The following is a 56992-nucleotide window of genomic DNA, read 5'->3' as shown; positions in this document are numbered from 1 at the left end:
ACAAGCAAGAAACTTTAGAAGGCCGGTGAAAAAAGTACACCCTGAGGCAGGGATTTAGGGGGCTTATGTCGAAAAAGGAAGAAAAATCGTTGGAATGGAGCGTGAGCGGATCATGAAAGCCCCCAAAAACCCTTCGACTCAGCCTCGTCTGTTTCAAGTCATCGACATGGAAGAACTGGTTCCTCCACATCATATCTTGCGCCAAATCAACGAAGCGGTTGACTTTTCCGTCATTCACGATTGGGTGGCTCCCCTGTACACGGAAAAAACGGGTCGCCCGGCGGCGGATCCGGAACGGCTGCTTCGCCTAATGCTGCTCTCGTATTTGTTCGACCACTCTGAGCGGGAGTTGTATGAGATCCTCCCCATGCATGCCGGATACTTGTGGTTTTGCGGTCTCGACTTTGAATCCGTGCTCCATCCGGATCCTCATCACCCCACACTGCCGGATCGAACGACGCTCGTCAAAACACGGAAACGCTGGCGCCAACATGGAATCTTTGACCGGCTGATGACCTATGTGGTGGATCAATGCATCGCGGCGGGGTTGGTCTCGCCGGATGTCCATGCGGCGGCTGACGGCACCCAAGTGCGGGCGAATGCCTCGATCCACAGCTTGCGGGAGGTCAAGCTCGCTCCGGTGGAGACGTTGGAAGACTATCTGGCCCGCACTGCCCGGGAAGATGAACAGACCGAGGCCCGGGATCCGGATGACGACCCACCCTCTCCGTCTCCAAAATCAGGGGAACGCGTCCATGCCGAAGAACGGGGAAACTTCCGTGGAGCCACGTTTTCCAACCGGACCCATCGAAGCGTGACGGATCCGGATGCCCGGTTGTACAAGAAAGGCAAAGGGCAGGAAGCGTATCCTCGGTATCTGGTGCACGACGTCATCGATGTCCAGTCGCGCGTGATTTTATCCAGACGGGCCAGCCTCGCCACTGGAACGGCGGAACGGGAGACGAGTTTGGAGCAGCTGGCCTCGATTCGGTTTCGCCATCCGTCGATCACGATTCGGACCTTGTCCGCGGACAAAGCGTATGGCACCACCGAGTATCTGGAAGCGATCTTCATTCAAGGCATCACACCGCTCGTGTCGCTGCGCCGCAAGGAGATGGAGGAGATTCCAACCTGGAAGCGCCGGGCGAAGGATCCCGCTCAGGAAGCAAAGCGCCAGGCGAAAGTCCGAGACGTTCAGATTCGCAATCAAGCGAGGCTCATTCAGCAACAGGGCGGCTATCGATCCATTCAAGCCCTTCGCACGCGTTGTGAGCATGTGTTCGCCGAAGGGAAGGAATGTCACGGGCTGGACCGGGCCCGAAGCCGGGGCCTTTACGCCATGGAAGAACAGGCGCTGTTGACCGCCGTCGTGCAAAATCTGAAGCGATTGTGCCGGTTTCGAAAAAAACGAGGGGGGACCGGCTCTTTGGCGTGCGCAAAACCGGAATTGGGAGCAGGAAGTCCTGCTCGTCTTCCCATCCTTTGGCGCCAAACGGCGGGGAGAATGGCCTCCAAAATTCGACATGTGGGAAGTCTATGCCCCATTAATTCACCGGCCTTTTAGGAATGCGGTTTTTCCGTGCAAAAAAGGAACGCCGGCGCGATGGCAGACGTTCCTTTTTCTCACCTAACCATCTTGTTATTTTTTGTCGCTCGCTTCCACCTTTTGCGCGTGCCGCTCGGCAAGCGTCGCAAGCACCGCGTCAAGCGGCAGCTTTTGTTCGCGCAACAGCACAAGCAAATGGTACAACAAGTCGGCCGCTTCCCATTTCAATTCGTCATGGCTCCGGTTTTTCGCCGCGATGATGACTTCCGCCGCTTCTTCGCCGACTTTCTTCAAAATTTTATCGACGCCTTTTTCAAACAAGTACGTCGTGTACGACCCTTCCGGCCGTTCGGCGTCGCGCTGGGCGATGATCTGTTCCAACTCGTTCAAAATGGCAAACCGGTCGGCCGCCGGCGTGCGCGCCGCGCCGTCCAGCGAGCGGGAAAAACAGGAATACGACCCGGTATGGCAAGCCGGGCCGGCCGGCTCGACGAGAACGAGCAGGGCGTCGGCGTCGCAGTCGTAGCGGATGTCGACAACGCGCTGCTCGTTTCCAGATGTCGCCCCTTTATGCCATAGTTCTTGGCGCGAGCGGCTGTAAAACCATGTTTCTCCGGTCTCCAGCGTTTTTTTAAGCGACTCTTTGTTCATATAGGCAAGCGTGAGCACTTCCTTGCTTTGCGCATCTTGGACGATGGCAGGTACAAGCCCTTTTTCATCAAAGCGAATGTCCGCCGTCATCGCACGTTCACCCCTTTTTCTTTCAAGTACGCTTTCACTTGTCCGACTGACGTTTCTTTGTAATGGAAAATCGATGCCGCGAGCGCCGCGTCTGCTTTCCCTTTTTCGAACGCTTCGAGGAAATGCTCCGCCTTGCCGGCGCCGCCCGAGGCGATGACCGGAACCGGGACCGCTTCGCTCACCCGCCGCGTCAACTCAATATCAAAACCGTTTTTGCCGCCGTCCGCGTCCATGCTCGTCAGCAAAATCTCCCCGGCGCCAAGACGGACCGCTTCCTGCGCCCAAGCGACGACTTCCCAGTTCGTGGCGTTGCGGCCGCCGTGCGTATAGACGCGCCATGAACCAAGCGTTTCATCGTATTTCGCGTCAATGGCGACGACGATGCATTGCGAGCCGAAAAAGTCCGCCCCTTCGGTGATCAAGGTCGGATGGAGCACCGCGGCGGTGTTGAGCGACACTTTGTCGGCCCCGGCGCGAAGCATCCGCTTCATATCCTCAAGCGAGTGGATGCCGCCGCCGACCGTAAACGGAATCGCTAGCTGGGCGGCGACGCGCTCGACGACATCGACCATCGTTTTCCGCCCTTCATGGGAAGCGGAAATGTCCAAAAACACGAGCTCGTCCGCCCCTTGCTCATCGTACGCCTTCGCGAGCTCCACCGGATCGCCGGCATCGCGCAGCTGGACAAATTGCACTCCTTTGACGACGCGCCCGTCTTTCACATCGAGGCACGGGATGATGCGCTTCGTGATCATCGCTCGTTCACCGCCTTGAGCGCTTCCGCGAGCGTAAACTGATTCGTATAAAGCGCCTTGCCGACGATCGCGCCGCCGATGCCTTGTCCAGCATATTGGCAGAGCGCGCGCAAATCGTCAAGCGAGCTGACGCCGCCAGAAGCGATCACTTCTTTTCCCGTCGCCTCGGCCAACCGGACCGCGGCGGCGATGTTCGGGCCCGACAGCGTGCCATCGGTCGCAATATCGGTGAAAATAAACGTCTCCGCCCCCGCCTCAGCGAGCATCCGCCCGAGCTCTTCCGCCTTGACGTTCGACGTCGCAAGCCACCCTTCCGTCGCCACGAAGCCGTCGCGGGCGTCAATGCCAATCACGATGCGGCGGCCGTATTTTTGGAGCATCTTTTTCACAAACGGCGGGTCGGAAATGGCCGAACTTCCTAAAATGACGCGGGCGACCCCATTTTCTAAATAATGCACGATATCCTCTTCCGTCCGGATGCCGCCGCCCACTTGCACATGGACGGAAAGACGACGGGCCGCTTCAATGACAAACCGGTCGTTGACGCGGCGCCCTTCTTTCGCTCCGTCCAAATCGACCATATGAATCCACTCCGCCCCTTGAGCGGCGAATTGCTCGGCCATCGCGACCGGCGAATCGCCGTACACCGTTTCTTTGTTGTAATCGCCTTGCAGCAGGCGGACGCACTTGCCGCCGCGCATATCGATCGCCGGATAAATCGTAAACGCCGCCATCAGCCGTTCCCCCTTCCCGTGGCGATGCCGACATAATTGTTCAAGATGCTCATGCCGACCGCACCGCTTTTTTCCGGATGAAACTGTGTGCCAAACACACAGCCGCGCCCGACGACCGCCGGAACATCAACGTCATATTCACTGCTCGCGAGCACGACGTCCTCATCCCCTGGAATGACATAATACGAATGGACAAAATAGACATGCCCTTCCTCGACGCCACGAAGGAGCGGCGACGGACGATGAAAGCGGAGCCGGTTCCAGCCCATGTGCGGCACTTTGTATGGCTCGCCGGTTTTCGTGACGCCCGGAAAGCGGACGACGCGGCCGCGAAGCAAGCCAAGCCCTTTTGTCGGCCCGTTTTCTTCGCTTTCGTCAAACAACAGCTGCATCCCTAAACAAATGCCGAGCAGCGGCGTGCCGTTTTCAACCGCCGAACGGATGAAAGCAGCTAGGCCTGTCTCATTTAAAATGTGCATCGCATCGCGAAACGAGCCGACACCGGGCAAAATCAGCCCGCGCGCCTGCTCGAGCTCCTCTTTGTCGCCGCTTAGGACATACGGACAGCCGAGCCGCTCGAGCGCTTTGCTGACGCTGTATAAGTTGCCCATGCCATAGTCGATGATCCCGATCATCGTCATCCCATTCCTTTCTTCGCTGATCCATGCCCATCCCCTTGTTCAATGAACAACGGTATGGCGGCATGCTTTTTTACGGCGCTCCTTCCATGTGCAGACTCTCCTTGGCATCCGGTCGCCTTTCCTGCATCCATGGAGCTTTTCCCGCAGGAAGCGCTGCCTCGATCCGACCGCCTTTCCTGCGCCTGCGGAACTCTTTCCCCACGGGGGGCGCCCCACTCCATCGGCTACAGCATCCCTTTTGTCGACGGAACGCCTTTGACGCGCGGGTCGATCATCGTTGCTTCATCGAGCGCCCGCCCGAGCGCCTTAAACACCGCTTCGATCATATGGTGCGTATTGCGCCCGTAATGGACGATGACATGCAAGTTCATCCGCGCTTCAAGCGCCAGTTTCCATAAAAACTCATGCACGAGTTCGACATCAAACGCGCCGACTTTCGCTGCCGGAAACTCGCCGCGAAACTCAAAATGCGGGCGATTGCTCAAGTCGATCACAACTTGCGCCAAGGCGTCATCCATCGGCACAAACGCGTTGCCGTACCGCTTGATTCCTTTTTTGTCGCCGAGCGCTTCCTTGATCGCCTGCCCGAGGCAAATGCCGATGTCTTCCGTCGTATGGTGGTCGTCAATATGCGTGTCGCCTTTGGCCTCAATGTGCAAATCGAACTGGCCGTGCTTGGCGAACAAATCGAGCATATGGGTTAAAAACGGCACGCCCGTTTCCAGTTCCGCCTTCCCTTCGCCATCCAACGAAAACGATAACTGAATGCTCGTCTCGTTCGTCGTTCTTGCGATCATCGCTTCCCTTGCCATCATTCATTCCCCTTTCTCGAGCCGCACCTCAATGGCGCGCGCGTGCGCCTCCAGCCCCTCGAGGCGGGCAAAGGCGGCGATTTTGTCGCCATGTTGTTTCAATGCGGTTTCACTGTAAACAATCACGCTTGATTTTTTCACAAACTCGTCAACGCTCAAGCCGCTTGAGAATCTGGCCGTGCCGTTGGTTGGCAGCACGTGGTTCGGCCCGGCGAAATAGTCGCCGACCGGCTCGGAGCTGAAGCGGCCGAAAAACATCGCTCCCGCATGGCGGAGCCGGCCGAAAAGCGCGAGCGGTTCTGCCGTCATCACTTCCAAATGCTCCGGCGCCAGTTCGTTCACGACATCCACCGCTTCCTCAAGCGTCTCGGTGACGTAAATGGCGCCGTAGTTCTCGAGCGCCGCTTGGGCAATGTCGCGGCGCGGCAGCGTTTCCAGCTGCCGTTCGACTTCGCTCGCCACCGCCAGCGCCAATTTCATCGACGGCGTCACCAAAATGGCCGACGCCCGCACGTCATGCTCGGCTTGCGACAACAAATCCGCCGCAATCTCATCCGGTCGGGCCGTTTCATCCGCCAGCACGACAATTTCGCTCGGCCCCGCGATCATGTCGATCGCCACATGCCCGAACACTTCCCGCTTCGCCAATGCCACATAAATATTACCCGGCCCGAAAATTTTGTCAACCGGCCGGATCGTTTCCGTCCCATAAGCAAGCGCGGCGATCGCCTGCGCGCCGCCGACTTTGTAAATTTCCGTCACGCCGAGTTCATAGGCGGCGGCCAGCACCCCAGCCGGGAGCGTGCCGTCTTTGTTTGGCGGCGAGGTGATGACAATCCGTTTCACCCCCGCCACTTGTGCGGGAATAACGTTCATCAGCACAGACGACGGATAAGCGGCCGTCCCGCCTGGCACGTACAACCCGACCGCATCGAGCGGCGTCACCTTTTGTCCGAGAATTGTGCCGTCTTCTTTCGTCATCCACCATGATTCGCGCTTTTGCCGTTTGTGGTAGTCGCGAATGTTGGCCGCCGCTTGGCGAATGATCTCCAGCATCTCCGCGTCCATCGCCGCATGCGCGCGCTTCATTTCCTCTTCCGTCACCTTGAGCGAATCCAGCTTGACGCCGTCAAACCGTTCCGTATATTCTTTCAGCGCCGCATCGCCACGCACCCGCACCGCGGCGATGATATCCAGCACCGCGCGCCGCTGCTCCTCCGTTCCGCTTTCAATCGTGCGCCGCAGCGAAACGCCGCCTCGGATCCGTTCGATTTTCATCGTTCGCTCCCCTTTCTGTGACGTCCATCGGTTTTCGTCCATTGGCAATCTGTATCGATGCAATTTGAAGCTTTACCATTTGCAGCTTTTACCGAGTATTTGATCGACTGTCGGGCGACCGAACAACGCCGCTTAAAGACCCATATATGGGTCTGTGAAGCAGGCGGTTGTTCGATCCTCCGTCAGTCGAAAATGGACAAACCGCTTTTCCGTCAAGGATATGTTAAACTTCTTCGTTGCATCTATATGCTATTTTCCAACGGCGTTGTCAACGCCGCTCCGCCATTCCCGAATCTCCACCAACCCATTCTTCGGAAACCGCCCATTTCCGCTCTGTCACACCTTTTTTCCTACGGCTGGGGAATGACCGCCGCCAATCGGTCGACCAACCGTTCAATGTCCCCGCCGTTTAGCCGGTAGCTCGCCGGGTTGACAATCAGGCGCGACGTCACCTCGGCGATCCGTTCAAGTTCGACAAGCCCGTTTTCTCTGAGCGTCCGCCCCGTGGAAACGATGTCCACGATCCGGTCGGCAAGGCCGATCAGCGGGGCGAGTTCAATGGATCCGTTCAGGCGGATGATTTCGACTTGCTCGCCTTGCTCGCGAAAATACGTTGACGCGATGTTCGGGTATTTCGTCGCCACCCTTGGTGCGATTTCGTTCATCTTGGCGCCGGGCAGCCCGGCGACCGCCAAATGGCAGCGGCTGATGTGCAAATCGAGCAGTTCGTACACATCCCGTTCTTCTTCCATCAGCACGTCCTTGCCGGCAATGCCCAAATCCGCGACCCCATGCTCGACATAGGTGACGACATCCATCGGTTTCGCCAAAATAAAGCGCATGTTTTCCTCTGGCACATCAATGACGAGCTTGCGCGACTCGGTAAATTCCGGCGGCAGCGCATAATCCGCCCGCCGCAGCAACTCGACCGCCTCTTCAAAAATGCGCCCTTTTGGCATGGCAATCGTCAGCATCATTCTTCCTCCTTGCTCCTCATCATGTCAAATGCGGCGCTGGGCCTCGAGTACACCGCATGCTCTCCACCGCCATGGGCAGCCTTTCCCGTCCGTTCTTCGCATCCGCTCTGTCCCGCCAATCGCTGCCGTTTTCAACAGCGTCGATGACCAACCGGCGGCGCCTTCTCTGTTATGTTCACTGCCCATCGCGCCCGCTGCGGCCAAGCAAATACACGATCGACCGGTAGCGCTGGCTGTAGGCGTCAATATCACGAATGCCGGCAATGTGCTGCAAGACGACGCGCTTGCCTTCCGCCCGTTTCGCTTCGGCCAATTCCACCGCTTCCGCCAGCCGCTCTTGGCTGAACACGATGCACTCGATGTCATCGCGCACATCCGTTTCCCCAATCGCCTCAATCAACCGATCGACGCGCAACCCAAACCCCGTCGCCGGCGCCGGGCGCGAGAACTTCGCCAATAAATCATCATACCGCCCGCCGTTGCCGATCGGGAATCCCACTTGCTCGGCGTACACTTCAAACAAAATGCCAGTGTAATAGCTCATATGGCTGACAAGCGCCATATCGAGCTTCACCGCCTCGGCCACTCCGTACGTCCGAAGCACCGCCATGAGCACCGCCAGCTCATCGGCCGCCCGCCGCCCCTTCTCGCTTGTGACGAGCGTTTTCGCCTGTTCAATCACGTCCGTTCCACCGCGCAAGGAAAGAAGATCCAACAGCCGCTTTTGATCGATCGACGAAAGCGGCCACGACTTCACATGTTCACGGTAGCCGACGTAATTTTTCTCATATAAAAAACGGCGCAATACACTCGCCCGCTCCTCATTCCCTAAAATCTCCAAAAACAGCGCATTGACATAACCGATATGGCCGACCGCCACCGAAAACCGCCCGAGTCCCGTCCGCTTCAGCAGGGCGACCATTAAACTGATCACCTCGGCGTCGGCCGTCACCGTGCCGTCGCCGATCAACTCCACACCGATCTGTTCAAACTCCGCCGGCCGCCCGCCTTCGCGCTGCTGGGCGCGGAACACATTGGCGTTGTACGCCAGCCGGAGCGGATTGCCGTCGTCATACAACCGCGACGCCGCCACCCGGGCGATCGGCGCCGTCATATCGGGCCGCAATACGAGCGTATGCCCTTGCTGATCGAGGAGCTTAAACAGCCGATGATCGGCAATCGCCGACGCCGCCCCGACCGTTTCATAATACTCAAGCGTCGGCGTTTCGATAAACTCGTACCCCCAGCGTTCAATTTCTTCCGCCATCACCGAACGCACTTGTTTTTTCAACTCATATAAAAACGGCAGCGTATCGCGCATGCCTAACGGTTTTTCAAACATGAACAGCTTTTTTGCCATGTCCCCACGCCCTTTATCGAGATGCTTTAGTTTGCTAATATGGTAGAGAAGTGAAGTTATTAGTAGTTTACTCCTTTGCGGCCACAGCGTCAAGGGGGGGAATGCTTTATAAATAACAAAACGGACAAGATCGCTTCAAAAAAGGAAGCGCTTGTCCATTTCGTTCCATGTCGCATAGGCGATTATCCACAATAATGGAATAAATACCTAAAAAAGTAGAGTACTTATTTATATACATGCAACGAAAAAGTTTAACATATCATTGACGGAAAAGTCGCTTATCCACTTTTCGACTGGCGGTGACCGAACAATCACCCGCTTCGCAGCCCCATACATGGTTCCGGAAGCGGCATTGTTCGCTCGCCCGACAGTCGATCCAATCGCTCTGTAAAAACTACAAATGTTAAAGATTCAAATTGCACCTATATAGAAAACCTACGCCCGTCAGACGATCTTCATCAGTCGCATTATAAATGTTTTTTGTGTTCCAATCTTTTTATCACTTTTTCTGGAAATCTTCATTTTTCCAAACAAAACCTCGCCCCCATTCAATTGGAAGGCGGTTCATTCCGGCGGACGATGCGCATCGGGCAACCCGCGGCCATCGCCCCGGGCGGGACGTCTTGATGGACGACGGTGCCGGCGGCGACCACGGCGCGGTCGCCGATCACCACACCAGGCAAAATGGTCGAGTTCGCGCCGATCATCACCTCATCGCCGATCACCACATCGCCGAGGCGGTATTCGTCAACCAAATATTCGTGAGCGAGAATCGTCGTGTTGTAGCCGATGACGCAGTTGCGGCCGATGCGGATTTTTTCAGGGAAGAGAATATCTGGCATGACCATAAAGGCGAGCGCCGTTTGTTCGCCGATTTTCATGCCGAGAAACGTGCGGTACAGCCAGTTTTTCAGCGGCAAAAACGGCGTGTAGCGCCCGATTTGAATGATGATGACGTTTTTCAGCACTTTCCAAAACGATACGGTGCGGTACAATTGCCAGAGCGAGTTCGCCCCGTGGACAGGGTATTTTGTCGTTCGTCTCACTGGGAGGACGTTTCCTCCTTCCGTTCGTTGATGCCGACAATGGCCAGCAAATCGCTCATTTTTTCCAGCATATAGTCCGGTTCATATTGTTCCAAATAGCCGCGGCCTTTAATCGCCCAAGCGACGCCGGCCGTTTTGACGCCGGCGTTTTTGCCGGCCAAAATGTCGTGGTAGTTGTCGCCGACCATCAGCGCTTCGTCCGATTTCGACTGAAGCGCCTCAAGCGCCTTATGAATCGGTTCGGGATCCGGTTTGGGGCGGCTGACGTCATCAAGGCCGATGACGCACGAGAAAAACGGTTCCAACCGCGTTTTTCTTAACCCCATCAGGGCGGTGTCGTGCATTTTCGTCGTCACGACGCCGAGGCGGAAGCCATGGCGGTGCAGCGTTTCGATCGTCTCATACACGGTGTCAAACTCGCGGATCAGTTCGTCATGGCGGGCATGGTTGAAGGTGCGATACGTCTTCACCATCTCCTCGGCCCGTTCCGGATCGAGCGAGCTGAACGTCTCATACAGCGACGGGCCGATGAACGGCAAGACGTCCTCACGCCCGTAGCGGCCCGGATAATACTTCTCCAGCGTATGCAAAAACGACTGGATGATCAGCTCATTCGTATCAATCAACGTTCCGTCAAGGTCAAATAAAATCGTGCGAATCGTCATGATGCGGCTTCCTTTCTCATCGGGTGTTCAAAACGGCGCCAAAGGAACGCCACCGCCATCGTCAACAGCACAGCCGTAACGAGGCGAATGACCAACAACGGCCAGACCGGGATGCCGAGCGGAACGAAAATGAGCGTGTCTTCGACAACCGCATGGCAAGAAACGAGAAAAATAAACGCCAACGTCAAATCGCGCTTCGAGACGCCGTCTTCTTTCGCCGCCTGAATCATCACCCCCGCCCCATAAGCGAGGCCGAACACAAAACCGGCGGCAAGGGTGAGCGATGTGTTCGCGCTCATGCCGAGCATCTTGGTCGCTGGCGCCATCCAGCGCGAAAACGTCTCAATCCAGTGGCGTTCTTTCAACACTTGAATGATCGTCATCAATGGAATGACAATCGCAACCAGCTGGACGATGCCGGTCGCCGCTTTTTTCAGCGCCGCCAAGATGATCTCTCCCCAGCCGGACGGCGAGGCGGCTTCAGGCGAGACAAACCCATATTGAGCGAGTTCCTGCCCCCCATCCCATAGATGGGCGATCAACAAACCGGAGACAACGGCCAAGCCAATGCGCACGGCGAGCATGAGCCAAACGCTCATACCCGTCCGCGAAGCGACGGAAGACTCGACGATCAAGTTGTGAGAAAAGGAAAGCATGACAGCGAGAATGAGCACTTCTTTCACTGTAAACTCGATCGTCAGCATCGCCCCGATCGCGGCGTACAGCCCGAGCAAATTGCCGAGCACCAGCGGCACGGCCGCGTCGCCGGATAAGCCGAACCACTTCATCAGGGGAGTGACAAGGTCGATCAACCATGAAAATAAAGGGGTCGGCTGCAACAGCGCTAAAATGAGCGTCACTGGAAAAATGATTTTGCCGAGCGCCCATGACGTCTTCAGTCCGGCGATGACGCCGCGCTGCAATGTTCCTACCATATCTCCTCTCTCCTTCGCTTGTCTTCATGCCGCCGTGTGACCTTTTCACCACACGCCGCCTCTCTTTTTCCCTAGTCATCCGTCAACGGATAAGGACGGCTATTCGTCTTGATACCTTGCTTTTGCCCATCCTTTCGCCCGGCGCACGATCCACAGCGCGATCGACAACACGATCAGCGTCACGGATACGACTTGCGCCGCGCGCAGACTGCCGGCCAGCATCAAGCTGTCGGTGCGCATCCCTTCAATCCAGAAACGGCCAACCGAATACCAAATCAAATAGGACAAAAACAGCTCGCCGCGCCGCAAATTGACGCGCCGCAGCCAAAGAAGCAAGAAAAAGCCGACGAGGTTCCAAAGGGACTCATATAAAAAAGTCGGATGCCAATAGCGCCCGTCAATGTACATTTGGTTGATGATCCAATCCGGCAAATGCAAATTTTCAAGAAACTGGCGCGACACAGGGCCGCCGTGCGCCTCTTGGTTCATAAAATTGCCCCAGCGCCCGATCGCCTGGCCTAAAATGATGCTTGGTGCGGCAATATCGGCGAGCTTCCAAAACGACAGCCCGCGCGCGCGGGCGAACACCGCGCCCGTCGCCACCGCCCCGATCAAACCGCCGTGAATGGCGAGGCCGCCTTGCCAAACTTTTGGAATCTCGGACAAATGCTTTGAATAATAGTGCCATTCAAACAGCACGTAGTACGCCCGCGCGCAGACAATGGCGATCGGCACGGCAAATAACACCAAATCGACAAACGTCTCTTTCGGCAAGCCGCGCCGCACCGCTTCGCGCGTCGCGAGCCATAGCCCAATCAACACACCGGTGCCGATAATGACCCCATACCAATAAATCGTAATGGGGCCAAGGTGCAAAAACACGCGGTCGAGCGGCTGAATCGTCGATTCCATCGTTTCCACCTCCTATGCTTCATGCCCAAACGAGATCCATTCCTTTGACGCAAGAAACATCAGTCGTAATCGTGCGCGCCGTCTTCGATGGCGTCGCTCAATCGCGCCGAAAACTCCTCAGCCGCGTTGACCCCGAGCCGCTTCAGCCGGAAGTTCATCGCCGCCACTTCGACGATGACCGCCAAGTTGCGCCCTGGGCGGACCGGAATCGTTAATTTCGGCAATTCGGTATCCAAAATTTTCACTTTCTCTTCTTCCAACCCGAGCCGATCGTACTGCTTCTCCGGATCCCAAAGCTCCAAGTCGACGACGAGCGAAATGCGCTTATGCGTCCGCACCGCCCCTGCGCCGAACAGCGTCATCATATTAATAATGCCGAGGCCGCGAATTTCAAGCAGATGCTCGATCAGCTCCGGCGCGCTGCCGACGAGCGTATCTTCATCTTCTTGGCGGATTTCCACACAGTCGTCGGCGACCAACCGATGGCCGCGTTTGACGAGCTCCAGCGCCGTTTCGCTTTTGCCGACGCCGCTTTTGCCCGTGATCAACACCCCGACGCCGTACACATCGACAAGCACCCCGTGCACCGCGGTGGTGGGGGCGAGCTTGCTTTCCAAATAGTTTGTCAATCGGCTTGACAGGCGGGTCGTTTTCATCGTCGAGCGCATGACCGGCACCGACTGGCGCTCAGACGCTTCGATCAGCTCCGGCGGCACTTCCAATCCACGCGAGACGATGATCCCTGGCGTAATGTCGGTGCAAAGCCGTTCCATCCGCGATTTTTTTTCTTCCGGCGTCAACGTTTCATAAAACGACAGCTCCGTCCGTCCGAGCAGCTGCAGACGCTCCGCCGGGTAATAGGCGAAATAGCCGGCCATTTCAATCCCCGGCCGCGACAAATCGCTTGTCGTAATCGGGCGGTAAATGCCCTCCGCGCCGCTGACGAGCTCGAGCTGGAACTGTTCAATGATGTCTTTCGTCCGCACTTTTGGCATACGTCGCCTTTCTCCCCTTTCTTCATCTTTTTCCATTGTAACACGTTTCGTTCCGCCATTGAATGGAAAACATCGGGGAAAACAAAACAGGGACGGCTCCCCCCGTCCCGATCAAGCCAAACACATCAAACCGAAACGATCTTCACCGCATCGTTTCTCCCATTGCAATCCCTTGCCGCATTCGCCATCTTTTCACACGATCACGGAAAACCATGGCGCCACCGGCCTTCCAATGGATCACGCCCCCGTTACGACCGGTTGCGCAGCGGCTCGATAATCGCTTTTTGCACGAGCAGGTGGAAAAACGACAAGACGATCGATGCGAGCAGCGCCGTGCCAAAGCCGCCGATTTGAAACGCATCGCCCATCAGCCCTGCAGTCATCATGAGCGTGATGGCGTTAATGACAAACAAAAACAAACCGAGCGTCAACACTGTCACCGGCAGCGTCAACAAGATGAGCACAGGGCGAACGACGGCGTTGAGCACCGCCAAAATCACGCTCGCCAAAAACGCCGCGCCGATGCCGCTGAAGTGAATATCGTCAAAATAGCCGTCAATCGCCATCAGCAGCACCGTATTGATAAACACACCGATCAGCCAATTGAGCATCCCATCACCATCTTTATTCGAGTCTCGCGCCCGCCGGCCACACCTTGTTACAGTCCCAAAGAAACGGGGCCACGGCATTCGCCGGCAAACGGGCGCTTTCTCTTATTTTAACACTTGAATCCCTTTTATGACATTCCAAACGATGACAACGAGATTTACCGCCCCAGCAACGAGGAACCCAAGCCAGACGAGCCCGCCGCCAAAAAGAAGCGATTCCTCGCCCCAATGGCCGAACAGCACCGGCGACGCGGCCAACGCAATGAACAAGAGGATCGTAACGGCCGGAATCAAATGCGACACGAGCGACCGCTTCGCATGGCGTTTGACTTCAAGATCTTCGACAACAAAATAGACGACAATCGGCAAAATGAACGGCGCAAAAAAGACGCTGAAATAACAAAGCGCGGATAACACTTTGTTCGTCGACAATCGGCAATCCCCTTTCCAAGTTTCCTTTACCTGTATATACGACGGCCGCTAGGAAAAGTTTCCTGCCGACGGCAAAAAAAGGCGGCGGACGCCGGTGCCCCAAGCGGCGGACAAAGCCGCAAAGGCCTTTACGCCTTCACCGCTTCATATTGCGCCTGCATGCGCGCCCGGTCGCGCTCGAGAATCGGTTTTAAGTAGCGGCCGGTGTGCGACTCCTCCACCTCGGCCACCTCTTCCGGCGTGCCGACAGCGACGATTTGTCCGCCTCGGTCGCCGCCTTCCGGACCTAAGTCAATGATATAGTCCGCGGTTTTGATGACGTCCAAGTTATGTTCAATGACAAGCACGGTATCGCCGTTGTCGACGAGCCGGTGGAGCACATCAAGCAGCCGGGCGATGTCATCGACATGAAGCCCGGTCGTCGGCTCGTCCAAAATGTAGAGCGTCCGGCCGTTGGAGCGGCGGTGAAGCTCAGCGGCGAGCTTGACGCGCTGCGCCTCGCCGCCCGAGAGCGTCGTCGCCGGCTGGCCGAGCTTCATATAACCGAGCCCGACGTCATAGAGCGTCTCGAGCTTGCGTTTGATTTTCGGGATCGAGGCGAAAAAGTCGAGCGCATCTTCGACCGTCATGTCGAGCACCTCGGCGATGTTTTTTCCTTTATACGTCACCTCGAGCGTCTCGCGGTTGTACCGTTTGCCGTGGCACACTTCGCACGGGACGTACACGTCCGGCAAAAAGTGCATCTCAATTTTGATGATGCCATCGCCATGGCACGCCTCGCAGCGCCCGCCTTTGACATTGAAGCTGAACCGCCCTTTTTTGTAGCCGCGCACTTTCGCTTCGTTCGTCGAGGCAAACACGTCGCGGATGTCGTCAAACACCCCGGTGTACGTCGCCGGGTTCGAGCGTGGCGTGCGGCCGATCGGCGACTGGTCGATGTCAATGACTTTATCGAGATGCTCCAGCCCGCGAATGTCGCGGTGCTCGCCCGGTTTCGCCTTCGCCCGGTGCAGCTTTTGCGCCAGCGCCTTATACAACACTTCGTTCACGAGCGTGCTTTTGCCCGAGCCCGACACCCCGGTGACAGCGACAAACGTGCCGAGCGGGATTTTCACCGATACGTTTTTCAAGTTATGCTCGCGCGCGCCGACGACCTCAAGCCAACGTCCGTCCGGACGGCGACGCTCGGTCGGAATCGGGATGAATTTTTTCCCCGATAAATACTGGCCGGTGAGCGAGTTCGGGTCGTTCATCACTTCTTCCGGCGTGCCGGCGGCGACGACCTCGCCGCCGTGGATGCCCGCCCCCGGACCAATGTCAATCAAATAGTCCGCGGCCAGCATGGTATCCTCGTCGTGCTCCACCACAATGAGCGTATTGCCGAGGTCGCGCATGCTTTTCAACGTCGCGATCAGCCGGTCGTTGTCGCGCTGATGAAGCCCGATCGACGGCTCGTCGAGCACGTACAGCACCCCCGTCAGCCGCGAGCCGATCTGCGTCGCCAAGCGGATGCGCTGCGCCTCGCCGCCGGAGAGCGTTCCTGCCGAGCGGCTGAGCGTCAAATAGTCGAGGCCGACGTTTTGCAAAAAGCCGAGCCGGTCGCGAATTTCACGCAAAATAAGGCGGGCGATTTGCGCTTCTTTTTCGGTCAGCTCGAGCCCGTCAAAAAAGGCGAGCGCCTCGGTCACCGACATGGCGGTGACCTCGCCGATATGCTTGCCGCCGACAAGGACGGCCAGGCTTTCTTTTTTCAGCCGGTAGCCTTGGCATGTCGGACATGGTTGTTCCGCCATATACTTTTCCATCTGCTCGCGGATGTAGTCCGAGCTCGTCTCGCGATAGCGGCGTTCGACGTTCGGAATGACGCCTTCAAATGCGATGTATTGTTCGCGCACTTGTCCGAAATCATTCGTATAGCGGAAATAAATCGGCTCTCCGCCGCTGCCGTACAAAATTTTATCGAGCTGCTCTTTCGGCAAATCTCTGACCGGCACGTCCATCGGGATGCCGTAATGGCGGCACACGGCTTCGAGCAGCTGCGGGTAATATTGCGAGCTTTGCGGCTCCCACGGAGCGATGGCGTGTTCTTTTAACGTCAGCTCATCGTTCGGGATGACCAAATCGAGATCCACTTCGAGCTTCGCCCCGAGCCCGTCGCAGTCCGGGCAGGCGCCGAATGGACTGTTGAACGAAAACAGACGCGGTTCAAGCTCCCCGATCGAAAAGCCGCAGTACGGACAAGCGTGCTTTTCGCTGAACAAGAGCTCCCCCTCGCCGATCACGTCAACGACCACTTTGCCGTCGGCGAGCTTCAGCGCCGTCTCAAGCGAATCGGCAAGCCTGGCGGCGATGCCGTCTTTGATGATGATGCGGTCGACGACGACATCAATCGAATGTTTTTTGTTTTTTTCCAGCTCAATGTCCTCCGTCAACTCGCGCATCTCGCCGTCAATGCGGACGCGCACATACCCTTGTTTGCGAATATCCTCCAATGTCTTGGCGTGCGTCCCTTTTTTTCCCGAGACGATCGGCGCCAAAATTTGCATTTTCGTCCGCTCCGGGTAAGCGAGCAACCGGTCGACCATTTGCTCGATCGTCTGCGATTGGATTTCAATGCCGTGCGTCGGGCAAACTGGGCGGCCGATGCGGGCGAACAGCAGCCGTAAATAATCGTAAATTTCCGTCACCGTGCCGACGGTTGAGCGCGGGTTGCGGCTCGTCGTTTTTTGATCGATCGAAATGGCCGGCGACAACCCTTCAATCGCATCGACGTCCGGTTTTTCCATCTGCCCTAAAAACTGGCGGGCATACGCCGACAGCGATTCGACGTAGCGGCGCTGGCCTTCCGCGTAAATCGTATCAAACGCCAGCGACGACTTCCCCGACCCGGACAGCCCGGTCAAGACGACGAGCTTGCCGCGCGGGATTTCGACGTCAATGTTTTTCAAGTTGTGGGCGCGCGCCCCTTTGACGACAATTTTATCCATTCCGTTCATCCGGCCATCACCCTTCCGCTTTCAATTCGAAAATGATATCGCGCAGCTGGGCGGCCCGCTCGAAGTCGAGCGCTTTGGCCGCCTCTTTCATTTCCGCTTCGAGCGTTCGAATCAGCTCTTCCCGCTCTTGTTTCGTCATCGCTGCCGCCGGCTTTGCCTCGTACATCTCCGTCTCTTCCGCCGCATACGTCGCGCGGATGACGTCGCGAATCTCCTTTTTCACCGTGCGCGGCACGATGCCGTGCTTTCGGTTGTACTCTTCTTGAATCGCGCGGCGCCGCTTCGTCTCTTGAATGGCGATTTCCATCGATTTCGTGATCGTATCGGCGTACATGATCACATGGCCGTTCGCGTTGCGCGCCGCCCGGCCGATCGTCTGGATGAGCGAGCGCTCCGAGCGCAAAAACCCTTCTTTGTCGGCGTCCAAAATGGCGACAAGCGACACTTCTGGGATGTCGAGCCCTTCGCGAAGCAAGTTGATGCCGACCAATACATCGTATTTGCCGAGCCGCAAATCGCGGATGATTTCAATGCGCTCGAGCGTCTTAATTTCCGAATGCAAATACGCCACCTTGATCCCCGCTTCTTTCAAATAATCGGTCAAATCTTCCGCCATCTTTTTCGTCAGCGTCGTCACCAACGTCCGCTCGTTCCGCTCGACGCGCTCGCGAATTTCGCCGATCAAATCGTCGATTTGCCCTTTCGTCGGGCGGACGTCGATCGTTGGGTCGAGAAGCCCGGTCGGGCGGATGATTTGTTCGACAACGCCCGGGCTGTGTTCAAGCTCATACGGCCCCGGCGTCGCTGAGACGTAAATAATTTGATTGATTTTTTGCTCGAACTCTTCAAACGTGAGCGGCCGGTTGTCAAGCGCCGACGGCAGACGGAAGCCGTGGTCGACAAGCACTTGCTTGCGCGCCCGGTCGCCGTTGTACATGCCGCGCAGCTGCGGCAAGGTGACGTGCGACTCATCAACGATGATCAAAAAATCGTCCGGAAAATAGTCAAGCAATGTATACGGCGTCGAGCCTGGCGGCCGCAGCGCCAAATGGCGCGAGTAGTTTTCGATGCCGGAACAAAAGCCCATCTCGCGCATCATTTCAAGGTCATAGCGCGTCCGCTGCTCAAGCCGCTGCGCCTCTAAGAGCTTTCCTTGCGCGCGCAGTTCGGCAAGCCGCTCCTCAAGCTCTTGTTCGATGTTTTGAATGGCGAGCCGCATTTTCTCCTCGCGCGTCACGAAGTGCGACGCCGGGAAAATGGCGACATGCTCGCGCTCGCCGAGCACCTCGCCGGTTAAGGCGTCCACCTCGCGGATGCGCTCGATTTCATCGCCGAAAAATTCGACGCGGATGCAATGTTCATCGCGCGACGCGGGGAAAATTTCGACAACATCGCCGCGGACGCGGAACGTGCCGCGGCGAAAATCGATGTCATTGCGGTCGTATTGGATGTCGACAAGCCGCCGAAGCAACGCGTTGCGCTCGATCTCCATCCCAACGCGCAGCGATACGACCAGTTCGCGGTACTCTTCCGGCGACCCTAAACCGTAAATGCACGACACGCTCGCAACGATAATCACGTCCCGGCGCTCAAACAAGGCTGATGTCGCCGAGTGCCGCAATTTGTCGATTTCATCGTTGATTTTCGCGTCTTTTTCAATGTACGTATCCGTCTGCGGCACATACGCTTCCGGCTGATAGTAATCGTAATAGCTGACAAAATATTCGACGGCGTTGTGCGGGAAAAACTCTTTCAGCTCGCTGTACAATTGGCCAGCGAGCGTTTTGTTGTGGGCGATGACAAGCGTCGGTTTGTTGACTTGGGCGATCACGTTCGAGATCGTAAACGTTTTGCCCGTCCCCGTCGCCCCAAGCAGCGTTTGATGCTTCACCCCGCGGCGCAGGCCGTCAACGAGCTTGGCGATCGCCTGCGGCTGATCGCCTTGCGGTTCGTATGGCGCCACTAATTGAAAACGGCCCTCCACCGTTTCGCCTCCTCCTTCGTACCATCTTTCCCCATTGTATCACATCGTGATGATCCATGCATCAAAAATGCGAACTCATATTCGTACCAATCCACTCAGCGTTTTCCATCGCTTCGCACCGAAAAACGCGAAAAAGCGGACCCATTCATGCCCAAGGTCCGCGTCTTCGCTCCGTTCCGTTTCGACAATCCGAGGTTCAGCCGACGATGCCTTTTTCCAAAAACAGACGGTTGAACCGACAACGCCGCTTCATTTTTGCTTCAGATAGTCGAGCATGCGGCCGGCCCAAAGAAAGCCGGCGATCGTCGATGCAATGTCAGCGACGATTTCATGCAGCTCATCCGTATAGCCTTTCAAGTAGGAAGCGACAAGCAGCGCCGTCGTCAACAGCACAGCAATGTACCGATTGTACGTCACCCGCGCAAACAACAGCACCAATAAGCACGGAATGATGAGTGCCGCCAAAAACCACATGATCCATTCTCCTTTACGAAACAGCTTCAGACGCTGATGCGTTCCGATCACGGACGAACAGCAGCCCGAGTTCATGATGCTCATCCTCATAGAGCGCCCCTTGGACGAAACGGACTTCGCCGTTATGTCCGACGACATCCAACTTGCAGAACGCGCGGTTGCGTTGGAGCGCCTCGTAAAACTCGGTTTCACTCCGCACCGGGGCGCCGTTTGTTTTGATGATGACTTCTCCGATCGAAAGCCCCATTTTTTCCGCTTTCGAGCCGGGAAGCACGCCGACAATCACCAAGCCGTGCGGATGGCGGGCAAAGCGGGGCGGGCGGGCGCGGTCGGCGCGATGCCCGGAAAACGCAATCCATTCGCGGCCGATGATGGCCATAGCCCCCGCCGCCACCGTGAGCGGTGGATACCATATACCCGAAGCGGCCAACAGGGCGACAACGAACGCCAGCCGAACAACAAGCCGCCCCTCCGCGCGCGCCGCTTCCGCCGGCAGCATGTGCTGGCGGCGCTGGGAAAAGCCGAGAAGAAACGGCACGAGCCAAAATGAATAGCTGTCTCCCGTCGAAACGAGCGGCCACCAGGAAGCCGGAGGCAGCGCGCCGCCTGATACGGGCAGCACAACCGGCACAAACCAAAGACGCTGCGTCCATTGCAGGCCGACCGTCATCCCTCGCTTGCTTTTCGCAAGCTGCGGCGAGGCCGCCTCGTTTCGCGTGCGAATGATGAGCCATCCTTCCGAAAGCAAAAGCAACGCAAGCCACACCGCCAAAGCGGGCGCGGCCGCCATGCCATCGGGAAGCCATCGGGACAACGCGCTGCTTCGCTCCGCCAAACCGAGCACGAGAAGCGCGCCGCCAACCGTATAAGCAGGCGACAGCAACCGCGCTTCCATCGTCAAACTAAAGAGCACCGTCAGCACCGTCACCGTCCAAACCGCTTCCTGCGGCACCGCGATCCCGATGCCGACGGCCGCCGCCGACAACATCGCTCCAGCCATCCATCCCTTCGTCCAAAGCCCGCGCCACTCTTGCCATAGGCTGTAGACGCGCACATGAAAATCGCGGCGCTCCCGCTTCACCCGCCGCCAACCGACGGCCAAAGCGAGCGCGGCGCCATAATAAAGAAGCGGCTGCCGCCAAACCGACGCGACGCCCTCAAGCCATTCCAGCCACCATGTTGCCATCCGCTTCACCCCTTGCGTCGTTCATCATTCTTTATCTTCTATTCTACCAAATGGCATGGCCAATTCCCATGCCCACAGCCATCTTTTTTCGCCAATGGCGAATCTTCGCTGTTTTCCACTTTCTTTGCCGAATCAACACTAGTTTTGTCGGCTGGGAAGGATTTTCAAAGATGCAGAGGAAAAAGGATAAACAAGACGAAACAAGGAGGAGTGAAACGATGGAATTGAAAACGTCCGACGTCGCTATTCGCCTTGGTGTATCGCCGAAAACGATCCAGCGCTGGGTGCGCAAATACAACATTCCGTTGCGGAGAAACGAGGCCGGCCACTACTTGTTTGATGAAAAAACAGTCGCCTTGCTCGAACGGGTCAAATTTGAACAAGGCGCCGCCATGGAAGCGCCGCCGACCCCGAAACGCCCTCCGACGCCGCTGCGGAACAACATTCCTATTGACGCCTTACATGAATCGATCGAACCCGAAATCGCCCGCGTCTCCTCGCGCTTGGACCAGCTTGAACGGCAACTGGAGCAAAAAGCAGATGACGTCGTCTCCATTCAACTGTTGCATCACCGCCAAGAAATGGAAGAAATCGTCGCCCGCCTCACTGCGTTGGAGCAGCTTGTCGCCCGCCTTGAACAGCAGCTGAACAATCGGCCGCCTTCCTCCCATGAAACATCGGACGAACCAAAGCAGAAACGGCGCGGCCTTGGGCGGGTGATGGGGTTGTTTGCCTAATGGTTCCATCCTCCCTGCTTGACGCAGGGTGTTTTTTTGGTTGCTTCTTTCCCCTTTTTCTCCCCCTTCACTACTTCTTTACAATTTTTTTATGCTTTTTTAATCGCAGCGGTTTATAATGGACCATGTTGTGCAATCTTCCCGTATGGGAAAGGAGGGCGCGCGAGATGGAACAAAGAGAACGAAAAGCGGTCGCCATCGCGTTCATCGTATTGGCTCTCTACCTTTCTCCGCTGTACATGTTAGGCGAACACGCCCATATTCGCGTGCACGACAATATGGATTCGAACATCGCCTGGTATCGCGTGCTCGTTCGCAGCGGCCAACTATTTGGCCCAATCGATGCCGTCATCCCGCAAGTGATCAACGGGTTGCCGCGCAACGCCTTCGGCACAGAATTCAGCGGCATCGTGTGGCTGCACGCTTTGTTTCCCTCCATGGTGGCGTACGCGCTCAGCCAGACGATCACGAGGGTATTCGCCTTTTTGGGTATGTATTGGCTGCTCAGGCGCCACTTTTTGCCTTCACCGGAATCATGGCTCATTCGCGTCGGGGCGGCGCTTGCTTTTGCGCTGACACCGTTTTGGCCGTCCGGCATGTTAAGCACGCTCGGCATGCCGCTGGCGCTTTGGGCGTTTCTGTCGATCCGCAACGGAGAAGCGACATGGAAAGAATGGCTTGCGATCATCTTGCTTCCGTTTTACGCCAGCTTTGTGCTCGGATTTTTCTTTTTCCTCGCCGCGATGGCGGCGGTGTGGCTGTTTGACGGCGTTGTCCGCAAGCAGTGGAACAAGCGGTTTTTCGCCGCGATCGCCCTGATGACAAGCTTGTTTTTGGCCATCGAGTACCGCCTCGTGTACTCGCTTGTCTTCAGCGGCGAACCGACGAGCCGGAACGAGTTCCTCTCCTCGCGGCTCAGCTTCGTCCACTGCCTTCGTTTAACGTTGAAAAACTATGTGCTCGGCCATACGCATGTGATGACCGTCCATGGGCCGATCATCTTGCCGGTGCTTTGGGCGGCGTTTTTTCTCGTTTTGCGCCGCCGTCAGCGCGGGTCATTGGAGCGGCGCTTCCTTTTGCTGTTTTGGTTGAACATCGCCTTATCGGCTTGGTATGCGTTTTGGTTTTACAAAGGGTGGCAGCCGCTGAAAGAACGGATTTCACTTTTGAATACGTTCAATTTCGCCCGCTTCCATTTTTTGCGGCCGATGGTCATTTACGTCGATTTTGCCTTGGCCTTGCAAATCTTAGCCAAGGAACGGACCGCATGGCGGCGCCTCGTGCCGATCGCCTTGGCGCTGCAGCTGCTTTTGCTTGGCGGGTTTAACGAGGAAATCCGCTATCGCCTCGCTGGCACGCCGTCGTTCGAGCAGTTTTATTCCGAACATTTATTTACCAAAATCAAGCAATACATCGGCAAGCCGGTATCGTCCTACCGCGTTGCCAGCGTTGGGCTTCACCCGGCCATCGCTCAATACAACGGGTTTTATACGCTCGATACGTACAACAATTTTTACCCGTTGTCGTATAAGCGGAAGTTTCGCCGCATCATTGCCAAAGAATTGGACAAAAGCCCAGTGCTGAAAGACTATTTCGACCATTGGGGCAACCGCGTCTATTTGTTTTCGGCAGAGCTCGGGAAACATTACATGTTCACGAAACGCTCGCATAAAGTCATTCGTCATTTCGAGATCGACACAAAGGCGTTCAAACAGCTTGGCGGCAAGTACATTTTTTCCTCCGTCCCGATCATGAACGCCCGCGACATCCATCTCCGCTTCTTGCGGGCGTTCACCGATCGACAGTCAGTCTGGAAAATTTATGTATACGAAGTGGAGTGAAAGGGAGGCAAGAAACATGGTGGACAAACCATTGTTAGCCATCGTCGTCCCATGCTACAACGAAGAAGAAGTGTTGCCGGAAACGGCCCGGCGGCTGACCGCTTTGCTTGAGCAGCTGCTCGAAGAAGGAGCGGTCGCCATCGGCAGCCATATCGTTTTTGTCGACGACGGCAGCCGCGACCGGACATGGGCGCTCATTGAAGAAGAAAGCGAGCGCAACCCGTTTGTCTCCGGTGTGAAACTCGCTCGCAACGTCGGCCATCAGCGGGCGCTGCTCGCTGGGCTCGAAACCGTTCGCGCGTACGCCGATTGTGCCGTGTCCATTGACGCCGATTTGCAAGACGATGTGGAGGCGATCCGCGAATTTGTGCAAAAATACCGCGAAGGGTATGACATCGTGTATGGCGTGCGGCGGAGCCGAAAGACAGACACGTGGTTCAAGCGTACGACCGCCCAAGCCTTTTATCGGTTCATGAGGGCCATCGGAATCGAGCTGATTTACAACCACGCCGATTTCCGTCTGATGAGCAAGCGGGCGCTCGATGAACTGAGCCGTTACACGGAAGTCAATCTCTTTTTGCGCGGGTTGGTTCCGCTCGTCGGCTTCCGCTCGACGTGCGTCTTTTACGACCGGCATGAGCGGTGGGCTGGACAGTCGAAATACCCGCTCAAAAAGATGCTCGCCTTCGCCTTTGACGGCATCACGTCCTTGAGCGTCGCACCGATTCGCGCCATTACGCTCATCGGGTTTTTGGCCTTTCTCACGAGCGGTGCGGCCGGGCTGTACGCCCTGATCGTCAAATGGCTTGGACACGCCGAATCGGGCTGGACGTCGCTCATGATTTCCGTTTGGTTCATCGGCGGGCTGGTGCTCATGAGCCTCGGCCTCATCGGGGAATACATCGGCAAAATTTATCAAGAGGTGAAACGGCGGCCGCGGTTTGCGATCGAAAAAACCGTGCAGCTGCCGCTTCCATCAGAAAAGGAGAAAACACCAGCCCATTTGTAGGAAGCCAGCGATAGTCCACAGGCAAATCAGTCACAAAGAAAAGGGTGCCTCTGCGTTGTCAGAGGCACCCTTTTCTCTTTACTCGTCATCATTGGCTCGCTCGCGACGGAAACAACACGCCAAGCGCTTTTTTCAACTGCACATCATGCTTCGGATCGCGGACGGCTTCCATGATTTTCGTTTGCAGCACATCCGCCGTCGTCTCATCGATTCGTCCCGTAACCGGCAGCTGATTCGCTTTTTGGAACGCTTGAACGGCTTGTTCGGTTTCTTTGCTGAAGTAGCCGTCCGTGCGGCCCGGGTCGAACCCAAGCCCTTTGAGCATTTTTTGCGCATTGGCGATTTGCTCGTCGTTCATGTCATACCGAAGCGGTTTTTCCACATGAAGCGGAGCGACGTGGAAATAATCCGGCTGCGCCACCGCGACATCCGGCTTGATCCCTTTTTTATGGATCCAATGCCCGTCCGGCGTCAGCCATTTGTACAGCGTCAATTTGATGTTGCTGCCGTCGCCCATCGGAATCGCCTGCTGCACCGTCCCTTTGCCGAACGTTGCCTCGCCGACCAGCTTGTAGCCGCCCGCTTCCTTCATCGCTCCCGCCAAAATTTCCGACGCGGATGCGCTTCCTTTGTCGATGAGCACAACGATCGGGTATGGCTTTTTCGCCGTTAAATCGGAATAAAACTTTTGCCGATCGCCATCGCGTTCTTCAATTTGCACATATGGTTTGCCTTTCGGGATGAGCTGTTTCAAAATTTCCTCAACGCTTTGCAAATAGCCGCCCGGATTGCCGCGCACATCGATGATCAAGCCATCAATATGTTCGGCCTCAAGCTTCGCCAATTTCTTTTTAAAATCGGCGGCTGTGTTTTCCGAAAACGACGTAATTTGCAAATAGCCCGCCTTTTTGCCGTTGTATGTTTTGATCGAGTCATACACCGTCTGAATCGGAATTTCGTCGCGGACGACTTTGACTTTCATCACGTTTTTGACGCCGGGGCGCAAAATGTCAAGCTCCACCGTTGTTCCTTTCCTGCCGCGGATTTTCAACACCGCTTCATATAAATCAAGCCCTTCCAGGCTTTCTCCGTTGACGCGCAAAATTTGATCGTTCGGCTTCAGACCCGCTTTTTCCGCCGGCGAGTTTTTGATCGGAGCAACGATCGTCACCTTGCCGTCGATCATGCTCACTTCGGCGCCGATCCCCTCAAACGACGAGTCGAGCGACTCGTTGAACTGCTCCGTCGTTTCCGCATCCATGTAGACGGAATACGGGTCATGGAGCGTGTTGATCATACCTTGAATGGCGCCTTCCGTCAGTTTTTCTTCATCCACTTTCTCCACGTACCGATTCTTAATGAGCTCATAAGCTTGCCGGATTTTTTTCATCTCTTCGCTGTCGTTCGTCGACTTGGACGGCTCATTCGAAACAATCGTCGAAAGCGAGCCTTCCATCGGGCGGTCCGCCAACTGAAGGCCAGCGTACGTCCCTCCCGCCCCAATGAGCATCGATATGGCCATCAATGCGGCCGTCGTCGATTTTTTCACGTTGCTTCCTCCTCACCCTATGCTTGACCTTCCCCACCGCTTGCTGCGGTGCGGGAAGGGGGCTTTCTCCTCGCTCCTCCGTCAGTGAAGCAAATGAACATCCCTTCCGCCTCAACGCTGACGGCTTTTGCAAAACACGAAAAGGAAAAGCACCGCCTCACGCCGTGCCATGCCTTTATCTTCATCATATGTTGGGCTTGTACCGAGTATGCTAGTGCGTTGCCCATCCTTTACTAGTTTACACGCTCCTTGTTGATTTCTCAACTCATACAGAGCGAAAAAAAGAGGCACCCCTCGCCCTTGGCGGCGAACGATGCCTCTTCTTGATTCGTCTTCTTGGCACGATCTAGAAGGCCGGTGAAAAAGTACACCCTGAGGCAGGGATTTAGGTGGCTTGTGTCGAAAAAGGAAGAAAAATCGTTGGAATGGAGCGTGAGCGGATCATGAAAGCCCCCAAAAACCCTTCGACTCAGCCTCGTCTGTTTCAAGTCATCGACATGGAAGAACTGGTTCCTCCACATCATATCTTGCGCCAAATCAACGAAGCGGTTGACTTTTCCGTCATTCACGATTGGGTGGCTCCCCTGTACACGGAAAAAACGGGTCGCCCGGCGGCGGATCCGGAACGGCTGCTTCGCCTAATGCTGCTCTCGTATTTGTTCGACCACTCTGAGCGGGAGTTGTATGAGATCCTCCCCATGCATGCCGGATACTTGTGGTTTTGCGGTCTCGACTTTGAATCCGTGCTCCATCCGGATCCTCATCACCCCACACTGCCGGATCGAACGACGCTCGTCAAAACACGGAAACGCTGGCGCCAACATGAAATCTTTGACCGGCTGATGACCTATGTGGTGGATCAATGCATCGCGGCGGGGTTGGTCTCGCCGGATGTCCATGCGGCGGCTGACGGCACCCAAGTGCGGGCGAATGCCTCGATCCACAGCTTGCGGGAGGTCAAGCTCGCTCCGGTGGAGACGTTGGAAGACTATCTGGCCCGCACTGCCCGGGAAGATGAACAGACCGAGGCCCGGGATCCGGATGACGACCCACCCTCTCCGTCTCCAAAATCAGGGGAACGCGTCCATGCCGAAGAACGGGGAAACTTCCGTGGAGCCACGTTTTCCAACCGGACCCATCGAAGCGTGACGGATCCGGATGCCCGGTTGTACAAGAAAGGCAAAGGGCAGGAAGCGTATCCTCGGTATCTGGTGCACGACGTCATCGATGTCCAGTCGCGCGTGATTTTATCCAGACGGGCCAGCCTCGCCACTGGAACGGCGGAACGGGAGACGAGTTTGGAGCAGCTGGCTTCGATTCAGTTTCGCCACCCGTCGATTACGATTCGGACCTTGTCTGCGGACAAAGCGTATGGCACCACCGAGTATCTGGAAGCGCTCTTCGTTCAAGGCATCACACCGCTCGTGCCGTTGCGCCGCAAGGAGATGGAGGAGATTCCAACCTGGAAGCGCCGGGCGAAGGATCCCGCTCAGGAAGCAAAGCGCCAGGCGAAAGTCCGAGACGTTCAGATTCGCAATCAAGCGAGGCTCATTCAGCAACAGGGCGGCTATCGATCCATTCAAGCCCTTCGCACGCGTTGTGAGCATGTGTTCGCCGAAGGGAAGGAATGTCACGGGCTGGACCGGGCCCGAAGCCGGGGCCTTTACGCCATGGAAGAACAGGCGCTGTTGACCGCCGTCGTGCAAAATCTGAAGCGATTGTGCCGGTTTCGAAAAAAACGAGGGGGGACCGGCTCTTTGGCGTGCGCAAAACCGGAATTGGGAGCAGGAAGTCCTGCTCGTCTTCCCATCCTTTGGCGCCAAACGGCGGGGAGAATGGCCTCCAAAATTCGACATGTGGGAAGTCTATGCCCCATTAATTCACCGGCCTTCTAGGAGGCTGGTGATTTATATAGATGCAACAAAGAAGTTTAACATATCCTTGACAGAAAAGTGGTTTGCCCATTTTCGACTGTCGAAGGCAAGCGTGTGGCTTGCCTCCGTCACGCCTTAGCGTGACGGAAGACCGAACAACGACTCGCTTCCAGACCCATTCATGGGTCTGGAAGCGGCGTTGTTCGGTCACTCGACAGTCGGATGCAATGACCGGCAAAGACGAAAAATGTTAAAGCTTTAAATTGCATCTATATAGTACAAAATGCTGCTAGTTCCAGCTATTTCTCAATTAGAAAAACCTTGCGAAATCAGCCTTCTTTTTTGGCGAAATGCCGCTGATTTGCTCGTGACAGCCGTTTTTCACCGGCCTTCTAGAATGGAAGCCAAACCAATGAGCCGCACAAAAACGAAACGCTTTCACCCCTCTTTTGGCAAGTCGATGAGCATCAACCGCGATCCTTCGTTCGTTGCGAGGCGAAGAACCGGCGTTTCCGTGATGCGGGCCGCATCGCGCCGCTCGAGATGGTCCTCGCCGTTTAACGTCAGATCCCCCTCAATGACAAAGACAAAGATGTTCCGCCCTTCCGGCTGGGTAAACGTCACCTCATGCCCGGCTTCCAAATCGGAAAGATAAATCGTCAAATCTTGATGAATGTGAGCAATCCCCGGGGAAGACGGGTGTTTCGTGACAATCGGCAGCAAGGCGTTTTTCATCTTGTCGACCGGAAACTCGGTCCGCTCGTACGACGGCGGCAATCCGTATTGTTCCGGCAAAAACCAAAGTTGCAAAAAGTTCACCTCTTCCGTCGCCGACGGGTTCACTTCCGAATGGACGATGCCGGTGCCGGCCGACATCCGCTGCACGCCGCCGAACGTTGTCACCGCCTTATGTCCGGTGCTGTCTTCATGTTGCAAATAGCCTTTAAGCACGATCGACACAATTTCCATCTCCCGGTGCGGGTGAGCGCCAAAACCGGAGAGCGGCGCAACGAAATCGTCGTTTAACACCCTTAGCGGGCCAAACTGGATGTTGTTCGGATCATAATACTCGCCAAATGAGAAGCTATGGTATGTTTTCAGCCAGCCGTAATCGGCATGATATCGGGACGACGCCCGGTCGATGCGGATCATCTTGTTCCTCTCCTTCATTTATCGAAATAGAGCACCAAGAGCATGCTGCTTTGATACGGCGATCGCCATAGCGATCATAGTCATGTGATATATACGATGCGGATCATGAAAAATCTAGAATGCTGGTGATTCAACAGGAAATGCGGTTCAATCATGTCGCTTCTCAAACGGAGGAGCCTTATATATAAATGTTGCTCTTCCCTCCACTCAAGAATCATCATTAGGGGAAATGGACGTTTTTCACCGGCCTCCTTGGAGGGCTAGCCAGCATGAAGTTCTACATCAATTTGATTGGTTCTAAAATCTCGAATTCGAGATTATTATATAAAAAACCGTTTTGCCTGTCAACTTTGGAACGATTAAAATCGACTATCATTGGTCTGACCGCCATTCCCATTTGCACATTAAAGACCAGACGGGTGAAGTGACAACAAATGACGTCCAGTCGCTCATTAACGACTTGCAAGCATCACCGTCGCTGTCAAATGATGAAATCATCGCCAAAATCAAAACTCTCTTTTCCATTGATACCCCGTTCCGCCTTGAACTCGAGTGGAAATATGGAAGCGGCCGGACGCGGAAACTTTCCGTCAAGCAAGACGAGGACAAAGGAGAAAATGCTGGGCAACCCGGCGATGATCAAGATGACGATGACCAAGGTCATGATCAAAATCACGACCAGGACGATGATGACTACGATGGCGGCAATGTAGGCGGCGATGATGGCAACAGCAGCGAATAATCGCGTCCTGAGCAGACAAGCAGCTGCCCGAAAGGCCGGGAAACCGGCTAATGAGGGCAGCCGTATTTTTGTCGGGGCTTCCGGCCTCCACTTTCTTTTATTTCCTTTCCTCGTCCGGCCGTTCTTCGAGCAGCAGATCAATAATCGGGCAGTTATATAAATTGTCTTCATGAGGGCAACATTCCTTTAACTGCTGGAGCATCGCTTCGATCCGCCTCAAATCGCGAATGCTGGCTTGAATCTCCTCGATCTTTTGCGTAACAAAGCGGTACATGTCTTTGCATCGATCGCGATCCCGATCGACAACGCCAAGCAGTTTATCAATTTCCGCCAAGGTGAATCCGAGCCCTTGCAACCGCTTAATAAACTGAATTCGCCTGACCGTTTCCTCCGTATACAGACGATATCCGCCTTCTGTCCGCTCTGTTTCTGGAATAAGCCCTTTCCGTTCGTAGTATCGGATCGTTTCTTTATTGACATGGCATTTTTCCGCTAGTTTACCGATGCGATACGTTCCCATATCATCACCCTCGCTATTCCTCTCTTCCATGTGAACCGTTGATATGCACCTTTCTGAAACCATCTGTTCTTTCCGCTAGGCTAACAACTTCATGTAAGTTTCCCTTCGTCTTTTGACTCACATAACCACCTCACCCAAAAGCATAAACCTTGTACTATAGTACAGGGTCAAGTCAATATGAAAGTTGGGCCGGCGAAAAACAAAACAACTGTTCCCCCTGATCGATTGGTTATCGTGCGAAAAGAGGAATCGATGTTACAAAGTTTTTCAATTTGAGAAGTGCTGCTGTTAAGCTTCATGCTCTGTTCAATCACCAGCCTTTTAGGGAAGCGTTCCGCCAAACGGACCGCTCCCCATTAAGCTTCGTTGCAACCGCAACAGCAATGAGTTCCCCCCTTGATAACGGTCCGCGAAGCGGCGGCCCAATTCGAAGGCCTCATCCCGCGCAGCACGATAACTTCGAAACATCTTGGTCAAACGTAAGCGCCGCCAGCTTCAGCCCCTCCGCCATCGTTAAATACGGGACAAGCGTGTGGCGAAGGTCGTCGATCGTTAATCCGAATTGAATCGCCAACGCTGCGGCGTAAATGACCTCGCCGGCATTGTCCGCAACAACGTGGGCGCCTAGCAGCTTGCCCGTACGGGCCTCAGCGACAAGTTTAAACACCCCCGTCGTTTCCCGGTTGACGATGGCGCGCGGCACCGCCTCAAGCGGCAGAACGGACGTTTTCACGTCATACCCGTTTTCTTTCGCCCGCTGTTCGGTCAAACCGACGGTGGCGATGGCCGGATGGGTGAACGTCACCGCCGGAACGACGGCCGTATCCCAGCGCTTGTTCAGCCCGCCGACGGCATTGGCCGCGGCAACGGCTCCCTGATAGGCCGCGACATAGACGAACTGCGGGCCGAGCGTGACATCGCCTGCCGCATAAATCGACGGGTTCGTCGTCCGTGTGTATTCGTCGATCAAAATTTCCCCGCGCGCCCCGACTTCCACACCGGCTGCCGGCAAGTTCAACGCCGCCGTATTCGGCGTTCTCCCGGCAGCCACGAGCAATTCGTCCGCTTCGATGACCCGGGTGCGTCCGTCCACGTTCACATACACTTTTTTCGTATTCCCGTCTTGTTCGACCCGTTCAAATGAAGCACCGGTGATGACGCGGATGCCTTGTTCTGTGAGCGCCCGCGTCATCGCTTCGGAAATTTCTGGGTCATACTCTTTCAGCAGGCGCGAGCTTCGCTGCATCAACGTCACCTCCGAGCCGAGATGGTGGAACAGCTGTCCCAACTCCATCCCGATGTAGCCGGCGCCGATGACAGCGAGCCGCTTCGGCACTTTTTTCAGTTCAAGCAAGGTCGTGCTGGTCAAGTAGTCGACATCATGAAGTCCCGGAATATCCGGCACGGCCGGGGAAGCGCCTGTCGCGATCAAAAACCGTTTCGCCGACAGCGTTTGGCCGTTCACTTCAATCGTTTGGCGATCGATAAACCGAGCCTCCCCTTGGATGAAATCGAACCCATACTCTCTGATCAAGTCTGCATATTTCGCTTGGCGAAGCTGCTCGACCAGTTCATTTTTTTGCTTCACTAACGGCGCCAAATCAACCGGACCAGCGGATGTATGCAGGCCGAGAAACGGATGATTTCGCGCCAACGCATAGATTTCTCCGGCCCGAAGCAGCGTCTTCGATGGCACGCATCCGATATTGACGCACGTCCCCCCGACCGTTCCGCGCTCGACCATCGCCACTTTCGCCCCGTATTTCACCGCTTCGATCGCCGAGGAAAACGCCGCCCCGCCGGAACCGATGATCATGTAATCATACTCTCCCTCGCCATCGATAACAGATCTGGCTGATGCGGTGATCTCCTCGGCTTCCCCCGGCTCGTAATGGGCGTTTTTGACCGCTTGTCTCGCCATGTCAACGTCCGTGCCCTCAGGCAGCGCGAATACCACTTCACCGCGCCGGAAGCTGACATCCATCAGCTTAGCCCCAATCGCCTCCAGCGCTCTGGCGACATGTTGTTCACAGCCGGTGCATGTCATGCCTTGGACGGTCATTCGATATGTTTTCATGGTAAAAAACACTCCTTATCAACAAATGTCTCTTTCCTATTTTGTTCAGTTCCTCTATCACTCGTCCTCATGATTCGTTCGGAAGGGGACACAGCACGCCCCATGGCCGTTTCCCGTTTTCCCTCGGCCATAGCTTTCCGTTTCACCTGATCGCATTGGCTTTCGCTTTCCAACCATCATCATCAGCGAAAAGAAAAACAAAACCGTAAAAAGGCCGATGGCAAGGCTTTGGTGTCGGATCAAATACGCACCGACCGATGTTCCGGCCAACAACGGCAGAATAACCGCCAGATGACACGGGCAGCTGAGCAGTGCCAGCACGGCCCAAAACGATTTTTTGACCATTTCCATCGTTCTCCCTCCTTGCGATGACGGGGTGGGGGGGTTCCCGTCTTTGCTCAACATTATAAACGATAGACTAAGGTACAGAGTCAAGGGGGAATGTGGTGCGGCCAAACCATTTCCTTGGATCGGCCAAGCAACGCCCGAAACCATAAAAAAATCCCCGCCTTAACAGCGGGTCATACGGATCAATAGGCAATGGTAAGTAGCTGTGATCTCCCCGTGCGCCAAAAAGCGCTGTTCGTATTCGCGCATCATGGCTTTGAATAGCGCTGGGAGCGCGTTCAACGATATAGCGCGCAGCAGCAGGTGGACAAATCGCATCTTGCTCACCGTGAACGATCAGCATTGGAGCGGAGATGTCCGCCAAAAACGGGCGCGCATCGGCCTCAATCAAATAATCAAGCCCGATCAGCAGTTCCTCAACCCGATCGCGGTAAAAGAACTCAGAAATATCCCCCTTTTCGCTCTTGGACCATAATGAAGCAAGGAAAGCAGCTATCGTGTCAGCCGGCCGTACTTGCAGCTTTGTTTTCATCCGCTTGACGATCCGTGGATGCCATCCAGCTTCATAACCGTCATCGGCAATAAAACGGCTCGTGCCGCCGATCAAAATAAGGCGAGAGACCCGCTCGGGATAAGCATGGGCCAACTCTAGCGCCACAAGCGAACCGAGCGACCAGCCGATGACCGTCGCACGCTCATGAAGCACCTGTTCCGCTCGCTTTCGAAAGCAATGAACCGTTTTAATTTCCTTCCATTCGACGACTGTCGCATTTCCCCTTAGTGATAACGAATCGAGCAACGGCGCAAAAATATCCGCTTTCATTCCCCATCCCGGAATGCAGACAATATTCATGGGATCCCCCCTAACTTTCTGCCAACACAGCCATTGATCCAAACGGCCCGTCAAGCTGTTGCTTCATCGATAAGCAACAAGCACCATGCAAGAGAAGATGGGAAACGCCTTCCTTAACGGACAGCGTGTGGATGTGAAGCTAGATTAAGCGGCCGCTTTTTTCTCGATCATGACCCATACGCTTTGCGCCGTCATGTACAAAATCAGCCCAGAGCGTTGGTTGGTTTTCCCCGAGCTTCGGTCCTTGCGCCTTTATCTCCTCATCCCGTAAATCGGATCTTTCCCCCTTTCACCACCATTTGTAAACCAAAAATAAATAAATGTTTACATTTATCGTATCACAGGCAACCGATGGCCACAATCTTTTTTCATTCCCAACGAGTTGGAGAGGGTCTCCCGCATCCATCACCGCCAAAAACGGATTGAAACAGAATCAAAGCGGAATGGGCATAGAATTTGCCTGCCGATGATGTCAAATCAATCAAAAAAATACGCAACTTGTCCCGCCAAAAGACAGACAAGTTGCGCAATGCCACCTACCGTTCGAAATTAGAAAGGAATATAGTCAAGCGGATTGACCGCATTCGTTTTCGCCTCGTTCCAGCCGCCGCGATGCAGTTCAAAATGAAGATGCGGACCGGTCGAATTCCCTGTATTGCCCATGTAGCCAATAATTTGTCCTTTACGGACGTGCTGCCCTTCGCCAACAAGACGCGCTTCTAAATGAGCGTACACGGTCGTATAGGTTTGCCCATTCATCACATGGCTGATGAAAATGACGTTGCCGTAGCTGCTAGAATAGTAGGAGCGGAACACAATGCCGTCCGCTGCAGCGACAACCGGCACAACGGGAGCTCGCTTGCCGATGTCGACCCCCGGATGGAAGTCCGTGCCGCCAAACCGGTAGCCAAAGCCCGAGGTGATCGGTCCGTTGGCTGGACGGGTAAACGCCCCGCTCGATACAGGCGGCGTGCTGCCGCCGGATGGCGTTTCTCCTGATGACGCTCCTCCACCGTTTGGCGAGGCATATGTACGTCCTCTCTGTTTCGCTTCTTCTTCGGCCCGTTTTTGCCGTTCGAGTTCGGCAAGCTGCTCTTTCACCGCCGCTTCTTGCTTGGCGATCAGTTCTTTTTCTTCTTCAAGCGCCATCTTATGATCATGCTCTTCTTCCTCTTTTTGCTTCAAATCGGCCATCAGGCGATTTTTTTGTTCGAGCTGGCCGGCCAGTTCGGCCTGCAGCTGCTTCAATTCTTGCAAATCCGCTTGCAGCTTGTTCCGCTTCTCCGTCAATTCGGCTTCCTTTTTCTCTTTTAACGCTTTATCGGCTTCCTGTTCGCGGATGATTTGTTGGTCCGCTTCCATGATCGTCGTTACGGCGCTCATCCGGTCGATGAAGTCGCTGAAGCTTTGCGCGCCAAGCAATACTTGCAAGTAGCTGATCGCCCCGCCGCTTTCCTGCAAGGAACGAAGCCGCTCCTTTAAAATTTCATTTCGCTTTTCAATCCGTTCTTGAATTTCGGCAATTTCTTGTTTCAATTGGTCAATGGCTTGCTCCGTTTGGTCAATATCTGCGCTGACGTTGCGGATTTTGCCGCTCGTTTCCTCAATGGCAATGTTCAGCTTTTCAATATCGTTGGCGACTTGTTTTTGCTGCGACTGAAGGGCTTCGATGTTTTTTTGCGCCTCGCTGATTTTTTCCTGCACCTCTGACCGTTTTGAACGAAGCGCGTCGATCTCGCCTCGCTTTTGTTCGATATCACGAGTGCTGACGGCGTCCGCCGCCGGCGGCAGAACGCCAAGGCCGAGCGCCGCGGCGACCGCGAGCGCCATCATGTTTTTCTTTTTCATCGCTTTCCCCTCTCCCTATGACTTTTGTTTACACTTTTAAAAACTTGCGCACCGACATGACGCTTCCCCAAATGCCGATGCCGGCGCCGATCGCCAAGAGCAGTGCGCTCAACTGCCACATAAACGGCGAAAACGGAAGAAGTTCAAAAAACGGCAAGGAAACCCGCTGTTCATACACTTGATACACGTTGTAGTACACGATCGAAAGCGCCGCGATCGGGAAGAGAGCGCCAAGCATTCCAAGCCATAACCCTTCCAAAAAGAACGGCCAGCGGATAAATCCGTTCGTCGCACCCACGAGCCGCATAATTTCGATTTCGCGACGGCGGGCGAAAATCGTAATTTTGATCGTGTTGGAGATGAGAAACATTGCCGTAAACAACAATCCGAGAATGAGCACGAGCCCCACGTTGCGCGCCACTTTCAGTGCGTCAAACAGCCTCTCGACCGTCCCTTGGCCATAATTGACTTTATGGACGAACGGCAATGTTTCGATTTGTTTGGCGATTTTCACCGTATCTTGCGGGCGGGCCGCTTTCACGACGTATACATCGCTCAACGGGTTGTCCTGTTCAAATAATCGGAACGACGAGCCTTCGTCCCCCATGCTTTTGATCAGCCGCTTCAGCTCTTCGTCCTTCGATGAATAGCGCACTTCCTTGACGTTTGGAATGGCTTCAATTTGCCGGCGCAAAGCGTTTTTTTGCTGGTTGTCGGCCGTCAGCTCGATATGGACGCGAATTTCGACATCGTTTTCGACTTTCTGGGCAAAATGGTTGATGTTGAACATGACGACAAAAAAGACGCCGACAAGCAACAGCGTCACCGTAACGGCGCTCGCGGACGCAAACGTCATCCAACCGTTGCGGCCAAGGCTTTTGATGCTTTCCCGGACGTGGCGCTTAAACGTATGAAGCGTCATAGCCGTATTCCCCCTTCGCCTCGTCGCGGACGATTTTCCCGTTTTCGATGGCGATGACGCGCCGCCGGGTCGCGTTGACAATCTCTTTGTTGTGAGTCGCCATCACAATCGTCGTTCCCCGGTCATTGATTTTTTCAAACAGCTCCACAATGCCCCATGAGGTTTCCGGGTCCAAGTTTCCTGTTGGTTCGTCGGCAATCACGATCTTCGGGGAGTTGACGATTGAGCGGGCGATGGAGACGCGCTGTTGTTCGCCACCGGACAATTCGTTCGGATAAGAGCGGATTTTATGTTTGAGGCCGACTAGGTCGAGTACTTCCATCACTTTTTTGCGGATCACTTTCGGCGATTCTTCAATGACTTCCAAGGCAAAGGCCACGTTTTCGTATACGTTGAGCTTCGGAAGCAACTTGAAATCTTGGAACACAACGCCGATATGGCGGCGCAAAAGAGGAACTTTGCTGTCTTTCAGCTTGGCAAGGTTGACGCCGTTGACCATAATGGTCCCGCTCGTCGGCTTTTCCTCGCGGTACATCATTTTAATAAACGTCGACTTCCCAGCTCCGCTGGGCCCAACGACGTAGACGAATTCTCCTTGCTTGATGCGAACGTTGATGCCGTTTAACGCCACAACGCCGTTTGGATAAGTTTTGTATACATCTTGCATTTCAATCATCATCATCACCTATTTTCGACTTCCCTGTTGCCATTTCTCGAGCTGTTTCGAATGAATCTTGCAAAATTCCGCAAGGATTATTATAACACCTCACATTTCGCACCCTAACAAGGTCAAAACAAAGGATTTTTTATTTAGTTTTTCAGAATAACTTTTTGACCAACACAACGAGCGATGGCAATCCTTTTTTTACCATCGCTGGTCGTTCCGTATGACGTTACACGTAAATGCTCTCATCCAGCCCCAACCCCTGCAGAATCCTTCGCTGATCAGGGGTAAGGGAGCGATCCAGTGAGCGTTGGATGCGCCCATCCGGCAGCTTGAACAGGACGACGTTCACATATTGAAACAGCTGAAAAATCGCCTGTCCCGTCGGCCGGGTCAGCTTGCGGCCTCCAGGACCCTTCAACGGGTGTTCTGGAGTAATAAACTGACGCACTCGGCGCTGAAAAACGCGGTAAATAGCCAAGGCCAACAGAAACAAATAGCCTAATACTGCGACCCGTTCTGGTTTTTTGACGTAAATCTCATCCGTGAAAAACGGATCTTTCAAAAAAGCGAAGTTCATTTCCACCGAGATCTGCCCTTTATACAGCTTCAAGATCTCTTGGGCATCCATGGGTTGGCCCTTCCATTCCTTCGGAACGGTCGTGACAAGGACAAACCGGGACGCTTTCCGTCTCGCCTGTTCCCACGCGTCTTGGTCGAATTCGACGTCAAGGTGCAAGAAATACAGCGTCTCCACCTCGGGTTCCGCCCCTTTTTTCGGCCGTCCGCGCCGTTTTTTCGGGCGTACGATCTCTTCGACCGCGGCCTCAACCCGATGAAACCGGGGGCGAAGGGACGCCTTGAGGGACGCCAAGGCTTGTTCGGCATCTTCCCGGCAGGAGAAAGGGTGGCGCTCCCAATGGGCTTGTTCCTCGCGAAGAAGCTCCGCTTCTTTGGTTCGTTCTTTTTCGAGCGTCTTTCCTTTTCGCTGGTCGAGCGCACTCGATTCGACGACGATCAGCCGAACGGGGTGGCCTTCATAGGTGGAGGATGTTTCCCATACCCGGTACGTGGCGCCGTTTCTCTCCGCCAGGGTAAAGGGTTCGCTCCACGGGATGTGAGGCGAATCGGCCTCCGCTAATGCCCGTTTCACGATCCGAAGCGACGAAGGGCCTCGGGTGATCAAAAAGGCGTTGGCCGCTTTGGTTTGCGCCAGAGTGTCTTTTGTCATCGCGGCGGAATCGGCCACGTAAATCCATTCGTCTTCCATCTTGGCTTGTTTGAGCTGTTCGTGGACACGGGACAGCACCTCCGGATTCCACGTTTTGTCAGGCAGGTTGCCGTCGTGCACATCGCCGTAAAACGGGATGCCGTCCTCGTTGCCGACCAGTCCGAAGCCGATCTGTTTTTGCCAACGATGATGGCGGTTATAGCCATGTGTGATCTGCAAAGCCTCTAATGAGGCCGATTCATACGCGCCGTAAACCGTCTTGTCCGTCGTATCGGCGTGAAAGGCTCGGAGGGAAAGGCCTTCTTTGCGATAAATGTGAATCAAGCAAGTGCTGATCACCTTGTGAATGTCGGCCTCATACAAGCGGTCGAGATGACGAGCCAAGGCATCGTCGTTCAACCAGGAAGGATGGAGACCGGGACGGATGAGTTTCTCTAGATCGATCTCCTGAGCCCATCGTTCCACGTGAACGAGGGCTTGCCGGCCGTCAAACAGATTGTAGATGATGGCCTGAACGGCATCGCTGACTCGAGTCTGGCACTGTGGATCAACGGGAACGAGATGGTCAATCAATTGGGGCAGGCCCAGTTTCTTGAATAGGGCACTTATTATATTCAAATAATCATTACGATAGACCTTTTTGACTTGAACGTTCATGAGAGAAAAACTCCTTCACTTTCCTTGTGTGTCAAGGATTCATTCGACATCGGAACGAAAAAATCCTCCCGATTTTCGTTGGGAGGGTGCGAAATGTGAGTAACACGATTTTCTATTGTCGAATTTTACATTTATATTTCAAATGGGGAACAATGGAGAAACTAGGACAAAAGATTCAAAAAAGCAAACACCGCCCCGTTCTTAAGCGAACAAGGCGGTGCACCTTCCTTGAATGAAACGATCTTTTCCTTTCAAAGAGTCAGAAACATCCGTCCATTATTTTTTCGCAGCCAGCCATTCCGCCACTTTGTCGGCGTCTTCCCCTTTAATGATTCCTGCCGGCATCGCGCCGCGGCCGTTGGCGATAATGTCTTTAATCTGATCTTTCGAATACTTGCTTCCAACCTTTTGCAAGTTCGGGCCGACCCCGCCCGACAGGTCTTGTCCATGACAGGACGCACAGTTTTGTTTAAAAATTTGCTCGGCAGCCGCTGCAGTATCCCCTCCGCCGTTGCTGCCGTCGTTTTTCTCCCCGGCATTGTCCCCGCCACCGCCGCATGCGGCAAGCGCGAGCGAAACGCCAAGGAACATCGCAGCCAATTTCCATTTCATGGCGAACTCCCCCTGAAAACAAAAATTTCGTTCTCATTTATTATAACCGATTTCTTCCGTTTTACGTACGTTGAAATCCTTCGCCGAGCACCTCAGCGGCGTTCGCAACGATGACAAACGCTGTCGGATCAATGGTTCGGACCAATTGTTTCAATTTTGTGAACTCCGATTGCGCGACGACGCACATCAACACAGGCCGCTCATGTTCCGTGTAACCGCCATACGCGGGCAAGCGCGTCACTCCGCGGTCGATTTCGTGCAAAATGGCGCGGCGCACTTTTTCTTCTTCATTCGTAATAATAAGAGCGATTTTCGAATACCCAAGACCGACTTGGACGAGGTCGATCGTTTTGCTCGTCACATACAACGCGATCAACGCATAGAGCGCCCGTTCAATATCAAACACAAACGCCGCGGTCAACACGATCAAGCCATCGATCAAAATGACGCACATGCCAAGCGACAGCCCGGTATATTTATGGATGATTTGCGCTGCCAAATCGGTTCCTCCGGTCGACGCCCGGCCGCGGAAAACAACGCCGAGGCCAAGCCCGACGCCGATGCCGCCAAAGATCGCGCCAAGAAGCGGATTCGTCGTCGCCGGCTCCATCCCTTTCGTCAAATAGACGACAAGCGGCAAGAACACCGTCCCGACAAACGTTTTCACGCCAAACTGCCGGCCCAAAAGCACAACGCCAGCGATAAAGAGCGGAATGTTGAGCGCCCATTGAACATAGGCAGGCTCAATGCCAAACAACGCGTGCATAATCGTGCTGATGCCGCTCACTCCGCCTGAAGCGATCCGGTTTGGCAGCAAAAACACGTTAAACGCCACAGCGACGATCGCCGCGCCGATCAGAACATACGCATACTCCAAAGCCGCCTCCACCGCCGGAGGCATGGTCTTCTCTCTTCGCTTCCGCATGCTTCCCCACCTTCCTCTGTGAGTATAGCATGCCCGTTTTGGCAAGTAAATGACAGCCGATTAACGCGATAATGGTCTGCTATGCTAAAGGAAAAAAGGACGATCCGATGATCGCCCTAGCCAAAAAATACAAGCCTCAATACACATCCCCGCGGTTGCCGATCGCCTCAATATAGATGATTCGTTCATCATGATCGATGCGAAACAACACACGATATGTTCCGATTCGCAGCCGATATAATCCATCCTGCCCCTTCAACTTTTTAATATCCCCCTGCGGTGGGATCGCAAGCAGACCTTGCAACCCAGAGGCCAACCGTTCTTGAACCTCTTTTTCTTGCCTAGCGATGAATTTGACTGCGGCCCTACGGTAAATCAACTTGTAGCCCGAATTCACGCTTGGCTTCTCCCCCGGTGATATATCCTTCATCGCTTTGCAGCTGCTGGCGCTCTTCTTCCGTCAACGCTTCTTCTTCATCTGTTTCGTCAATCCGCTCCCATACCATTCGTTCCTTTCTGGACCGATCAAGCAAGTACATCAAAAAATCGTACGCTGTTTGATGATCCGTTTCATCCAACCGGTCAATCAGTTCGTAAAGCAATTGTTTGCGCACAGCCAAAGCCATCGCCCTCCTTTTGCCTTTCGTTACCTTCAGCATACCACGGGGGTGCAGATGCGTCAAAACCAGAAAAATGATTTTTGAAACGAAAAAGGACGATCCGATGATCGCCCTTTACTTCAACTTCGCACGCAAATACGCGTCAATAAACACATCAATTTCCCCATCCATCACCGCTTGCACATTGCCGACCTCGACGTTCGTCCGATGGTCTTTGACAAGCGAATACGGATGGAAGACGTACGAACGAATTTGGTTGCCCCAGCCGATTTCTTTTTGCTCGCCGCGCAGCTCAGCGAGTTCGGCTTGTTGCTCCTCGAGTTTCTTTTGGTACAATTTCGCCTTCAACATATTCATCGCTTTTTCGCGGTTTTTGATTTGCGACCGCTCCGATTGGCACGTGACGACGATCCCGGTCGGCAAGTGGGTGATGCGCACGGCCGAGTCGGTCGTGTTGACGTGCTGCCCGCCCGCGCCGCTTGAGCGGTACGTGTCGATTTTCAGCTCTTCCGGCCGGATCTCAATTTCAATGTTATCATCCAATTCCGGCACAACCTCGCACGACACGAACGACGTATGGCGGCGGCCTGAGGCGTCAAACGGCGAGATGCGAACCAGCCGATGCACCCCTTTTTCCGCTTTTAAATAGCCGTAGGCGTTGTGCCCTTTAATGAGCAGCGTGACGCTTTTAATCCCGGCTTCCTCGCCCGGCAGGTAATCGAGCGTCTCCACTTTAAACCCTTTTTTCTCCGCCCAGCGCGTATACATGCGCAAAAGCATCGACGCCCAGTCTTGCGACTCGGTGCCGCCTGCGCCGGGATGGAGTTCCAAAATGGCGTTGTTTTGGTCGTACGGCTCGTTGAGCAGCAGCTGCAACTCGAACTCGCTGAAGTCTTTCATCAGCTTTTTCGCTTCCTCGACGAGTTCAGCTTGGAGCTCGTCATCCGGCTCTTCCTTGAGCAATTCGTACGTCACTTCCAAGTTGTCAAACCGTTCTTCAAGCGAGGAAAATTCCTCGACGAGATCTTTGAGCGCATTCGCTTCGGAAATGACCGCCTGCGCCGATTTTTGATCATCCCAAAAGTTTGGCGCGGCCATTTGCTCTTCTAATTCGCGAATGCGCGCCTGCTTCGCTTCGAGGTCAAAGAGACCCCCTGATTTCCGCTAATCGCTTAGCCATTTTCTCAAGCTCTTGCTTGATTTCCACCAAATCGATCATGTTGTCCTCACCTCATCATCAATATAGTATGCCAACGATGAATGTCTGCCATTCAAAAGGGAGGCAGAGCCTCCCTTTTATATTTATAAACGGTCACACCGTTCTTCCGCAACAATGTTTATATTTTTTCCCGCTCCCGCACGGGCACGGGTCGTTGCGGCCGACGCGCACCGCCTTGCGGACCGGTTTTCTCTTCGGTTCTTCGCCGTCTTCTTTCGGGTGAACCGCTTCGCCTTTGGCCACCTCTTGGCGCTCAAGGTTATGGTGAATTTCCGCCTTCATAATATAGGTGGCGACTTCCTCTTCAATCGCCGCAATCATCTCCTCAAACATGGCGTAGCCTTCCATCTGATATTCGCGCAGCGGGTCGACTTGCCCGTAGGCGCGCAAATGGATGCCTTGGCGAAGCTGCTCCATCGCGTCGATATGGTGCATCCATTTCATATCGACAGCGCGCAAGACGACGACGCGTTCAAACTCGCGCATTTGTTCAGGCGGGATTTGCGCTTCTTTCTCATCATAGCGCGCCTTCACTTTCGCCCAAATGAGCTCGATCATCTCTTCGGGCTCTTTGCCGCGCAAGTCAGCTTCCGTTACATCCCCTTCCGGAAGCAGATGGGCGTTGAGATACTCAACGAGCCCTTTCAAATTCCATTCTTCCGGAACCTCTTCTTTCGGCGTATGAGCGTTGACGACGCGCTCGATCACCGATTGGATCATCTTTTCGATAATGCCGCGCAGGTTGTCGGAATCGAGCACTTCATAGCGCTGGCGGTAAATGATTTCCCGCTGCTCGCGCAGGACATCGTCATATTGAAGCAGCTGTTTGCGGGCGTCGAAGTTGTTGCCTTCGACCCGTTTTTGCGCCGACTCGACCGCTCTCGTCACCATTTTGCTTTGGATCGGCTGCGAGTCGTCCATTCCAAGGCGGTCCATCATCGCCATTAAGCTTTCCGAGCCGAAACGGCGCATCAATTCGTCTTCAAGCGACAAGTAAAACTGCGACACCCCAGGGTCGCCTTGACGCCCGGAACGGCCGCGCAGCTGGTTGTCGATCCGCCGGCTTTCGTGACGCTCCGTGCCGATGACCGCAAGCCCGCCAAGCTCCTTGACCCCTTCGCCAAGCTTAATGTCCGTCCCGCGCCCGGCCATGTTCGTCGCAATCGTCACCGCACCTTTTTGCCCGGCTTGGGCGATGATTTCCGCCTCTTTCGCATGGTTTTTCGCGTTTAAGACGTTGTGCGGGATGCCGCGTTTTTTCAGCATCTCCGACAACATCTCGGACGTTTCGATCGCCACCGTGCCGACAAGCACGGGCTGCCCTTTCGCATGGCGGGCGGCGATGTCCTCAACCACGGCGCGGAATTTCCCTTCCATCGTCCGATAAATCAAATCCGGACGGTCTTCGCGGATGACCGGGCGGTTCGTCGGAATGACGACGACGCGCATGTTGTAAATGTTGCGGAACTCTTCCTCTTCCGTCTTCGCCGTCCCCGTCATCCCCGCCAATTTTTCGTACATGCGGAAATAGTTTTGGAACGTGATCGTGGCTAAGGTCATCGACTCATTTTGAATCTCGAGCCCCTCTTTCGCCTCAATGGCTTGATGAAGCCCATCGCTGTAGCGGCGGCCGTGCATCAAGCGCCCGGTGAACGGGTCGACGATGATCACTTTTCCGTCTTGCACGACATAGTCGACATCGCGCTGCATCGTCACGTGCGCCCTTAGCGCCAGCTGAATATGGTGGTTGAGCGTGACGTGTTTCAAATCGAACAAGTTGTCGATGCCAAACGCGCGCTCCGCTTTGTTGATTCCTTCTTCCGTCAGCTGGACGCTTTTCGTTTTTTCATCGTATGTGTAATCGACATCTTTGCGCAACGTGCGGACAAACGCATTCGCCTGCACATACAGCTTAGTCGACTTCTGCGCCGTGCCGGAAATGATGAGCGGCGTCCGCGCTTCATCGATCAAAATCGAGTCGACCTCGTCGATGATCGCATAATAGAGCGGCCGCTGCACAATGTGCTCTTTATAGAGCACCATGTTGTCGCGCAAATAGTCAAAACCAAACTCGTTGTTCGTCCCGTACGTAATGTCGGCGTTGTACGCCGCCTGCTTCTCCTCGCGCGACATGCCGCTTAAGTTCAAGCCGACGGTCATGCCTAAAAACTCATACAGTTTGCCCATTTCCGTCGCATCGCGCGTCGCCAAGTATTCGTTGACCGTCACGACATGCACGCCGCGCCCCGTCAAGGCGTTCAAATAGACGGGCATCGTCGCCGTCAACGTTTTCCCTTCCCCGGTTTTCATCTCGGCGATGTCGCCCTCATGCAAGACGACGCCGCCCATAATTTGCACTTTATATGGGTACAAGCCAAGGACGCGCTTCGCCCCTTCGCGCACAACGGCAAACGCCTCAACAAGCAAATCATCGAGCGATTCGCCTTGTTGGTAGCGGGCTTTGAATTCCTCGGTTTTTTGCCGCAGCTGTTCATCGGACAGTCGGGCCATCTCCGGACCGAGCGCATCCACTTGATCCGCAATTTTCTCGAGCCTTGCCAACTGACGCTTGTTCGGGTCAAATACTTTTTTTAAGACTCCAAGCATAGGAAACGCTCCTTATTTTTCATGGACTCACTTATTCATCATATCATTTACAGGGATAGGTGACAACTGTTGCACAGGCTTAGAGAGGGGCATGTCCAAAAGAGGGAATCACGCCTTGGACTGAAGCTGCTCAATCGCCGCTTCCGCATGGTGAAGCCGCCGGTTCAGCGCATAAATTTCAAAACTTTTCTCCTCAACTTTTTCATGAATTTTGCGAAGCAATATTTGCACATCATCCACAAGCGGCGTTTCGACCCGATGAAGCGTCTCTTTCACTTCCGTCAATTCAGTTTCCACACCATCCAACCGGGTCTCCACGCCATCTAACCGCGTTTCCACGCCGTCCAACCGGGTCTCTACACCATTCAACCGCGTTTCCACACGGTCTAACCGCTCTTTCACCGCGCCCATTTCCTGTTCGAGGCCGACGAGGCGTCCGTTCATCTCCGTCAAACGGCCATCCATCTGCTCAAACCGTTGGCGAGTTTCTTCTTGGAACGCCAAAAATCCTTTTTCCATGTTGTCCAACTTGGACAAGATTTGACGCAACAGTTCCTCCATCGCTCTCCCCCATTTTGATTTTTCTCATGCATATTATAACATCCCCTGCCAAAAAAAGCAGGGGATGCGCATAGGGAGGCTGTTCAATTCGCCTCGATCAATCCGTATTTTCCGTCTTTGCGGCGGTAGACGATGTTCGTCCGGTTTGTTTCCGCGTTGGTGAAAATGAAGAAGTTGTGCCCCAACAAATTCATTTGCAAAATCGCTTCTTCGCTGTCCATCGGCTTCAAGCTGAAATGTTTCGTGCGCACGATTTCAAACTCCTCTTCATTCTCCGCCGTGGAAGCGCCGATCGAGACAGGGGCAGCCAGCTTTGCTTCTTTCTCGCGGTCGCGCAGCTTCCGATTGACTTTCGTTTTATGTTTGCGGATTTGCCGCTCCAGTTTATCCGTCACTAAATCGATCGCCGCATACATATCTTCATGGCGCTCTTCAGCGCGCAGCAACAAATGCGGCATCGGAATGGTCACTTCGATTTTCCCTTGTCCATCGTTGTATACTTTTAAATTGACGTGCACATGCACGTCTTCGGTGCCATCAAAGTAGCGTTCCAGTTTCCCGATTTTTTTCTCCACGTACTCGCGCAACGCTGGAGTTACTTCGAGGTTTTCCCCGCGAACGTTATACATCATCGCTGACCACTCCTTATCTTATAAAACTGTAAATCCCTACACTTTTTATTACCCATCCAATCCATGTTTCAATCAAAAATATTTTTGAAGATTTTGTGAAAAACATAGGAAAATATGGTAAGATAGGCATAGGTGTTTTTTCTTATGATGTGGAAGGTACGGAGTGTGTGAACGATGCGAAAGGTCCATATTTCCCATGCGAAAAGCGGTGACGTGCTCGCTGTCGACTTGTTTGCCGCCAACGGCAGCGTCCTTTTGTCGCGCGGTGTGCGGCTGACAAGCGGCTACATCCGTTCTTTAGCACAAAAAGGGGTTCAATACATTTATATTGACGACAAACAAACATATGACATCCGCCCGCGCCCGCTCATCAGCCCGACCGTGCGCCAGCAGGCAGTGAAAAAAGTGTACGAGACGATGACGGCCTTGATTGAGCAAAAAAAACTGCTCAGCCGTGTGTCCTCCCTCGATTTAGGAAAAGAGTACGAAAAAGTGTTCAAAGACATTTTGGATTATCTGCTAAAACAAGAAGATTTGCTCATCAACTTGTCGGATTTGGTCATTTCCAATGGATACTTTTTCCACCATTCAGTCAACGTCGCCACCATTGCGGGTGTCATCGGCATCGCCAAAGGCTACCGCCCCCAGCAGCTGCTCGACCTTGGCATCGGCGCGCTGTTGTTTGACATCGGCATGACGCAGCTTCCTGATGGGCTCTGGCGGAAAAAAGGATTCTTGACGGAAGAGGAAAAGGAAATCGTCCGCCGCCATACGTATCTCGGCTTCGAGCTGTTGCGGCGCCAGCGCAACATTTCGCTCTTTTCCGCCCACTGCGCCTTGCAGCACCATGAGCGGTGCGACGGCAGCGGCTACCCGCGCGCCTTATCGGGCGATGAAATTCACGAATACGCCCGCATCGTCGCCATCGCCGACGTTTTTGACGCCTTGACATCGGCGCGCTACCACCGAAGACAATACTCGCCGCACGAGGCAGCCGAATACCTATCCGCCGCCGGCGGCATTTTAGACTATGATCTGATCAAGCTGTTTCTCTCTCACATCGCCATCTACCCGGTCGCCACGACCGTCTTGCTCAACACCGGGCACGTCGGCGTCGTCTCGCAAGTGTTTCCGGGCTTCCCGCTCCGCCCCATCGTCCGCGTCATCAAAAACCCAGCAGGCGAGGAGCTGAAAAGCCCGTATGAGATTGACTTGCGGAAAGAGATGAACATCACCATTGTCAAGGCCGTTTGACTCTTTTGCCGCTCACGGCAAAAACAGGCGAACGAATGCCGGTTTCATTCGCCCTGCCGCACAAAAGCGGGTGCCCTCGATTCCAGCAAGAGGACACCCGCTTTCGCTTGCACGGCTGGCAAAGCACCGCCGTTCGTTCTTCACTGCACAACATACCGCCGCAGACCGCTCTCCATCGCACTCTTCCACGCCTGAAACGCCGGCGACAACCGTCCACAGACAATGCGCTCTTTCGCCGCCGCATCGGAAAATTGCCCGTCAAGCGCCGCTGCCGCTTCCAGCACATCCGCAAACCGTTCGATATGGCCGACCAAATCGCTCTCGTCAGCGAACAGCTGGCATAAATAAACGTTCGTCTCACCGATTTTCCCAAGCGCCAATAAAAGATCCGCCAGCAACACATCCGCATGCATCCGCCGCGGGTCAGAAAAACTCGCCTCCACATAATCGAGCCCTTCTTCGACCGTCTCAAGCAGCGCCGCGTATTGGCGGATGATATTCAGCGCCTCGCTTGTCAATTCCGCCATCCTGAATCCCACCTATCGCCGTTTGTCGTAAAACATCCCGTCAAACGAAAGCGGCTGCTCGTACGGGTGAACATAGCGGGCGTTCGCCTGCCGCTTCGCCCCTGTCATCCGCAAGTCGCGGCGAATTTCTTCGCACACCCGAAGCAGCCGTGCCTCAATCTCTTGATTCCAAACGATAATCTCACGGCCAAGCTCTTGTTCTTCCTCGCTGTATGGCGGCCGCAGCTTCCGAAGCAGCTCCTCACGCTCCCGAAGCAGCCGATCGACCGCCGCAAGCCGCTCTTCGCGCTCCTCGGACGGCCACGGCAGCGCCGTCGCCTCAAGCAACTCCTTCGTTGCGCGCCAAACATCGTGTACAACGCCCATTACGCCTGCCCGCCTTCCGCGTATTGGCGCTGCCGGTTCAGCTGAATCACTTGCTTCCACGTATCGCGAAACTCGACGACATACCCTTCCACCTCGTCCAAAATCGCCGCATCGTTTTTCACATTCGCCTCGACCAGGCGGCGGTAGATGTAGTCATACATGGTCATCATCGATTTCGCGACGTCATATTCCATTTTCAGCGTCGCCATCAATTCCAACATGATCTTTTGCGCCTTCAACAAGTTTTCATTACGCGCCGCGATATCGCCCGTCTCCATCGCCTGGCGCGCGAGCTTGATAAACTTCAAGCAGCCGTTATACAGCATCAATGTCAACTCCCCAGGCGACGCCGTCTGCACAGCGTTCGCTTGGTAGTGTTGATACGGATTGTTCGTTGCCATCCCGATCACTCCTCTTCCACGTCAAGTGCTGCACACGTTTCAAGATTGAAGCAAGAACGTTTTTTTCAGCCAAACCGCCCCTTTCAAGAGGCGTCGCGCCTTTTCAGTTGTCTCAGCCTAAAACCTCCATCATCAGGAAGCGGATCGCTTTCCGATGATGGCCAAGCGCCAACGGACGCCTGCATGCCACAGCCGCTGATCGTTATCTTTGCATGCCGCCAAAGGCATTCATCAAATACATGCTTTGTTGGTTGGCGCGCTGAATCGCCTCTTCCATCGCTGTGAATTGGCGGTAGTAGCGGTCTTCAATCTGTTTCAGCCGATCTTGAAACCGGTCAATTTGGTCATTGATCTGGATTAAATCGCGCCCGATCGCAAACTGTTGGTTTGTCCAAACGGTTTTCCCCGCCTTTTGCTCGATTTTCCCGATCGTTTCCTTGATCGTATCGCGCAGGCGGCGGGCGATGCCTTTCTCCGCATCGGTCGCACCGTCTTGGTTAAACAACTGATAGACGGCATCCGGATTTTCCTTGATTTTCTCCCGCAGCTTCGTTTCGTCAATGATCAACTTCCCGCCGTCTAGATAATTCGACGACGTCGTAATCCCGATTTGCGCGAGCTGCGAGAACCCGCTTGGGATGTTCGCCCCTTCGACTTTCGTGTACACATTCATCCGCATTTTACTGAGGGCGCTGGACAAAATCGAATCACCGCGAAGCATCCCGCTCCGCGCCTTTTCTTCCCACAGCTCAATTTGCTTTTCCGTCATCGCTTCCTTTTGCTCGTCGGTAAGCGGCGGATAGTCGCGGTAGCGCTCTTCTTTCAGCTCGGCGTTGATTTTGGCGATCGTTTCGTTGTATTTGTCAACAAACCCTTTAATGGCGTTAAACATCGCGTCCGCATCCGTCGCCACCGACACCGTCGCCGTGCCCGTCCCTTTCACCGTATACGTCACACCGTTGATCGTAAATGTATTCGACGAGCGGGTCGTTCGCAAGCCGTTGATGGTGATGTCGGCGTCTTTCCCTGCCGTTTTCCCCGTGAGCTCTTGCCCCGCTACGGTATTCGTAAACCCAAGCTTTTGCGCAAAAAAGTCAGCCGTCGCCTGATCGGCGAGCACCAGACTCGCTTGCGCTCCCGTGTCTTTTTTCATGATCGAAACCCGCCTAGTTTGCTCGTCGTAAAACGCGCTGACGCCAAGGTCTAGGTTGCTGTTGAGTTGGGCGATCAATCCGTCTAACGTCGTTCCTTGTTTCACCATGATCGACGCCTGCTTCGTCGTCCCATCCCCGTTTGTCACGTTGATCGTCAGCGTCACATCAGCGGCAACGGAAAAACTCGCCTTGTCCACTCTCACGGCGGCATCCGACAGCCAGACGGCCGATGTGGCCACTTGGTTTACTTGCATCGTCGTCGCCACGTTCGCCGCACTCGATCCCGCCGTCGCTGTGACGACCGATTCGTTCGAACTCGAGACAGTTTTTTTGAGCATGCTGCTTTGGAGCGTAATGTTGCTGAACAAATAGTCGTCAAGCCCCTGAAGCAACGTGTTCATCGCTCGGTAATCATCACGCTGCCACTCGAGCAGCTGCTTTTTCTGCTTCAATTTATCAAGCGGCATCCGCTCCGCTTTCATCAAATCGCTCACGATTTTGTCAATGTCCATCCCGCTCGCGAGGCCGCTGATGCGCAACGTATTCGCCATTTCGACTCACCACCGTTAAATTTTTTTATCCACCAAAAGCCCGACAAACTCCATCATCGCCGCGTACATATCCAACAGCTTTTTCGGCGGAATTTCGCGGATCACCTCATGCGTCTTTTCATCGATTACTTGCACGTAGTACTCATTCAGCTCCTTATGCAGCTCAAACCGAACAGACGTATGGCTCGGCTGCACGAGCTCATTCAAGCCGTTGACCACTTTCTCCAATTTTTCTTCCGAAAGCGGCTGTGAAAGGGAAGAAGCGGACGCCTCAGCTTCTTGAAGCCGCGCCGCCGAAAGCTCGACGTCCCCCTTCGCCTGTTCACTTCGCATCGGTTCATACGAAGGAAACGAAGAAGACAACCGTTCAATCGTCATCCGGATCCGCTCCTTTGTTTTGGACGCTTTCTATGATTTATATCGGATGAAACATGGGAAGTGTGAAGTGGGGAAAGGAGAGAAATGCGGTGGGTAACGGCGAAAGAGTCCTTCTTGGAAAAATTGATGTATAATAAAGGTATCGAAAAGCAAAGGAGATGAGTACATTGGGGTTGGAGCATTTAGAGCAGTTTTTGAAACAGAAGAAAGAAGAAAGGGAGCGAAAGCAACTCAATCGCGAGGAGTTAAAAAAGCAATGGCTACGTGAAATCGAATCGTTCTATAGGCAAATCGAACCATTCCTTACCCCATTGCAGGAAAAAGGGTTGCTGTCAGTGAAGCGGGAAAACATCAAAATACAAGAAGAACTTCTCGGGGAATACACGACAGAAAAATGGCAGCTCCATTTTCCCGACCAAATCGTCATGATCGAACCGGTCGGGAAGGAAGTAATCGGCGCAAACGGGAGAATTGATATGATCGGAAAAAACGAAACCGTGAAATTTCTGCTAGTCGATCAACAGGCGCTGTCACCGAACATCACCGTTTCTTTTCCCAACTTGCCGGCTGAGGCATTCAAGAAGAGGGGCCTTCTCCGTGACAAAGACGACATCGAATACGCCTGGAAAATCGCCACTCCCCCGCCAAACATCCGGTTTCTTGAGCTAAACGAAGATTCTTTTTCCGACGCTTTATTAGAGGTTCTTGTGCGTTGAGACGGACGGTTTTGTCGGGGGAAGGAAAATTTTGTTTTCACCAGTCTTGTAGATCTATGCGCGATAAACAACTGCACAATGCAATGCCAGCTTTCTCGCTTTAGCGGTTGATAACATCGTTTTACTAGGGGAATCATGAATTTCGGCATGATATGGATTTCGTCGCGACGGACAATAAACAAGATGAGCGCCGATATCCATACAAAAACCGGCTTCAACATAGACGACAGCCTTTACTTTTTCCACACCAAAACGGTCTTGAAACCTAGAAACGACCTCTTCCTCCGTGCGTCCACCGTCTCGGTCAACAGAAACCCCTCTCTTATCTTTGAACAAAGCAGATGATGGACGATTGTGCTCCTCATCCCATACAATGCTCGGAAAAACAGCCCTAAACAGCCTTTCTTCCCGTCCGATCTCTGGTTTCATAAAAGTCAACAATGATTCGATTTATCTCCCGCACATCGTATGGGATCGATTTTTCCATTTCACGTCCATCTGCATATGACACAAAAACATCAATTTTGTTTTCAAAAAGTTCAAACTCCAAGTAATCTCCATTTTCTTTTTCAAACTCAAGCTGAATGCTATCTCGTGCTGTGGGGAACAGCTTCGGCTGCTTAATGATCGTGTGAATCACACTGAAGACCTTCTCAATCAATTTATCGGAAAATGAATCCGCGCCATTTCCATTCCAATCGTTCCCCAGTTCTCTGATGGCTTGCAGTTTGGCTATGTTTTCTGCCTTTCGCACTTGGTCATAAATAAAGGGAGTCACCCGTCCAAAAGAATGCTCATTTCGCCATATCACCGTTTTCATCGGTGTTGCTGTTTCCTCAACATGGGGCAACCAAACATGTTCCTCTCCCACTGTTTCCCGAATCAATGGTTCCGAAACGGGGAAACGGGCACGGACAGCTTGGGTTTTCGGCAAACGAAAATACTCGTCGATTCCAGTAGATGAAGACTTCTCTGCGGGTAAAATCATCGCTGTGTCCCCTCGTTCCGAATTTGTTCCAACATCATAATATGCTCACCCAGCCACTCGTGAAAAAGTTTCGCGGTCTCCAAATTCATCACAACCCCAGTTGACACATAGCGGATCACATTTTCCTCATGGTCAGGGGGCTGTACATCCGTCTTTCTTGCTGGTTGTCCCGTTCCTTCAAACACGTATGTTTCCTCGTAAGGCAAGGGACGGCGTTCAAAATAAAAGTTCACAACAATCTCCCCCTGCGGAGAAATTCCGCCGTGCGCCCCATTGACGTAGACAGGATTATAGTCATCAGCAAACAAGTATTTAAAATGAACGACCTTTTCTTTGCCAGACATGATACAACCTCCATGCCACAGTCTTTATTTTCATTATGAACATACGTTTTGAAATAAACAAGATGTAACCTTGCCCTTAATACCTAAGGTCCAAATTGTTAACGATACCTAAATCATGAAACCGTATTTTTCCTTTCTCCATTCCCATCGCCATTTCCTGCCGCGATCACCAATAAAAACTCAGAAAGCTGCTTCCATCACATAAAAACCAGGCGGCAAACCTCGTTATTTTCGATAAAAGGAGAGCACTTTGTTTACCCCTTCTATAACCGTTCGAATATCATATTCGCTCATTTTCGGAAAAATGGGAATCGTTAACGCCCCTTCATACCACTTTTCCGCCACCGGGCAAATTCCTTTCTTGTATCCTAATCGTTGATAATAAGGGTGAAAATAAACTGGAATGTAATGAACGTGCACACCGATATTTTCTGCCCGCAACGCTTCAAAGATCTCTTTACGCCCAACACGGAAATGCCCCAATTGCAACTGAAGCACATATAAATGCCAGCTAGAGTCAACATATGGAAGTTGATAAGGAATGCGTACACCAGGAACGTTAGAAAACGCCTCATTATAGATCGCAGCAATTTCTCGCCGTTTCTGCACAAATGCATCAAGCTTTGTCAACTGGCTGAGCCCAAGCGCTGCTTGCAAATCCGTCATTCGGTAATTGTAGCCGAGATCCACCATCTCATAATACCAAGGCCCTTCATCATTGTTTACATTTTCTGTTATAATCCCATGCGTACGAAAGCGTTTTAATTTATGATAATACTCCTCATCGTCAGTGACAATAATCCCTCCCTCACCAGTCGTAATATGCTTGACAGGATGAAAGCTGAACATCGTCATATCGGCCAACGAGCCTACTTTCTTTCCTTTATAACACGAACCTAGAGAATGAGCTGCATCTTCGATGAAGACGAGACCATATTTTCTGGCGATTTCCCGAATTGGATCTAAATCGGCAGGCTGGCCTGTAAAATCAACGGCAATAATCGCCTTCGTGCGCGAAGTGATGGCCTTCTCAATCCGGCTTGGATCGATATTGTACGTTTTTTCGTCAATATCCACAAACACAGGTGTTCCGCCAACATACAGAACACAGTTGGCGCTGGCTGCGAAGGTAATCGGGGTCGTAATCACCTCATCTCCCCGAGAGATGCCAGCGGCAAAGCAAGCGCCATGTAAAGCGGCTGTTCCATTGGCAAATGCCACTGCGTATTTTGCGCCGGCGTATCGGGCGATCGATTCTTCAAATTGCTGAATTTTCGGCCCTTGTGTAATAAAAGGGCTTCTTAATGTCTCCACCACCGCTTCAATATCATCCTCATCAATCCATTGCTGTCCGTAAGATAAAAAAGATTCACGCACAGGAGTCCCCCCATGGATGGCTAACTTCATGCTTCATTTCCTCCTTGACATCTCGACGAAGAAAAGCCACCCGACTACATCAGGCGGCTCGTTTTGATCCATTCTTCCGTCTTTTGAATCCCTTCTTCAAGAGACACTTTCGGTTCCCAGCCTAACAGCCGTTTGGCTTTCTCATAATTGCATAACAACTTCTGAATCTCGCTCTGTGGGTGAATATGGGGAACATGCTCAATCCGCTTTTCATCGCCCACGATGAGCTTGGCCAAATCATTGATCGAAATGTCCCGGCCTAATCCAGCGTTCACGATTTCCCCGTTCACCTTGTCTGAATAGCCTGCCTGAACAACAAATCGCGCACAATCGTCCACATACAATAAATCGCGTGTTTGCGTGCCATCGCCGTAAATTTGCAACGTCTCCCCCATCAATTTTTTCCGAATAAAGATGGCGACAACCCCGCCTTCGCCGCTCGTTTTTTGATAAGGACCATATGTATTAAACGGACGCACAACTACAACGGGCAGGTGATAAGCATAGAAATAAGACAACACCATATTTTCCGCCGCAATTTTCGCTCCAGCATACGGCGAAGCCGGCTTGGTCGGGTGAGTTTCGGCAATCCCTGTTTCATGATAGCAACGGTCATACACCATGCATGTGCTCATAAAAACCAATTTGGTTCGATGCTTCCGACATTGTTCAAGGAGATAAAACGTTCCAATCGTATCGTTGTAAAACGTTGTTCTTGGATCATCAATGGAATCTTGCACATTAATCGACGCCGCTAAGTGGTAGCAAAGATCATATTCATGTTCACGAAAAAGCTGTGCAAGCAAACGTTCGTCTTTGATATCCCCGACGATGAATTGCTTCAAATTCGGATGATGGCGAAACTCGGAAATATTTTCTTCCCGCCCATTCGAAAGGTCATCCACAATCCAGACATCATGCCCATCGTCAAGTAGCCGTTTCGCCACGGCGCGCCCAATAAATCCCGCACCGCCTGTCAACAATATTCTCATACGGATCACTCCTTACCATAATAAATCCCATGTCACCGGCGTTCCTTTTTTCACGTCGCGTTTCACGGTTTTTCCAAGCAACTGGTCGAAATATTTCGGTGGCAATCCATTGCCAGGACGAATCGCGCGGACGTTTTCCTTCGTCAACGTCTCGCCTGCCTTCATATCTTGCACAATGTATAACGACCGCCGATGTTTCAATGATGCTTTCTCCGCGTCCGTAGGGCCATATTGAACATGGCCGATGCTTTGCCAAGCCCGTTCCGTTTCGATCACTAATGCAGCCATTTCATGCGGTTCCATGGAAAAAGCTGCATCTACTCCTCCTTCTGCGCGCGAAAGAGTAAAATGTTTTTCAATGACAGTGGCGCCGAACGCAACAGCGGCGACACTGACCCCAATGCCCATCGTATGGTCGGACAGTCCGACTTGACATTGAAACAGCTCTCTCATATGCGGAATCGTCGCCAAATGTGAGTTCTCTGGCGTCGCGGGATATGTGCTTGTGCATTTTAATAAAATGAGATCACGGCAACCCGATTCTCTCGCCGCTCTAACCGTTTCGTCCAACTCCGCCGCTGTCGCCATCCCTGTTGAAATAATTAATGGTTTCCCTGTTGCGGCAACCTTGCGGATTAAAGGCAAATCCGTATTTTCAAACGAGGCGATTTTATAGGCAGGCACATTCAGTTCCTCTAAAAACTCAACGGCCGTTTCATCAAAAGGAGTGCTGAACGCAATAAGCCCTAATTCGTTACAGCGTCGAAAAATCGGTTCATGCCATTCCCAAGGCGTGTACGCTTCTTGATAGAGCTTATAAAGCGAATTCCCCCGCCAAAGGTTCTCGGGGTCATCAATAAAAAAATCACCTTCGTCCATATCGAGCGTCATCGTATCCGCCGTATACGTCTGCAATTTCACCGCATCAACGCCTGCTTGCGCTGCTGCTTCCACGATGGCCAACGCTCTCTCCAACGACTGATTATGGTTACCGGACATTTCCGCAATAATAAACGGTTTATGATTCGGCCCAATAAGACGGTGGCCAATTTGAATGTCTTTGATCAATGAATCATCCCTCCAATAGCGCCTCCACGACTGGATGTACGATAGACGCTTTTGTACTCCCCACCAATTCGAGCGCTTTGCGGCTCATGTGCTTCAGCTCTTCCCGTGAAGCCATCGCTCTATCTATGATATCGGCATAATCAGCCGATTTTACATCTGCATGCCAACCTATATTCCAAACGGCTCCGTACGCGGCGGCGTCTTCCGTCGATCGCCTTTGGTTTTCCGCAACGATCGTCACCGCGGAGGGCAGGCCGAGAAAGCATCGTTCCCACATCGACACGCCGCCGGCCCCAAGTGAAAAATCCGCCTTTGCCATCAACTCAGCAAGGTAACCAATTTGGCAATGGTAATGAAAGCCCATTTCACGACAGAATGGTTCCACGCGAAAACGATTCGAATTGGCTTTCCCTACCACAACGTCAACTTCCACATCAAGACCATCCAACTCCTTGAAAGCATGCAGCGCTTTCTCCGTTTCATTCGTCGGATCGCTGCCGCCAAAAAACAGAAGGATCCGCTTCACTTGACCGTTGCGAAGATGGGAGAATTTTTTCGCTTCATAAAAT

At 53.8% G+C, this 56992-nt stretch carries 58 protein-coding genes (1 of these 58 running past the window's edge); 8 read left to right on the top strand and 50 right to left on the bottom strand.

All coding sequences use genetic code 11. The annotated features are described in order from the left end of the window. Nucleotides 1-94: 94 nt before the first annotated feature. The gene (locus CWI35_RS12640) at nt 95-1564 is read left to right on the top strand and encodes an IS5-like element ISGka1 family transposase (RefSeq protein WP_119877832.1); all 1470 of its coding nucleotides are present in this window, start codon (nt 95-97) and stop codon (nt 1562-1564) included. A gap of 75 nt (nt 1565-1639) precedes the next feature. Here CWI35_RS12640 and hisIE read toward each other — a convergent pair whose 3' ends face one another. The 20 genes from hisIE to CWI35_RS12540 all read right to left on the bottom strand — a co-directional run bounded on the left by hisIE (nt 1640) and on the right by CWI35_RS12540 (nt 21077). Further along, nucleotides 1640-2287: a bifunctional phosphoribosyl-AMP cyclohydrolase/phosphoribosyl-ATP diphosphatase HisIE gene (hisIE, locus tag CWI35_RS12635; RefSeq protein WP_020279446.1), complete on the bottom strand. Its 648-nt coding sequence runs from the start codon at nt 2285-2287 to the stop codon at nt 1640-1642. Further along, a complete protein-coding gene (gene hisF / locus CWI35_RS12630; protein WP_011232541.1) occupies nt 2284-3042 on the bottom strand; it encodes an imidazole glycerol phosphate synthase subunit HisF in 759 nt (252 codons plus the stop codon). The genes hisIE and hisF overlap by 4 nt, the downstream gene beginning before the upstream one ends. Beyond that, complete coding sequence (hisA, locus tag CWI35_RS12625; protein ID WP_020279445.1) at nt 3039-3776, bottom strand: 1-(5-phosphoribosyl)-5-[(5-phosphoribosylamino)methylideneamino]imidazole-4-carboxamide isomerase; 738 nt, start codon at nt 3774-3776, stop codon at nt 3039-3041. Before hisA ends, hisF begins: the two co-directional genes overlap by 4 nt. After that, nucleotides 3776-4417, bottom strand: coding sequence for an imidazole glycerol phosphate synthase subunit HisH (gene hisH / locus CWI35_RS12620; protein ID WP_014196729.1), 642 nt, complete (start codon nt 4415-4417; stop codon nt 3776-3778). The genes hisA and hisH overlap by 1 nt, the downstream gene beginning before the upstream one ends. Nucleotides 4418-4641: 224 nt before the next feature. After that, nucleotides 4642-5229, bottom strand: coding sequence for an imidazoleglycerol-phosphate dehydratase HisB (gene hisB / locus CWI35_RS12615; RefSeq protein ID WP_042381731.1), 588 nt, complete (start codon nt 5227-5229; stop codon nt 4642-4644). Between the two features lie 3 nt (nt 5230-5232). Then, entirely contained in the window at nt 5233-6507 is a 1275-nt protein-coding gene (gene hisD / locus CWI35_RS12610; protein WP_021321643.1) for a histidinol dehydrogenase, read from the bottom strand. A 350-nt stretch (nt 6508-6857) separates the two neighbouring features. After that, the gene (gene hisG, locus CWI35_RS12600) at nt 6858-7481 is read right to left on the bottom strand and encodes an ATP phosphoribosyltransferase (RefSeq protein ID WP_015375795.1); all 624 of its coding nucleotides are present in this window, start codon (nt 7479-7481) and stop codon (nt 6858-6860) included. A 27-nt stretch (nt 7482-7508) separates the two neighbouring features. After that, a complete protein-coding gene (locus CWI35_RS18300) occupies nt 7509-7670 on the bottom strand; it encodes a hypothetical protein (RefSeq protein WP_156484087.1) in 162 nt (53 codons plus the stop codon). Then, a complete protein-coding gene (locus CWI35_RS12595) occupies nt 7660-8844 on the bottom strand; it encodes an ATP phosphoribosyltransferase regulatory subunit (protein WP_011232547.1) in 1185 nt (394 codons plus the stop codon). The genes CWI35_RS18300 and CWI35_RS12595 overlap by 11 nt, the downstream gene beginning before the upstream one ends. Nucleotides 8845-9392: 548 nt before the next feature. Next, entirely contained in the window at nt 9393-9890 is a 498-nt protein-coding gene (locus tag CWI35_RS12590) for an acyltransferase (protein WP_021321645.1), read from the bottom strand. Beyond that, entirely contained in the window at nt 9887-10555 is a 669-nt protein-coding gene (gene ppaX, locus CWI35_RS12585; protein ID WP_011232549.1) for a pyrophosphatase PpaX, read from the bottom strand. Before ppaX ends, CWI35_RS12590 begins: the two co-directional genes overlap by 4 nt. Further along, on the bottom strand, nt 10552-11490 hold the full coding sequence (locus tag CWI35_RS12580; RefSeq protein WP_011232550.1) for a nucleoside recognition domain-containing protein: 939 nt from the start codon (nt 11488-11490) through the stop codon (nt 10552-10554). Before CWI35_RS12580 ends, ppaX begins: the two co-directional genes overlap by 4 nt. Before the next feature lie 99 nt (nt 11491-11589). Next, nucleotides 11590-12402 (bottom strand): prolipoprotein diacylglyceryl transferase, encoded by an 813-nt coding sequence (gene lgt / locus CWI35_RS12575; protein ID WP_011232551.1) that lies wholly within the window; start codon nt 12400-12402, stop codon nt 11590-11592. 59 nt (nt 12403-12461) lie between these two features. Further along, on the bottom strand, nt 12462-13397 hold the full coding sequence (hprK, locus tag CWI35_RS12570; protein ID WP_011232552.1) for an HPr(Ser) kinase/phosphatase: 936 nt from the start codon (nt 13395-13397) through the stop codon (nt 12462-12464). 248 nt (nt 13398-13645) lie between these two features. After that, nucleotides 13646-14008 (bottom strand): phage holin family protein, encoded by a 363-nt coding sequence (locus CWI35_RS12565; protein WP_011232553.1) that lies wholly within the window; start codon nt 14006-14008, stop codon nt 13646-13648. A gap of 102 nt (nt 14009-14110) precedes the next feature. Then, on the bottom strand, nt 14111-14437 hold the full coding sequence (locus tag CWI35_RS12560) for a magnetosome magnetite crystal formation protein family (RefSeq protein ID WP_011232554.1): 327 nt from the start codon (nt 14435-14437) through the stop codon (nt 14111-14113). 128 nt (nt 14438-14565) lie between these two features. Beyond that, entirely contained in the window at nt 14566-17433 is a 2868-nt protein-coding gene (gene uvrA, locus CWI35_RS12555) for an excinuclease ABC subunit UvrA (RefSeq protein ID WP_119877830.1), read from the bottom strand. A gap of 7 nt (nt 17434-17440) precedes the next feature. Beyond that, the gene (gene uvrB, locus CWI35_RS12550; protein WP_021321647.1) at nt 17441-19417 is read right to left on the bottom strand and encodes an excinuclease ABC subunit UvrB; all 1977 of its coding nucleotides are present in this window, start codon (nt 19415-19417) and stop codon (nt 17441-17443) included. Nucleotides 19418-19666: 249 nt separating this feature from the next. Continuing rightward, a complete protein-coding gene (locus CWI35_RS12545; RefSeq protein WP_011232557.1) occupies nt 19667-19891 on the bottom strand; it encodes a CsbA family protein in 225 nt (74 codons plus the stop codon). A 13-nt stretch (nt 19892-19904) separates the two neighbouring features. After that, nucleotides 19905-21077 (bottom strand): PDZ domain-containing protein, encoded by a 1173-nt coding sequence (locus CWI35_RS12540; RefSeq protein WP_081130519.1) that lies wholly within the window; start codon nt 21075-21077, stop codon nt 19905-19907. A gap of 218 nt (nt 21078-21295) precedes the next feature. Here CWI35_RS12540 and CWI35_RS12535 point away from each other — a divergent pair, with 218 nt between their 5' ends. The 3 genes from CWI35_RS12535 to CWI35_RS12525 all read left to right on the top strand — a co-directional run bounded on the left by CWI35_RS12535 (nt 21296) and on the right by CWI35_RS12525 (nt 24664). Next, nucleotides 21296-21814 carry a MerR family transcriptional regulator gene (locus CWI35_RS12535; RefSeq protein WP_011232559.1) on the top strand — a complete coding sequence of 173 codons (519 nt, stop codon included), beginning with the start codon at nt 21296-21298 and terminating at the stop codon, nt 21812-21814. Nucleotides 21815-21981: 167 nt separating this feature from the next. Beyond that, complete coding sequence (locus tag CWI35_RS12530) at nt 21982-23655, top strand: DUF6044 family protein (RefSeq protein ID WP_020279436.1); 1674 nt, start codon at nt 21982-21984, stop codon at nt 23653-23655. 16 nt (nt 23656-23671) lie between these two features. Next, a complete protein-coding gene (locus tag CWI35_RS12525) occupies nt 23672-24664 on the top strand; it encodes a glycosyltransferase family 2 protein (protein WP_033012722.1) in 993 nt (330 codons plus the stop codon). Nucleotides 24665-24752: 88 nt separating this feature from the next. Here CWI35_RS12525 and CWI35_RS12520 read toward each other — a convergent pair whose 3' ends face one another. Then, nucleotides 24753-26213, bottom strand: coding sequence for a S41 family peptidase (locus CWI35_RS12520; protein WP_020279434.1), 1461 nt, complete (start codon nt 26211-26213; stop codon nt 24753-24755). Between the two features lie 425 nt (nt 26214-26638). Here CWI35_RS12520 and CWI35_RS12510 point away from each other — a divergent pair, with 425 nt between their 5' ends. Further along, entirely contained in the window at nt 26639-28108 is a 1470-nt protein-coding gene (locus CWI35_RS12510; RefSeq protein ID WP_081130568.1) for an IS5-like element ISGka1 family transposase, read from the top strand. 417 nt (nt 28109-28525) lie between these two features. On the opposite strand, the gene CWI35_RS12505 is transcribed toward CWI35_RS12510, so the two are convergent. After that, on the bottom strand, nt 28526-29239 hold the full coding sequence (locus tag CWI35_RS12505; protein WP_020279432.1) for a pirin family protein: 714 nt from the start codon (nt 29237-29239) through the stop codon (nt 28526-28528). A gap of 337 nt (nt 29240-29576) precedes the next feature. Between CWI35_RS12505 and CWI35_RS12500 the strand changes: the two genes are divergently transcribed. Beyond that, nucleotides 29577-29981 (top strand): hypothetical protein, encoded by a 405-nt coding sequence (locus CWI35_RS12500; protein ID WP_020279431.1) that lies wholly within the window; start codon nt 29577-29579, stop codon nt 29979-29981. A 97-nt stretch (nt 29982-30078) separates the two neighbouring features. On the opposite strand, the gene merR is transcribed toward CWI35_RS12500, so the two are convergent. From merR to hpf, 16 genes are all read right to left on the bottom strand, one after another. Beyond that, a complete protein-coding gene (merR, locus tag CWI35_RS12495) occupies nt 30079-30501 on the bottom strand; it encodes a mercury resistance transcriptional regulator MerR (protein WP_011232565.1) in 423 nt (140 codons plus the stop codon). Between the two features lie 436 nt (nt 30502-30937). Next, nucleotides 30938-32578, bottom strand: coding sequence for a mercury(II) reductase (gene merA, locus CWI35_RS12490; RefSeq protein ID WP_033012720.1), 1641 nt, complete (start codon nt 32576-32578; stop codon nt 30938-30940). 57 nt (nt 32579-32635) lie between these two features. After that, nucleotides 32636-32929 carry a transporter gene (locus CWI35_RS12485; RefSeq protein ID WP_011232567.1) on the bottom strand — a complete coding sequence of 98 codons (294 nt, stop codon included), beginning with the start codon at nt 32927-32929 and terminating at the stop codon, nt 32636-32638. A 67-nt stretch (nt 32930-32996) separates the two neighbouring features. Beyond that, nucleotides 32997-33821: an alpha/beta fold hydrolase gene (locus tag CWI35_RS12475; protein WP_240432109.1), complete on the bottom strand. Its 825-nt coding sequence runs from the start codon at nt 33819-33821 to the stop codon at nt 32997-32999. Nucleotides 33822-34328: 507 nt separating this feature from the next. Next, nucleotides 34329-35627 carry a murein hydrolase activator EnvC family protein gene (locus CWI35_RS12470; protein ID WP_020278906.1) on the bottom strand — a complete coding sequence of 433 codons (1299 nt, stop codon included), beginning with the start codon at nt 35625-35627 and terminating at the stop codon, nt 34329-34331. Nucleotides 35628-35655: 28 nt separating this feature from the next. Further along, a complete protein-coding gene (gene ftsX, locus CWI35_RS12465) occupies nt 35656-36549 on the bottom strand; it encodes a permease-like cell division protein FtsX (RefSeq protein ID WP_031407070.1) in 894 nt (297 codons plus the stop codon). After that, complete coding sequence (ftsE, locus tag CWI35_RS12460) at nt 36530-37225, bottom strand: cell division ATP-binding protein FtsE (protein WP_011232571.1); 696 nt, start codon at nt 37223-37225, stop codon at nt 36530-36532. The genes ftsX and ftsE overlap by 20 nt, the downstream gene beginning before the upstream one ends. 217 nt (nt 37226-37442) lie before the next feature. Continuing rightward, on the bottom strand, nt 37443-39101 hold the full coding sequence (locus CWI35_RS12450; protein WP_011229657.1) for an IS1634 family transposase: 1659 nt from the start codon (nt 39099-39101) through the stop codon (nt 37443-37445). A gap of 276 nt (nt 39102-39377) precedes the next feature. After that, nucleotides 39378-39713: a cytochrome c551 gene (cccB, locus tag CWI35_RS12445; protein ID WP_011232572.1), complete on the bottom strand. Its 336-nt coding sequence runs from the start codon at nt 39711-39713 to the stop codon at nt 39378-39380. A gap of 61 nt (nt 39714-39774) precedes the next feature. Next, complete coding sequence (locus tag CWI35_RS12440; protein WP_023633670.1) at nt 39775-40638, bottom strand: YitT family protein; 864 nt, start codon at nt 40636-40638, stop codon at nt 39775-39777. Nucleotides 40639-40774: 136 nt separating this feature from the next. After that, nucleotides 40775-41035, bottom strand: coding sequence for a type II toxin-antitoxin system RelE family toxin (locus CWI35_RS12435; RefSeq protein ID WP_011232574.1), 261 nt, complete (start codon nt 41033-41035; stop codon nt 40775-40777). Further along, nucleotides 41004-41264: a hypothetical protein gene (locus CWI35_RS12430; RefSeq protein ID WP_011232575.1), complete on the bottom strand. Its 261-nt coding sequence runs from the start codon at nt 41262-41264 to the stop codon at nt 41004-41006. Before CWI35_RS12430 ends, CWI35_RS12435 begins: the two co-directional genes overlap by 32 nt. A 108-nt stretch (nt 41265-41372) precedes the next feature. Beyond that, nucleotides 41373-42477, bottom strand: a protein-coding gene (prfB, locus tag CWI35_RS12425; protein WP_112111375.1) for a peptide chain release factor 2 whose coding sequence is annotated in 2 segments (ribosomal slippage) — nt 41373-42401 and nt 42403-42477 — 1104 coding nt in all. Because the reading frame shifts where the segments join, the coding sequence is not laid out codon by codon here. A gap of 93 nt (nt 42478-42570) precedes the next feature. Further along, nucleotides 42571-45084 carry a preprotein translocase subunit SecA gene (gene secA / locus CWI35_RS12420; RefSeq protein WP_119877829.1) on the bottom strand — a complete coding sequence of 838 codons (2514 nt, stop codon included), beginning with the start codon at nt 45082-45084 and terminating at the stop codon, nt 42571-42573. A 108-nt stretch (nt 45085-45192) separates the two neighbouring features. Next, nucleotides 45193-45645 carry a hypothetical protein gene (locus CWI35_RS12415; protein ID WP_119877828.1) on the bottom strand — a complete coding sequence of 151 codons (453 nt, stop codon included), beginning with the start codon at nt 45643-45645 and terminating at the stop codon, nt 45193-45195. Nucleotides 45646-45728: 83 nt separating this feature from the next. Continuing rightward, nucleotides 45729-46277, bottom strand: a complete 549-nt coding sequence (gene hpf / locus CWI35_RS12410; RefSeq protein WP_033012497.1) for a ribosome hibernation-promoting factor, HPF/YfiA family — start codon at nt 46275-46277, stop codon at nt 45729-45731. Between the two features lie 174 nt (nt 46278-46451). On the opposite strand from hpf, the gene CWI35_RS12405 reads away from it, so the two are divergent. Next, nucleotides 46452-47531, top strand: a complete 1080-nt coding sequence (locus CWI35_RS12405; protein ID WP_023633668.1) for an HD-GYP domain-containing protein — start codon at nt 46452-46454, stop codon at nt 47529-47531. A 140-nt stretch (nt 47532-47671) separates the two neighbouring features. Here CWI35_RS12405 and CWI35_RS12400 read toward each other — a convergent pair whose 3' ends face one another. From CWI35_RS12400 to flaG, 5 genes are all read right to left on the bottom strand, one after another. Continuing rightward, nucleotides 47672-48058: a DUF8042 domain-containing protein gene (locus CWI35_RS12400; protein WP_042382733.1), complete on the bottom strand. Its 387-nt coding sequence runs from the start codon at nt 48056-48058 to the stop codon at nt 47672-47674. Between the two features lie 12 nt (nt 48059-48070). Continuing rightward, the gene (locus tag CWI35_RS12395) at nt 48071-48424 is read right to left on the bottom strand and encodes a flagellar protein FliT (protein WP_023633666.1); all 354 of its coding nucleotides are present in this window, start codon (nt 48422-48424) and stop codon (nt 48071-48073) included. Continuing rightward, entirely contained in the window at nt 48424-48825 is a 402-nt protein-coding gene (gene fliS / locus CWI35_RS12390; RefSeq protein ID WP_119877827.1) for a flagellar export chaperone FliS, read from the bottom strand. The genes CWI35_RS12395 and fliS overlap by 1 nt, the downstream gene beginning before the upstream one ends. A gap of 202 nt (nt 48826-49027) precedes the next feature. Next, on the bottom strand, nt 49028-50530 hold the full coding sequence (locus tag CWI35_RS12385; RefSeq protein WP_119877826.1) for a flagellar hook-associated protein 2: 1503 nt from the start codon (nt 50528-50530) through the stop codon (nt 49028-49030). Nucleotides 50531-50545: 15 nt separating this feature from the next. Further along, nucleotides 50546-50908, bottom strand: coding sequence for a flagellar protein FlaG (gene flaG, locus CWI35_RS12380; protein WP_119877825.1), 363 nt, complete (start codon nt 50906-50908; stop codon nt 50546-50548). Between the two features lie 167 nt (nt 50909-51075). Between flaG and CWI35_RS18295 the strand changes: the two genes are divergently transcribed. After that, on the top strand, nt 51076-51624 hold the full coding sequence (locus CWI35_RS18295; RefSeq protein ID WP_162924017.1) for a hypothetical protein: 549 nt from the start codon (nt 51076-51078) through the stop codon (nt 51622-51624). Between the two features lie 54 nt (nt 51625-51678). Here CWI35_RS18295 and CWI35_RS18290 read toward each other — a convergent pair whose 3' ends face one another. The 7 genes from CWI35_RS18290 to pseG form a co-directional block, all read right to left on the bottom strand. Further along, nucleotides 51679-52053: a hypothetical protein gene (locus CWI35_RS18290; RefSeq protein ID WP_128738858.1), complete on the bottom strand. Its 375-nt coding sequence runs from the start codon at nt 52051-52053 to the stop codon at nt 51679-51681. Further along, nucleotides 52016-52612 (bottom strand): hypothetical protein, encoded by a 597-nt coding sequence (locus CWI35_RS12370; RefSeq protein WP_023633661.1) that lies wholly within the window; start codon nt 52610-52612, stop codon nt 52016-52018. The genes CWI35_RS18290 and CWI35_RS12370 overlap by 38 nt, the downstream gene beginning before the upstream one ends. Beyond that, nucleotides 52609-52956 (bottom strand): hypothetical protein, encoded by a 348-nt coding sequence (locus CWI35_RS12365; RefSeq protein WP_023633660.1) that lies wholly within the window; start codon nt 52954-52956, stop codon nt 52609-52611. Before CWI35_RS12365 ends, CWI35_RS12370 begins: the two co-directional genes overlap by 4 nt. A gap of 225 nt (nt 52957-53181) precedes the next feature. Further along, entirely contained in the window at nt 53182-54363 is a 1182-nt protein-coding gene (gene pseC, locus CWI35_RS12360) for a UDP-4-amino-4,6-dideoxy-N-acetyl-beta-L-altrosamine transaminase (RefSeq protein ID WP_023633659.1), read from the bottom strand. A gap of 44 nt (nt 54364-54407) precedes the next feature. After that, the gene (locus CWI35_RS12355) at nt 54408-55355 is read right to left on the bottom strand and encodes a dTDP-glucose 4,6-dehydratase (protein ID WP_023633658.1); all 948 of its coding nucleotides are present in this window, start codon (nt 55353-55355) and stop codon (nt 54408-54410) included. A 12-nt stretch (nt 55356-55367) separates the two neighbouring features. Then, a complete protein-coding gene (gene pseI / locus CWI35_RS12350; protein ID WP_119877824.1) occupies nt 55368-56423 on the bottom strand; it encodes a pseudaminic acid synthase in 1056 nt (351 codons plus the stop codon). A gap of 4 nt (nt 56424-56427) precedes the next feature. Beyond that, nucleotides 56428-56992, bottom strand: partial view of a UDP-2,4-diacetamido-2,4,6-trideoxy-beta-L-altropyranose hydrolase gene (pseG, locus tag CWI35_RS12345; protein WP_119878014.1) — the 3' portion only. Its footprint extends 485 nt past the window's final position; the window shows 565 of its 1050 coding nt (coding positions 486-1050); its start codon lies beyond the right edge, outside the window — the gene reads right to left on this strand; it ends in the stop codon at nt 56428-56430.

It is taken from the genome of [Bacillus] caldolyticus, from assembly GCF_003595605.1.
Lineage (GTDB): Bacteria > Bacillota > Bacilli > Bacillales > Anoxybacillaceae > Geobacillus > Geobacillus thermoleovorans.
Note: the sequence above shows the minus strand (reverse complement) of the source record. Positions and strands in the feature narration are given on the sequence as shown.

What these genes read in the sequence shown, in the direction of transcription:
- CWI35_RS12640 (WP_119877832.1), top strand. Translation starts at nt 95, where the DNA reads ATGGAGCGTGAGCGGATCATGAAAGCCCCCAAAAACCCTTCGACTCAG.
- hisIE (WP_020279446.1), bottom strand. Translation starts at nt 2,287, where the DNA reads ATGACGGCGGACATTCGCTTTGATGAAAAAGGGCTTGTACCTGCCATC.
- hisF (WP_011232541.1), bottom strand. Translation starts at nt 3,042, where the DNA reads ATGATCACGAAGCGCATCATCCCGTGCCTCGATGTGAAAGACGGGCGC.
- hisA (WP_020279445.1), bottom strand. Translation starts at nt 3,776, where the DNA reads ATGGCGGCGTTTACGATTTATCCGGCGATCGATATGCGCGGCGGCAAG.
- hisH (WP_014196729.1), bottom strand. Translation starts at nt 4,417, where the DNA reads ATGACGATGATCGGGATCATCGACTATGGCATGGGCAACTTATACAGC.
- hisB (WP_042381731.1), bottom strand. Translation starts at nt 5,229, where the DNA reads ATGGCAAGGGAAGCGATGATCGCAAGAACGACGAACGAGACGAGCATT.
- hisD (WP_021321643.1), bottom strand. Translation starts at nt 6,507, where the DNA reads ATGAAAATCGAACGGATCCGAGGCGGCGTTTCGCTGCGGCGCACGATT.
- hisG (WP_015375795.1), bottom strand. Translation starts at nt 7,481, where the DNA reads ATGCTGACGATTGCCATGCCAAAAGGGCGCATTTTTGAAGAGGCGGTC.
- CWI35_RS18300 (WP_156484087.1), bottom strand. Translation starts at nt 7,670, where the DNA reads ATGGGCAGTGAACATAACAGAGAAGGCGCCGCCGGTTGGTCATCGACG.
- CWI35_RS12595 (WP_011232547.1), bottom strand. Translation starts at nt 8,844, where the DNA reads ATGGCAAAAAAGCTGTTCATGTTTGAAAAACCGTTAGGCATGCGCGAT.
- ppaX (WP_011232549.1), bottom strand. Translation starts at nt 10,555, where the DNA reads ATGACGATTCGCACGATTTTATTTGACCTTGACGGAACGTTGATTGAT.
- CWI35_RS12580 (WP_011232550.1), bottom strand. Translation starts at nt 11,490, where the DNA reads ATGGTAGGAACATTGCAGCGCGGCGTCATCGCCGGACTGAAGACGTCA.
- lgt (WP_011232551.1), bottom strand. Translation starts at nt 12,402, where the DNA reads ATGGAATCGACGATTCAGCCGCTCGACCGCGTGTTTTTGCACCTTGGC.
- hprK (WP_011232552.1), bottom strand. Translation starts at nt 13,397, where the DNA reads ATGCCAAAAGTGCGGACGAAAGACATCATTGAACAGTTCCAGCTCGAG.
- CWI35_RS12565 (WP_011232553.1), bottom strand. Translation starts at nt 14,008, where the DNA reads ATGCTCAATTGGCTGATCGGTGTGTTTATCAATACGGTGCTGCTGATG.
- uvrA (WP_119877830.1), bottom strand. Translation starts at nt 17,433, where the DNA reads ATGAACGGAATGGATAAAATTGTCGTCAAAGGGGCGCGCGCCCACAAC.
- CWI35_RS12545 (WP_011232557.1), bottom strand. Translation starts at nt 19,891, where the DNA reads ATGTGGTTTTTGGCGGCACTCATCATTCCGTGCTTATTGGTGCTGTTG.
- CWI35_RS12540 (WP_081130519.1), bottom strand. Translation starts at nt 21,077, where the DNA reads ATGGCAACATGGTGGCTGGAATGGCTTGAGGGCGTCGCGTCGGTTTGG.
- CWI35_RS12535 (WP_011232559.1), top strand. Translation starts at nt 21,296, where the DNA reads ATGGAATTGAAAACGTCCGACGTCGCTATTCGCCTTGGTGTATCGCCG.
- CWI35_RS12530 (WP_020279436.1), top strand. Translation starts at nt 21,982, where the DNA reads ATGGAACAAAGAGAACGAAAAGCGGTCGCCATCGCGTTCATCGTATTG.
- CWI35_RS12525 (WP_033012722.1), top strand. Translation starts at nt 23,672, where the DNA reads ATGGTGGACAAACCATTGTTAGCCATCGTCGTCCCATGCTACAACGAA.
- CWI35_RS12510 (WP_081130568.1), top strand. Translation starts at nt 26,639, where the DNA reads ATGGAGCGTGAGCGGATCATGAAAGCCCCCAAAAACCCTTCGACTCAG.
- CWI35_RS12505 (WP_020279432.1), bottom strand. Translation starts at nt 29,239, where the DNA reads ATGATCCGCATCGACCGGGCGTCGTCCCGATATCATGCCGATTACGGC.
- merR (WP_011232565.1), bottom strand. Translation starts at nt 30,501, where the DNA reads ATGGGAACGTATCGCATCGGTAAACTAGCGGAAAAATGCCATGTCAAT.
- merA (WP_033012720.1), bottom strand. Translation starts at nt 32,578, where the DNA reads ATGAAAACATATCGAATGACCGTCCAAGGCATGACATGCACCGGCTGT.
- CWI35_RS12485 (WP_011232567.1), bottom strand. Translation starts at nt 32,929, where the DNA reads ATGGAAATGGTCAAAAAATCGTTTTGGGCCGTGCTGGCACTGCTCAGC.
- CWI35_RS12470 (WP_020278906.1), bottom strand. Translation starts at nt 35,627, where the DNA reads ATGAAAAAGAAAAACATGATGGCGCTCGCGGTCGCCGCGGCGCTCGGC.
- ftsX (WP_031407070.1), bottom strand. Translation starts at nt 36,549, where the DNA reads ATGACGCTTCATACGTTTAAGCGCCACGTCCGGGAAAGCATCAAAAGC.
- ftsE (WP_011232571.1), bottom strand. Translation starts at nt 37,225, where the DNA reads ATGATTGAAATGCAAGATGTATACAAAACTTATCCAAACGGCGTTGTG.
- CWI35_RS12450 (WP_011229657.1), bottom strand. Translation starts at nt 39,101, where the DNA reads ATGAACGTTCAAGTCAAAAAGGTCTATCGTAATGATTATTTGAATATA.
- cccB (WP_011232572.1), bottom strand. Translation starts at nt 39,713, where the DNA reads ATGAAATGGAAATTGGCTGCGATGTTCCTTGGCGTTTCGCTCGCGCTT.
- CWI35_RS12440 (WP_023633670.1), bottom strand. Translation starts at nt 40,638, where the DNA reads ATGCGGAAGCGAAGAGAGAAGACCATGCCTCCGGCGGTGGAGGCGGCT.
- CWI35_RS12430 (WP_011232575.1), bottom strand. Translation starts at nt 41,264, where the DNA reads ATGGCTTTGGCTGTGCGCAAACAATTGCTTTACGAACTGATTGACCGG.
- secA (WP_119877829.1), bottom strand. Translation starts at nt 45,084, where the DNA reads ATGCTTGGAGTCTTAAAAAAAGTATTTGACCCGAACAAGCGTCAGTTG.
- CWI35_RS12415 (WP_119877828.1), bottom strand. Translation starts at nt 45,645, where the DNA reads ATGGAGGAACTGTTGCGTCAAATCTTGTCCAAGTTGGACAACATGGAA.
- hpf (WP_033012497.1), bottom strand. Translation starts at nt 46,277, where the DNA reads ATGATGTATAACGTTCGCGGGGAAAACCTCGAAGTAACTCCAGCGTTG.
- CWI35_RS12405 (WP_023633668.1), top strand. Translation starts at nt 46,452, where the DNA reads ATGCGAAAGGTCCATATTTCCCATGCGAAAAGCGGTGACGTGCTCGCT.
- CWI35_RS12400 (WP_042382733.1), bottom strand. Translation starts at nt 48,058, where the DNA reads ATGGCGGAATTGACAAGCGAGGCGCTGAATATCATCCGCCAATACGCG.
- CWI35_RS12395 (WP_023633666.1), bottom strand. Translation starts at nt 48,424, where the DNA reads ATGGGCGTTGTACACGATGTTTGGCGCGCAACGAAGGAGTTGCTTGAG.
- fliS (WP_119877827.1), bottom strand. Translation starts at nt 48,825, where the DNA reads ATGGCAACGAACAATCCGTATCAACACTACCAAGCGAACGCTGTGCAG.
- CWI35_RS12385 (WP_119877826.1), bottom strand. Translation starts at nt 50,530, where the DNA reads ATGGCGAATACGTTGCGCATCAGCGGCCTCGCGAGCGGGATGGACATT.
- flaG (WP_119877825.1), bottom strand. Translation starts at nt 50,908, where the DNA reads ATGACGATTGAACGGTTGTCTTCTTCGTTTCCTTCGTATGAACCGATG.
- CWI35_RS18290 (WP_128738858.1), bottom strand. Translation starts at nt 52,053, where the DNA reads ATGAAACCAGAGATCGGACGGGAAGAAAGGCTGTTTAGGGCTGTTTTT.
- CWI35_RS12370 (WP_023633661.1), bottom strand. Translation starts at nt 52,612, where the DNA reads ATGATTTTACCCGCAGAGAAGTCTTCATCTACTGGAATCGACGAGTAT.
- CWI35_RS12365 (WP_023633660.1), bottom strand. Translation starts at nt 52,956, where the DNA reads ATGTCTGGCAAAGAAAAGGTCGTTCATTTTAAATACTTGTTTGCTGAT.
- pseC (WP_023633659.1), bottom strand. Translation starts at nt 54,363, where the DNA reads ATGAAGTTAGCCATCCATGGGGGGACTCCTGTGCGTGAATCTTTTTTA.
- CWI35_RS12355 (WP_023633658.1), bottom strand. Translation starts at nt 55,355, where the DNA reads ATGAGAATATTGTTGACAGGCGGTGCGGGATTTATTGGGCGCGCCGTG.